The organism is Pediococcus parvulus (assembly GCF_007990205.1).
GTDB lineage: Bacteria > Bacillota > Bacilli > Lactobacillales > Lactobacillaceae > Pediococcus > Pediococcus parvulus.
The window spans coordinates 1-52797 of the sequence record NZ_BJWE01000009.1 but is presented as its reverse complement, the minus strand read 5'-3'; the positions used below and the strand labels follow the sequence as shown (position 1 = coordinate 52797).

Annotated in this window: 40 protein-coding genes and 2 pseudogenes; 28 read left to right on the top strand and 14 right to left on the bottom strand. The window is 39.4% G+C overall.

Annotated elements, in window-relative coordinates:
- The 6 genes from PPA04_RS09640 to PPA04_RS03555 form a co-directional block, all read left to right on the top strand.
- Positions 1-182, top strand: a 182-nt coding sequence (locus PPA04_RS09640) for a hypothetical protein (protein WP_222591701.1), incomplete at its 5' end; no start/stop codon positions are given.
- Positions 183-396: 214 nt separating this feature from the next.
- Positions 397-1053, top strand: a complete 657-nt coding sequence (locus tag PPA04_RS03575; protein WP_057783352.1) for a hypothetical protein — start codon at positions 397-399, stop codon at positions 1051-1053.
- A 323-nt stretch (positions 1054-1376) separates the two neighbouring features.
- Entirely contained in the window at positions 1377-2429 is a 1053-nt protein-coding gene (locus PPA04_RS03570) for a hypothetical protein (RefSeq protein WP_057783351.1), read from the top strand.
- 360 nt (positions 2430-2789) lie between these two features.
- Positions 2790-4430: a peptide ABC transporter substrate-binding protein gene (locus PPA04_RS03565; RefSeq protein WP_057783349.1), complete on the top strand. Its 1641-nt coding sequence runs from the start codon at positions 2790-2792 to the stop codon at positions 4428-4430.
- 173 nt (positions 4431-4603) lie between these two features.
- Positions 4604-4933, top strand: a complete 330-nt coding sequence (locus PPA04_RS03560; RefSeq protein ID WP_057783347.1) for a hypothetical protein — start codon at positions 4604-4606, stop codon at positions 4931-4933.
- Between the two features lie 156 nt (positions 4934-5089).
- Positions 5090-5995: an alpha/beta hydrolase gene (locus PPA04_RS03555; RefSeq protein WP_057783345.1), complete on the top strand. Its 906-nt coding sequence runs from the start codon at positions 5090-5092 to the stop codon at positions 5993-5995.
- A gap of 196 nt (positions 5996-6191) precedes the next feature.
- On the opposite strand, the gene PPA04_RS03550 is transcribed toward PPA04_RS03555, so the two are convergent.
- Positions 6192-6410: a hypothetical protein gene (locus tag PPA04_RS03550; RefSeq protein ID WP_057783342.1), complete on the bottom strand. Its 219-nt coding sequence runs from the start codon at positions 6408-6410 to the stop codon at positions 6192-6194.
- A 263-nt stretch (positions 6411-6673) separates the two neighbouring features.
- Here PPA04_RS03550 and PPA04_RS03545 point away from each other — a divergent pair, with 263 nt between their 5' ends.
- Positions 6674-7528 carry a hypothetical protein gene (locus tag PPA04_RS03545; protein ID WP_057783341.1) on the top strand — a complete coding sequence of 285 codons (855 nt, stop codon included), beginning with the start codon at positions 6674-6676 and terminating at the stop codon, positions 7526-7528.
- A gap of 81 nt (positions 7529-7609) precedes the next feature.
- Here PPA04_RS03545 and PPA04_RS03540 read toward each other — a convergent pair whose 3' ends face one another.
- Positions 7610-8158, bottom strand: coding sequence for a YiiX/YebB-like N1pC/P60 family cysteine hydrolase (locus PPA04_RS03540; protein ID WP_057783339.1), 549 nt, complete (start codon positions 8156-8158; stop codon positions 7610-7612).
- Between the two features lie 125 nt (positions 8159-8283).
- A complete protein-coding gene (locus PPA04_RS03535; protein WP_057783337.1) occupies positions 8284-8880 on the bottom strand; it encodes a hypothetical protein in 597 nt (198 codons plus the stop codon).
- Positions 8881-9628: 748 nt separating this feature from the next.
- Between PPA04_RS03535 and PPA04_RS03530 the strand changes: the two genes are divergently transcribed.
- The 7 genes from PPA04_RS03530 to pyrE are packed head-to-tail and all read left to right on the top strand — an operon-like array spanning position 9629 to position 18381.
- Entirely contained in the window at positions 9629-10552 is a 924-nt protein-coding gene (locus tag PPA04_RS03530) for an aspartate carbamoyltransferase catalytic subunit (protein WP_057783335.1), read from the top strand.
- 13 nt (positions 10553-10565) lie between these two features.
- Complete coding sequence (locus PPA04_RS03525; RefSeq protein WP_057783333.1) at positions 10566-11849, top strand: dihydroorotase; 1284 nt, start codon at positions 10566-10568, stop codon at positions 11847-11849.
- Complete coding sequence (locus tag PPA04_RS03520) at positions 11842-12942, top strand: carbamoyl phosphate synthase small subunit (protein WP_057783331.1); 1101 nt, start codon at positions 11842-11844, stop codon at positions 12940-12942. The genes PPA04_RS03525 and PPA04_RS03520 overlap by 8 nt, the downstream gene beginning before the upstream one ends.
- Entirely contained in the window at positions 12935-16114 is a 3180-nt protein-coding gene (carB, locus tag PPA04_RS03515; RefSeq protein ID WP_057783329.1) for a carbamoyl-phosphate synthase large subunit, read from the top strand. The genes PPA04_RS03520 and carB overlap by 8 nt, the downstream gene beginning before the upstream one ends.
- An 18-nt stretch (positions 16115-16132) precedes the next feature.
- Positions 16133-17056, top strand: a complete 924-nt coding sequence (locus tag PPA04_RS03510; RefSeq protein WP_057783327.1) for a dihydroorotate dehydrogenase — start codon at positions 16133-16135, stop codon at positions 17054-17056.
- Positions 17049-17771 carry an orotidine-5'-phosphate decarboxylase gene (pyrF, locus tag PPA04_RS03505; protein WP_057783325.1) on the top strand — a complete coding sequence of 241 codons (723 nt, stop codon included), beginning with the start codon at positions 17049-17051 and terminating at the stop codon, positions 17769-17771. The genes PPA04_RS03510 and pyrF overlap by 8 nt, the downstream gene beginning before the upstream one ends.
- A gap of 1 nt (position 17772) precedes the next feature.
- Positions 17773-18381: an orotate phosphoribosyltransferase gene (gene pyrE, locus PPA04_RS03500; protein WP_057783323.1), complete on the top strand. Its 609-nt coding sequence runs from the start codon at positions 17773-17775 to the stop codon at positions 18379-18381.
- Between the two features lie 58 nt (positions 18382-18439).
- On the opposite strand, the gene PPA04_RS03495 is transcribed toward pyrE, so the two are convergent.
- Positions 18440-19837: a DHA2 family efflux MFS transporter permease subunit gene (locus PPA04_RS03495; protein WP_057783321.1), complete on the bottom strand. Its 1398-nt coding sequence runs from the start codon at positions 19835-19837 to the stop codon at positions 18440-18442.
- Positions 19838-20195: 358 nt separating this feature from the next.
- Between PPA04_RS03495 and PPA04_RS03490 the strand changes: the two genes are divergently transcribed.
- A complete protein-coding gene (locus PPA04_RS03490) occupies positions 20196-21320 on the top strand; it encodes an NADH-dependent flavin oxidoreductase (protein ID WP_057783319.1) in 1125 nt (374 codons plus the stop codon).
- Between the two features lie 61 nt (positions 21321-21381).
- Here the strand turns inward: PPA04_RS03490 and PPA04_RS03485 are convergent, their stop codons facing one another.
- Positions 21382-22617 (bottom strand): DUF2075 domain-containing protein, encoded by a 1236-nt coding sequence (locus tag PPA04_RS03485; RefSeq protein WP_057783317.1) that lies wholly within the window; start codon positions 22615-22617, stop codon positions 21382-21384.
- A 75-nt stretch (positions 22618-22692) separates the two neighbouring features.
- Here PPA04_RS03485 and PPA04_RS03480 point away from each other — a divergent pair, with 75 nt between their 5' ends.
- Together PPA04_RS03480 and PPA04_RS03475 are read left to right on the top strand one after the other, a co-directional pair.
- Positions 22693-23217 (top strand): GNAT family N-acetyltransferase, encoded by a 525-nt coding sequence (locus PPA04_RS03480; protein WP_057783315.1) that lies wholly within the window; start codon positions 22693-22695, stop codon positions 23215-23217.
- Positions 23218-23302: 85 nt separating this feature from the next.
- Positions 23303-24022 (top strand): SDR family oxidoreductase, encoded by a 720-nt coding sequence (locus tag PPA04_RS03475; RefSeq protein ID WP_057783313.1) that lies wholly within the window; start codon positions 23303-23305, stop codon positions 24020-24022.
- 368 nt (positions 24023-24390) lie between these two features.
- On the opposite strand, the gene PPA04_RS03470 is transcribed toward PPA04_RS03475, so the two are convergent.
- The 9 genes from PPA04_RS03470 to PPA04_RS03430 all read right to left on the bottom strand — a co-directional run bounded on the left by PPA04_RS03470 (position 24391) and on the right by PPA04_RS03430 (position 36803).
- Entirely contained in the window at positions 24391-25230 is an 840-nt protein-coding gene (locus tag PPA04_RS03470) for an aldo/keto reductase family protein (RefSeq protein WP_057783311.1), read from the bottom strand.
- Positions 25231-25348: 118 nt separating this feature from the next.
- Positions 25349-28081 carry a cation-translocating P-type ATPase gene (locus PPA04_RS03465; protein WP_057783356.1) on the bottom strand — a complete coding sequence of 911 codons (2733 nt, stop codon included), beginning with the start codon at positions 28079-28081 and terminating at the stop codon, positions 25349-25351.
- Positions 28082-28432: 351 nt separating this feature from the next.
- Positions 28433-29644, bottom strand: coding sequence for an ABC transporter permease (locus tag PPA04_RS03460; protein ID WP_057783309.1), 1212 nt, complete (start codon positions 29642-29644; stop codon positions 28433-28435).
- Positions 29641-30366, bottom strand: coding sequence for an ABC transporter ATP-binding protein (locus PPA04_RS03455; protein WP_057783307.1), 726 nt, complete (start codon positions 30364-30366; stop codon positions 29641-29643). Before PPA04_RS03455 ends, PPA04_RS03460 begins: the two co-directional genes overlap by 4 nt.
- A 129-nt stretch (positions 30367-30495) precedes the next feature.
- The gene (locus tag PPA04_RS03450; RefSeq protein WP_229923058.1) at positions 30496-31344 is read right to left on the bottom strand and encodes an alpha/beta hydrolase; all 849 of its coding nucleotides are present in this window, start codon (positions 31342-31344) and stop codon (positions 30496-30498) included.
- The gene (locus PPA04_RS03445; protein WP_057783303.1) at positions 31337-32602 is read right to left on the bottom strand and encodes a PTS transporter subunit EIIC; all 1266 of its coding nucleotides are present in this window, start codon (positions 32600-32602) and stop codon (positions 31337-31339) included. The genes PPA04_RS03450 and PPA04_RS03445 overlap by 8 nt, the downstream gene beginning before the upstream one ends.
- Before the next feature lie 133 nt (positions 32603-32735).
- Complete coding sequence (locus PPA04_RS03440; RefSeq protein WP_057783301.1) at positions 32736-34316, bottom strand: BCCT family transporter; 1581 nt, start codon at positions 34314-34316, stop codon at positions 32736-32738.
- A gap of 794 nt (positions 34317-35110) precedes the next feature.
- A complete protein-coding gene (locus tag PPA04_RS03435; protein WP_057783299.1) occupies positions 35111-35707 on the bottom strand; it encodes a sugar O-acetyltransferase in 597 nt (198 codons plus the stop codon).
- 31 nt (positions 35708-35738) lie between these two features.
- Positions 35739-36803, bottom strand: a complete 1065-nt coding sequence (locus PPA04_RS03430; RefSeq protein ID WP_057783296.1) for an Mbeg1-like protein — start codon at positions 36801-36803, stop codon at positions 35739-35741.
- Positions 36804-36953: 150 nt separating this feature from the next.
- On the opposite strand from PPA04_RS03430, the gene PPA04_RS03425 reads away from it, so the two are divergent.
- The 11 genes and pseudogenes from PPA04_RS03425 to PPA04_RS09635 form a co-directional block, all read left to right on the top strand.
- Positions 36954-37652 carry a VIT1/CCC1 transporter family protein gene (locus tag PPA04_RS03425; protein WP_057783294.1) on the top strand — a complete coding sequence of 233 codons (699 nt, stop codon included), beginning with the start codon at positions 36954-36956 and terminating at the stop codon, positions 37650-37652.
- A 15-nt stretch (positions 37653-37667) separates the two neighbouring features.
- Entirely contained in the window at positions 37668-38360 is a 693-nt protein-coding gene (locus PPA04_RS03420) for a VIT1/CCC1 transporter family protein (protein ID WP_057783291.1), read from the top strand.
- A 168-nt stretch (positions 38361-38528) separates the two neighbouring features.
- Positions 38529-39896: pseudogene (locus tag PPA04_RS03415) on the top strand (Nramp family divalent metal transporter).
- 12 nt (positions 39897-39908) lie between these two features.
- Positions 39909-40343: a universal stress protein gene (locus PPA04_RS03410; RefSeq protein ID WP_057783288.1), complete on the top strand. Its 435-nt coding sequence runs from the start codon at positions 39909-39911 to the stop codon at positions 40341-40343.
- 253 nt (positions 40344-40596) lie between these two features.
- Positions 40597-42339 (top strand): thiamine pyrophosphate-dependent enzyme, encoded by a 1743-nt coding sequence (locus PPA04_RS03405; protein WP_057783287.1) that lies wholly within the window; start codon positions 40597-40599, stop codon positions 42337-42339.
- A gap of 162 nt (positions 42340-42501) precedes the next feature.
- Positions 42502-43260: an exodeoxyribonuclease III gene (locus PPA04_RS03400; RefSeq protein ID WP_057783284.1), complete on the top strand. Its 759-nt coding sequence runs from the start codon at positions 42502-42504 to the stop codon at positions 43258-43260.
- A gap of 22 nt (positions 43261-43282) precedes the next feature.
- The gene (ligA, locus tag PPA04_RS03395) at positions 43283-45310 is read left to right on the top strand and encodes an NAD-dependent DNA ligase LigA (RefSeq protein WP_057783282.1); all 2028 of its coding nucleotides are present in this window, start codon (positions 43283-43285) and stop codon (positions 45308-45310) included.
- A 107-nt stretch (positions 45311-45417) separates the two neighbouring features.
- The gene (locus PPA04_RS03390) at positions 45418-50394 is read left to right on the top strand and encodes a bifunctional glycosyltransferase/CDP-glycerol:glycerophosphate glycerophosphotransferase (RefSeq protein WP_057783280.1); all 4977 of its coding nucleotides are present in this window, start codon (positions 45418-45420) and stop codon (positions 50392-50394) included.
- A gap of 187 nt (positions 50395-50581) precedes the next feature.
- On the top strand, positions 50582-51397 hold the full coding sequence (locus PPA04_RS03385) for an ABC transporter permease (RefSeq protein WP_057783277.1): 816 nt from the start codon (positions 50582-50584) through the stop codon (positions 51395-51397).
- A 21-nt stretch (positions 51398-51418) separates the two neighbouring features.
- Entirely contained in the window at positions 51419-52507 is a 1089-nt protein-coding gene (locus PPA04_RS03380; RefSeq protein ID WP_057783275.1) for an ABC transporter ATP-binding protein, read from the top strand.
- A gap of 96 nt (positions 52508-52603) precedes the next feature.
- Positions 52604-52797, top strand: a pseudogene (locus tag PPA04_RS09635) (hypothetical protein); the annotation flags it as partial.

Genomic DNA, 52797 nt, shown 5'->3' with positions numbered 1-52797 from the left:
CAATCGCTAATTTAGTTTTTTTTGAATGTTATGATAGAGCTCGTAAATTAATATGTAACCAAGTTTGTTACTTTAGTTTTCTCATGCCTGTGCAAGGCATGTCTTTCTCCTTTCTTGATGTTATCAGCAAATGTGTGGTACTAAGTGAAGCTCTATTTACAGTACACGGTTATTATACATAATGCCAACGACATAATTTGGCGATGAAGATATATAACTAAAATAATTTGATCTTTTTCAATAGAAAACAGATATTTTTAAAATAAATTTGTGTGAATCAAAAATTATCAAATCTTTTTTTCTTTCTCATCTCAGATTGCCATATTATGGCACAGTACAGTGATAACATAATGATGTTGTCAAGCCAAGCCACATCAATCTAAGGAGATAATTGCGATGAGTGAAGATAAATTGATCCAAAACGATGATCTGGAAAATGAACAAGACGAGGAACCTGCTTCAAATCATCAGAAATTGGAACCTGAATATGGAAAGTATATGTATTGGGAAATTATCCGTGACTTTCCGATTATGGCAGACTATATTGGTCACTATATTCAAGAAAATCGATTTACGGCTGTTAATTTGATAGATTTGGCATCATCGCTGGGGCTTCGATTAGACTATAGTAGTGAACTGCGAACTGACTTTAAGTTATATCGCACGAAAAAAAGTGATATCGATGTGCTCATCGTTTCCGCGCGCCATGCCAGTATCCAGGATAAAGCTTGGTATGCAGCAAAAGGCATGGCAAACTATATTCTTGGTGACGCTGAATATGTGCCCGACTTCTCGCAAAATCAAGGTGCCTTAAACAAATGGACTGATGAAAAAATAGCTGCTAAGTTGTTGTTACCTAATGATTTGTTGGAAAGAGATATTGACTTCGCAACTACCTATAATCGGGATCTCCTTAATGAGGTTGGGGAACGCAACGCTGGGGCACTATTTCCGTATGCCCGGTTGAACATCATCGGCCATACTGCCGCGCAAATTGCCAATGTCCCGGATTGGTTAATGGAACAAAGGGTTGACGAATTCTATAATGGCTAGAAACGGCATTGAGAATAAAATGACGTTATGTTAAAAGAATGATGGTAGTGTCTTTGCGGATGCTACTTTTTTTGTGCGCATAATTTGAATAAAACATTGGATGTTTGAAACAGAATGCAACGTTAATTGGAGTGAAGCATTGTCTGTTAGTGATTTTTGAGTATTTTAAATTAAAAATATGATTTTGGCGTATTTAGCTAAGTGCAAGATAAATTTCGAATGAAATGACTAATTATGTGTTTAAGCACACACATAAGTGGTATGATGGTTGGCTACATAAAAAAGTAAATGAACACATTCAAAAAGAAATGAGGAAACTTTTCATGACACGAAGACCAACACGGTTCAAGGGTGATCCCTCCATATTTATGACAAAAGTTGAAAACAAACCTGACTTAACGATAGCCATGAACAATGTTGTTGAAAATTTTTTCAAAAAAGATTTTCAAGTTGATTTGATTCCGGATCATGGCAGTTTAAGAGGGCGTCGAGAAATCATGCGCTTGATTCAAACCGATTTCCCAAATTTAACGCAAGCGCAATGGCATCAAGCGTATTTATTTTTAAAATACAGACATGCCTATTTTGACGCCAGCTTTGTGTTAAAAAGTGTCAGCTTATATTTAATTGTGAAATGGGTAACTACTCAAAATTTAAGTGAATTGGAACAACAGTTTATGGCGGCAGTTACCATTGAAACCAGTGTAGAACTTGATATCCAAACTAGTGATCCTGCGTTTACGGAGAATATAAAGCAACTTAATGAAGAACTGCAGGAAAAACAAGGGGCTGACAATCATGATACAGATGATTCTAGCACTCGTTTTGATGTGTGGAACGGCAATAACGAAAGGGTACTAACTCATCTAGATCAATTAGTTGAAACGCAAAAACCAGATTGGAAAATTGTAAATTGGAATTCCAAACTTTTGTGTGAATACTGGCTAGAACCCACAAAAAAACAAGTGGTTAGTTTGGATGCAATTGTTGACCCAATGCTCTTAGAATTAGAAGCCAAACATACTGAGTTAGGTGAAAAATGTTATGAGGATTCATTTCTAGCCAAGGCTCCAGCTGAGAAAAAGATTACTTTTATGGACCTTACAGCAATTGTGGCTGACAATCCGTTAGCCTACTATTTATTAGGTAAATTGGCGGTTCACTCGACCACGATAGGTCTATTGATTGTGAATCAACTGCAAGGATTTACACATAACAATCGTTACTGGTACCATGTGGGTCGTTATTCACCAAGTGTCAGGAAAGATGCCTTATTAATCGAAACAGCGCTTTTACCTTTAGCCAGTTCGCCAAAACAAACGGAGTGGGACTTTTTTACCTTGCTCGTGGATAAATTTGGTCAGTTTTGGGATTAATCGTCCTAATGGAAGCTACTATACAGGAGCGGATGTTAAAAAAGTTTAGGCGTACATGCATGGTCGGAGTTGCTTCATTAAAACTAAATTAAAAAATATGTTTACTTTTAATTTACAACTCCTATAATAAGCATCATCAAGTCGAAAGGGGTGAAGTCACATGACCAGTTTTGTTAAAGCAATTTTAAGTAATTTAGTCATTATTAGCTTATTAATTAAAGCGCACGGTTCTGCGACTTCAATCCTTAGCTAATAATTTTTTAGTATCGTCATAAGAGGATAATTAGGTTGCTCGCTGTGCTTCGTAAAGAAGTATAGCGGGCATTTTTTTATTTATTGAGAAAAAAGAGAGCGAATTGTATGGATAAAAAATTGAAAGTTTCAGCTTTGTTTCTGGTGGCCGCTACGATGTTGGCAGGCTGCGGGAGTAAAAGTGCAAGTGCAGGAACCCATGATTATGCGACTAAACAAAGTTATAATTTGATGGCTAGTACTGAGGTGGAAACGATGGATCCGTCCCTCGCGGATGACTCTACCTCACTGACACAAATTGAAAATACAAATGAAGGACTTTACCATCCCAATAAAGCCGGTAAGTTGGTTGCTGAAGCGGCCACCAAAACAAAGGTTAGCAAGGATGGCATGACGTATACATTTACAATACATAAAGGGATGAAGTGGAGCAATGGCGATCCCGTCACCGCACAAAACTTCGTCTATGGTTGGCAAAGAAGTGTTAATCCAAAAACGAAGGCCCCAAATGCCTTTCTGTTTGCGCCAATCAAGAATGCTGATGCAATTACAGCAGGCAAAAAGAATCCCAAAACTTTGGGTGTCAAAGCAATCAACAAGACAACTTTCAAAGTTACTTTAGTTAAACCAGCACCATATTTGAAACAGATGACGGCACTACCTGCTTTTTACCCCCAGGATAAAAAGGCGGTCGAAAAGTATGGTAAATCTTATGGGACTTCCAGTACAACCACAGTTTACAATGGGCCCTTTGTTCAAAAAGGGTGGACGGGTAGCAATTTAACTTGGAAACTGAAGAAAAATAAAAAATACTGGGATAAAAAATCTGTTCATTTGACCACGGTTAACATGCAGGTTGTTCAAAATTCCAGCACGGCATTGAATTTGTATCAAGTTAAGAAGTTGGATGACATTTCTTTGTCAGGTGAGCAAGCCACTCAAGAAAAGAATAATAAAGATTTTTATTCAACACTGGCAAATTCCATGTCCTATGCAGTTTACAACTTTAAGAATAAGGCAATGCAAAATATCAATATTCGAAAAGCAATCTCGCTTGTGCTGAATCGTAAACAGGTTACCAGCAAGGTTCTTGCCGATGGTTCTATTACCCCTAAAGGTTTTGTACCATCTAAATTGACTGAAAATCCAAAGACTGGCAAGGATTTTGCAACTGATGCATCAGTTGCCAATTCGGTTACTCAAAACAAGAAGCTTGCCAAAAAGTATTGGGCTAAAGGAATGAAACAACTTGGAAAAACTAAATTGACGATCAATTTGATGTGCTGGGATGAAGGATCCAATTCACAGGTTGCTGAATATATGCAAAGTGAAATCAATCAAACTCTGAAAGGTGCGGATGTGAAAGAAACTACCTTGCCAAAGAAATCAGCAATCACAAAGATGTCGAGTCATAAAGGGTTTGACATGGCGTTGACCGGTTGGAGTCCAGATTTTCTTGATTTGATGGATGTTTTGCAGCTTGAACAAACTGGAAATCCTTATAACTTTGGATCATTTAGTAATAAGAGTTTTGATAAGGATATGAAGGCTGCCATTACAACCGATGCAACTAATAGTCAAGCTCGTTATGATGATTATGTAAAGGCTGAAAAGATCTTGATGAAACAACAAGGTGTAGCCATGATTGATCAGGGAGCTTCAACATTCTTGCATAATCCTAAGGTAAAGGATGCCGCAACAACCACTGACGGTGGCACTTTCTTGAAGGGTGCTTATGTTGTTAAATAATTTAATCTAAGATTTAAAACACAGGAAAATCTCTGAATTTCAACAGTAAAAACTATGACTGTTACGAATTTTTTGGAGATTTTTTTGTTTCCAGAAATTTATTTAGGTATTATCACATGGCTGTGCTAGACTTTAAAAGGATAAGTAGTTACTGAAAAGGGAGTTTATAAATTATGACTTTTGATGGAATTGTTGAAAATCTTTTGTCTGAAATCAAAATGCGGACGCATCCACGTACTGATGGCATTAAATATCAGTTTAGAGAATGCACATTTCCTGTGACATTTACGCGTGATGGGTACAAAGAAGCGGATGGTTGTGCAATCTTTTTGATGGAGCCGGACGGTAAATATACCGTGAAAAAGTTTGGTACTCGGTATATGGATGTGGATGATCCAATCCGAGGTATTTATCACGGTGCTATTTTTGATTGTGAGGAAGAGCCTGATAAAATGGATGCCCTCATTGAAGCTGTGGAAAAAGGGACTCCTGAAATTAAATAAGCTTTTCTGTGGCGATTTAAAGCTCTTTAACTTTTCTAGATAGGTAAGTAACGCAGAAAAGTTGTTGAGCTTTTTTGTTTCGTGAAAGCGCTGCAATTTGGTGCTAAAATGAGGTGTACCAATAAGTAAATTAAAGTTTTGAAGGGAAGCCTCACAATGGCAGAATCAACTCAATTAATTTTAAATGCAATCAAGCAAACAACGGACGAATGGCGAGCAAATGATCAAAAAAGGGATGCTGGACTACCCACTCAATTTCCTGATGTGACGCGGTACGACAATCTGAGCTATGGTCCCGCCGGTGTGGAGAACCTGTTGGATGTTTACACACCAAAAGGCATTACGGAAAATGTGCCTGTTATTATTGATATTCATGGTGGTGGAAATGTCTACGGATCTAAAGAACTGTACCAACACTATTGTTTGGGATGGGCACGAGCAGGCTTCGGCGTAGTGAACTTTAATTATCGTTTGGCACCTAACACCCCATTTCCAGGAGCACTCCGAGATACAGCTTTAATTGGCAAATGGGTTTCTGAACACGGTGAAGCCTATCATTTGGATACGAATAACGTATTTATTATTGGTGATAGTGCAGGCGGTACGCTGGCCGAACAATATTTAACGGCGTATTCAAATGAAGATTATCGAAAATCCTTAGGCTTAGCAGATAGTGGCAAGCTTCAAATTCGGGGTAGCTGTTTGAATAGTGGCTTTTATTTCATTAAACGCGCTGGGGCGGTGCCTGAAAATAGCATGATGAGTGCCTATTACACGCCGGCAGTGTTAAAGAAATATGATCGGGAGCTGCATACGGAAAACTTTGTGACCGAAAAATTCCCATCTGTATTTGTTATGACCGCAAATCATGATTTTTTGCATGATGAAGGAATTCGGTTTGATCAATTTTTGATTGACCGGGGGATTACCCATGAATTTCGGGTTTATGGTACTGAAGAAGAACCTAGGGAACATGTTTTTCAGTTGAATCAGCGGGATAATGTGGCGGCGAAAGCTAACCATGCTCAGGCAGAATTCTTGCGTAGCTTAGTAAAAAAATAAATCAGAATGAAATTTTTCTGTTATTTCGAAAGTGAATTAAGCTCAAATAAGAGTATTTTTATTCGTATTAATGCTAGTTTGGCAGTCTTTTTTCAAAATTATCGACTTAGGTTTGAAGATTATTACTGAATAAAAAAAGAAACTGACCATTTTTAATGAATAAAGTGGTTAGTTTCCTTTTATATAAACGGAAATTTTATTCAGCAAGAACTTGGAAAAATAAAACTGAGCCCCATGGCTGACCTTTGATTAAGCTCTTAGCTTCTTTTGCGGCAGCTGCTGAGTCATCTGGGGTGACTTTGAATTCAAGCTTCATACCTGTTTTCTTAACGAATTCGTATTTGAAATCGCCATCGGATTCAGTTAAAAGTTTGGTAATATCGTCTTGTTTCTGTGGTGAATTGATTGCAATCATATTTTTCTCTCCTTGTATTATGTCAAATTTTGTTTCCTAGACACATAAATTCTATTATAAATAACAGAAAAAGTAAACCCTTTCAAGCTTGTTGAACTGGGAACATAGACGTAGTGTTCTAAGGTAGTCAGTTGGTCAAAAGTTAGGCGATTTGTGCTTGAAAAAGTGAGTTTTTGATAAATATTGATAAGTCGCTTGTAATCGATTTAAATTTCGGGTAACGTGAAAACATAAACATTGCTGAAACAGAAAGGAAATTCTATATGGCTGATAGTGAAATATTTGGGAAAAAACGTGCTGATTATTTAAAATTTAATGGCAATTATGCAGCAGGAACTTTTTTAGATAATAATGTTCAAAAATCAAATTATACTAAAGTTACCCTTGTGCCAACGATCGATACCATTAACTCATGGTCGAAACTATATAAGCAATTTAAACTTGGTGAAGACTATTCAAATGACCAATATTGGCAAGATAAATCGAAGTATTTGTCCGATGTGACCCAGGCAAAAGAGTGGTTGGAAGAATTATTCAAGGATGCGTTTAAAATCACAGCGATTGGCGCCGAATTTTTGGAGAGTGTCGGTAACCGTTCGTCAGAAAACTCGGTTCAACTGACAGAAGCGACTGACATGGATAATAATTGTTATTACATTTTGCAGAGTGGTTTTCCAGCGCTTGAAGCCAAGAGTAATGCCATGAAACAGTCCCCAGATTTTGCGTATGATCGTGATGTATTTAATGTTGATGACCAGCGAAATATTTCCTTTGATGAGCGCAACATGGATCTGTTAATCATGGCAATGGTCAAAGATTATTTTGATCGCGACATTACGCCACAAGAGTTGGTCTCCAAACTGCCCGCGTTTCGAGTTTGTGGTACGTTTAATGATTATGGTCGCCCAGCTTCTGATGGCAATCGGCTGTGCACAATCATCAAAACGAGTCACAAGAATGATTTAAATCAAGCTTCTGACGAAACTCAATTGGCAGCATTGAAAGCTGGTAAGCCATTAGCAGTCGATGTTGATCGCAGTGCGGCCTGGAAAGCAAACGAAAAGAAACGTTTGGAATGGTTGTTGGCTGGCGAACCTGCAGCGCAAGTTGAAAAATAGCAAATAATGAGGCCCCAACAAAAATTGTTTTTGTTGGGGCCTCATTTATATTTCCTGAATATTATTTCCAAGACGTTCTTTTTATTTCAGACGACTAATTTGATGAAGGACTTGCTGATGAAGCATGGTATTGGGGTTTAGTCCTGGTTGATCGTTTGGCACTGATAAAGCGAGTTTGGAATAATAATCTAACCAATAGGTCAAAACAGCCCCAGTCGTTTGGTCAGAAAAATTCATGGGAATCAGTTTGAAAATTTGGTTGTTTTCAAAGGCATAGTATATGAAATCAGCACAGTAGTAGCCTTGCTCACCAGGAATATAGCTGGCATTATAAGGTTGATTCAAAAGTTGTTTGGCTTGTTGAATGATTTGTGGCGCGTTGATTTTTTGATTGGCACGAAACAAGTCGATGTGAGCCCAATTTCGAGTTTTAAAAGTGGAATAAGGCTCACGGATGCTGCCAGTTGAAGGCAAGGTGTGGAGAATGAAAATTTGGTTGTCAGTTGTTACTTCAACCAGCGCAACGTGATCATAAATATCACTTGTTAAAGATACAGTGCTATCTACAATGGCCTGAGAAAGCTCATCGGGAATACTTTGTAGAAAGAGTAGGTCAGCATTTTTAAACATGATGTTCTCCTTGTTGATTCTTGCGGGTAAGGTTGAATTGTAATTCTTTTCTTTTAACGATTTAATCTTTTAGATTTCCACAACCGGAATCGAACCAGAGCCAGTCACCAGAGTGGAAAGCAGAACTAGATACGTTTAACGTTTCCGCGCCATACCCAACCTTTAGCACTGCCATGTTTGGAGTGTACATAGTAATAAATTGCGCCACTTTCAATTTTTTCGTGCCTAGTTGCAATCCAAATTGTTCTGGGATAATTCTTTAGGTAATGTAGCTTTTTACCACCAGGCTTGGAATAAATCCAAGCATTACTAGTTTTTCGTTTGGTGTTAAATAATTTCATTGACTTGTTCCAAATTAAAAAATTACGGCTATATTTTGTGCACCAGTTAGCATTAGTTTGGGGAACAATGAAAAAAGTGCGGCTATTATGGTAATATTTTCCGGATTTAACTATATAGCCCCCGGTACTCATTAAATATCCAGATCTATAAAATGCTGTACCTCGTTTGATGGTGCCATAGTTGTAGGCGATGTTTTTTGCTTCATAAGTGCCAGTCTTTACTTTATAAACTTTAACGGTCTTTTTAGCAATAACATGTGTTTTTGCTTCTTTAGCATAAGAGTTACCGCTTAAATATTTTGATGCTTGCGCGTTAGTAGGAAACAACACTACAAAGACTAATGCTAATAGCAAAGCCAAACTAATATTTCTTTTTTTCATTCTTAACTCCTCCAGAGAGTATAACAATTTATCCATAATTTAAATGGACTAGTGAATTTCATGGATATCAATTAATTGCTCCACAAATAAGTATAACAAAAGCAAAGCGTAATGTTAGATGAAGTACGGTTTAATTTGAACAATTATGTGTAAAGGGTCTTTAGAGATAGTAACCAACCTAGTTATGTGAAGCAGATATCTTTGGTACGACATTTAGTCAGTAATTCTGGGACAAGTTACATTCATTTTGGTTTAGGGCCTACTTGATGTTTTTAGAAATATCCGACTTATGCTAGTGGAGAGGTTGACGCAAAGAGTGTATCGATGCGACTTGGCGATTTATCTCTGTAGCGCCCCACACTCTTGTGCCAACGTCGCAACGAAACAAAATATAAAACCATTGCCAAGTAAAGTTTCAATCTGACATTTGCAGAATCCAGGTTGACATCCGCCAAGTTTAAGACTATTGTAATCACAACACAAAAGACCTTTAACTTAGTCCGAGAGACCAAGAAGGATTCCGATGAAAGTAACAGGAAGATCCCTTGGCTGAACGGCTAAGGGATCTTTTTTAAAATTAAATAATGTCACTGAACCATTTAAATGTTTCCTGAGAGAACAAAACGGTGCAGTAAAGTCTTTGCAAAAACTTTTCGCAAGGGGTCTACACGCAACAAGCTAGCGCACCTAGTTAATCAGAAAACGATTAACTAAGTGCTTTTTTTGTGAAATGAAAGGGAGAAACACCATGGCAGAACAAATACAAGCAAATTTAGTTTCAATCGATCAGTTAACCGCAGATGAGGCCGTAGATTTAATTCATGAAGCTCAAGATTTTAAAGCTGGTAAACAGGTACAGTTACTAAAGCCAGCGTATGCGATGAATTTATTTTTTGAAGATTCCACCAGAACCAAAACCAGTTTTCAAATGGCGGAGAAAAAACTAGGGATGCAGGTCTTGGACTTCAACGCCGCAACGAGTTCTGTAAATAAGGGTGAAAGTTTATATGACACCTTGCGAACAATTGAAGAAATTGGCGTCAACATTGCGGTGATTCGCCATCCCAAAAATGAGTATTATCAAGATTTAGTTGAGAATCCTAACTTGAAAATTGGAATTGCCAATGCCGGCGATGGTTCCGGGCAACACCCTTCCCAGTGTTTGTTGGATATGATGACCATTCAGGAGCAATTTGGGCACGTTAAAGGTTTAAAAGTGTTGATCAATGGGGACATTTTCCATTCTCGAGTAGCAAGATCCAATGCAGAAATGCTTTCCCGATTAGGCGCCGAGGTTTACTTTTCCGGTCCTGAAAAGTGGTTTGATGCGAAGCTAGAAAGATATGGCAAGTTTGGTGACTTTGAAGAACTTTTACCTCACATGGATGTGATTAACATCTTGAGGGTGCAACATGAACGGCTTTCAGGAAGCGCAAATAGTGATTTTGACGAGCACACCTATCGCGACAAGTTTGGCATTACCGCAAGCCGCATTCAGAAAATGAAATCTGATGCCATTATTTTACATCCGGCCCCAGTTAATCGGGGTGTTGAAATTGATGATGACTTAGTTGAAAGCCACCATTCAAAAATTTTTACCCAAATGAAAAATGGGGTGTTTGTTCGAATGGCCATTTTAAGTAGTATCTTGCGCTACCAAAAACTTTTGTAGGAGCTGAGTTGGGATGACACTGTTATTAAAAAATGGATTTGGGTTGATCGATTATAAGTTGCAACCACTCACAGTTTTGATTGCAAATAACCACATTCAAGAACTTAACGGCTCGACAACCGAAGCAGATGAAGTGATTGAGTTACATCAAGATTTTATTTCTCCTGGTTTGATTGACCTTCATGTGCACTTACGCGAACCCGGTTTTACCAATAAAGAGACCGTTAAAACGGGTGGGATGGCGGCTTTACATGGGGGCTTCACGACAATTGGAGCGATGGCAAATCTGAATCCAACTCCAGATACTGAAGAACGTTTCAAACGGCAATTAGAACTTAACAGGCAAACCCCAATCAAAATTAAACAGTATGCGCCCGTTACCAAAAATCGTGCAGGCCAGTTTGTAGTCAATTTTGGTCAACTGGCAAAGGCCGGGGCATTCGCATTTAGCGACGATGGCTCTGGAATCGAAAATGCCCACATAATGCTGGAAGCGATGCGAGAACTTGCCAAACTACATTTGCCATTATGTGATCATGCGCAGGATATGGCTTTGACAAATGGCGGTGTCCTAAACGCGGGGATGACTGCTGAAAGGTTGGGCGTACCTGGAGTGAATAATGTTAGCGAAGCTGTGCAAATCGCCCGTAATTTGGTTTTAGCGGCTAATACAGGTGTGCATTATCATGTTTGTCATGTGTCCACTAAGGAAAGTATCAATTTGATTCGGCTTGCTAAAGCGCAAGGTGTGAACGTTACCTGTGAAGTGACCCCACATCACCTTTTGTTAGACGATTCCATGATTGTTGGTGATGAAAAATCGCAGTTTAAAATGAATCCGCCGCTGCGAAGTCCAGAAGATCGCTTAGCTTGTGTGGCCGGATTGATGGATGGCACGATTGATATGATTGCTACGGATCACGCCCCACATACAGATGCCGAGAAAAAACAAGGAATTTTGGCATCACCCAACGGAATTGTCGGATCAGAAACGGCCTTTGAGTTGTTATATACGAAATTTGTCAAAACTGGTCTTTGGCCGCTGGATAAATTAATCGATTGGATGAGCGGGGCACCAAAACGGCTGTTTCACTTAAACGAAGCGGGACAACTTAAAGTTGGGTCTTTGGCCGACATTGCGGTCTTTGATTTAACTCAGGAAAAAATAATTGAGGCTAAAAATTTCTTGTCAAAGGGACATAATTCACCTTTCCTTGGTGAAAAAGTTTTCGGAACCACAGTTTTGACAGTAGTGGATGGAAAAGTGACATATCGGAGGAAGCCAAATAATGACTAAAAAAAGATATTTAGTATTAGCAGATGGCGGTATTTACGAAGGAAATGCGTTTGGTGGCGAAGTCAGCTGCACTGGTGAACTGGTTTTTAATACAGGGATGACTGGCTATCAAGAATCTATCACCGATCAGTCTTATAACGGTGAGATCCTCATGTTTACATACCCGTTAATCGGAAATTACGGCATCAATTTTGATGATGATGAATCAGTCACACCAAGAACAGCGGGGGTGGTCGTCCATGAGTTAGCACGCAAAGTTAGTAATTGGCGCAGTCAAATGAACCTGGATAAATTTCTGAAACAGCATCAAATTCCCGGCATCTCTGGGATCGATACAAGAGAGTTAACCAAAATTGTGAGAGCACAAGGTACCATGAAAGCGGCACTTGTCAACACTGTGGAAGAAGCGCAGGACTTTATTCACGGTGGTTTGAAAACAACACTGACTACCTTGGTTGAACAAAGTACGACGCAAAACGCGTACCCGAACCCCAATTCTGGCAAACGAATTGTGGTGATTGATTTCGGTTTGAAACATAGCATTTTACGCGAACTTGCTCAGCGTCAATGCAACGTCACGGTCTTGCCAGCCACTGCCACCGCTAAACAAGTTCTAAATTACCAACCTGATGGGGTTTTTCTAAGTAATGGTCCTGGTGATCCGAAAAATGTGCCGAATGCCTTGGAAATGATTCGCACAGTTGAAACACAGGTGCCTTTGTTTGGAATTTGCTTAGGTCACCAGTTGTTTGCCTTAGCTAATGGGGCCGATACGTTCAAGATGAAGTTTGGGCATCGCGGGTTTAACCATCCTGTTCGAGAAATCGCAACTAATCGGATTGACTTTACGGCGCAAAATCATGGCTACGCGGTCGCCGCCGATTCAGTTGAGCAAACCGATTTGTTGGTGACTCATCAAGAAATTAACGATGAAACTATTGAAGGTTTACGCCATAAAAAATATCCCGCCTTTTCGGTTCAGTTTCATCCAGATGCCGCCCCCGGTCCCCACGATGCAAGTTATCTTTTCGATGAGTTTTTAGATAATATCGACAGTTTTCAACGTCAAAGGAGGATCAGCACACATGCCTAAACGTCAAGATATTCACAAAATTTTAGTGATCGGTTCTGGTCCAATCATCATTAGCCAAGCCGCTGAGTTTGATTATTCTGGCTCACAAGCTTGTTTAGCTTTAAAGGCGGAAGGTTACGAAGTCGTCCTCGTCAATTCTAACCCGGCCACAATTATGACGGATCCAGAGATTGCCGACCAAGTTTATATCGAACCACTGACTTTGGAATTTGTGAGTCGGGTTATTCGCAAAGAACGGCCGGACGCCATTTTACCAACGGTGGGTGGTCAAACGGGATTGAACATGGCTAAACAACTGGCTGAAGCTGGTGTGTTAGCTGATTTTAACATTGAACTTTTGGGAACCAGTTTGAAGTCGATCAATCAAGCTGAAGACCGGGAACAGTTCAAAGAGCTGATGCAAAAATTAAACGAGCCGGTACCCAAATCGTTAACGGTAACGACCGTCAAAGAAGCTCAAGACTTTTCTGCAAAAATTGGGTTTCCCGTTATCATTCGACCAGCGTATACATTGGGTGGAACAGGCGGTGGGATTGCTGAAAACATGGATGGGCTCACCGCCATTGCTGAGAACGGGTTAGACTTGTCGCCAATTACGCAAGTCTTAATTGAACAGAGTATTGCTGGATTTAAGGAAATTGAGTTTGAAGTGATGCGGGATCACAATGACAACACGATGGTGGTTTGTTCAATGGAAAACTTTGATCCAGTGGGCATTCACACCGGCGATTCAATTGTGTACGCACCAGTGCAAACTTTGTCGGATCGTGAATATCAAATGCTACGGGATGTTTCCTTAAAACTAATTTCAGCATTGAAAATCGAAGGCGGGTGCAACGTTCAATTGGCCTTGGATCCCAACAGTTATCAATATTACATTATTGAAGTCAATCCACGGGTGAGCCGTTCGTCAGCATTGGCTTCAAAAGCAACCGGTTATCCGATAGCAAAGATGGCGGCTGAAATTTCGGTAGGTTTAACGCTTGATGAAATTAAAAATCCAATTACCCAAACAACTTATGCAGCATTTGAACCCGCTTTAGATTATGTGGTCTGTAAGATTCCACGCTGGCCATTTGATAAGTTCAATCATGCGGATCGTCTGTTGGGCACCCAGATGAAGGCTACTGGTGAAGTCATGGCAATTGGCCGTAACATTGAAGAGGCTACTCAAAAAGCGGTCCGTTCGTTGGAAATTGGGTCCGATTTGATGGGCTCATCAGAATTAACAAGGCTAACAGAACAGGAACTCACAGAACGGTTAGTCAGAGCTCGCGATGATCGGTTGTTTTGTGTCATGGAAGCTTTACGGCGGCAGTGGTCGGTTGCCGAAATTCATGAATTAACTAAGATAGATGAATTTTATTTAGATAAATTGAGCCATATTTTAGAAATTGAAACTCTGTTGCAACAACATCCCGGTGATTTAGCGGTGTTAAAACTTGCCAAACAGAATGGCTTTACCGACGTCGTCATTGGCAAGGCTTGGCATAAAACAGCTGATGAAATTAGAGCCTTACGTCGAACTAAACAAATTTGGCCAGTGTACAAAATGGTTGATACGTGTGCGGCCGAGTTTGAATCGCACACGCCTTATTTTTACAGTACCTATGAAGAAGAAAACGAAAGTCATTCAAGTGAGCAACCCACCGTTATGGTCATTGGCGCAGGGCCAATTCGGATTGGACAGGGAATTGAGTTTGATTATGCGACTGTGCATTGTGTTCAAACTTTAAAAGCTGCTGGTTATCGGGCGATCATTATGAATAATAATCCCGAAACAGTTTCAACGGACTTCTCAATTTCGGACAAACTTTATTTTGAGCCTTTGACACTAGAAGATGTTTTAAACGTTGCTGATTTGGAAAAGCCACGCGGAGTGATTGTTCAGTTTGGTGGGCAAACCGCCATCAATCTAGCGAAACCATTAGCCGATCATGGTGTCAAAATATTGGGCACTGCGGTCGAAGACGTCAATCGTGCTGAAGATCGAGATCAGTTTAATCAAATTATTGAAGAACTTAAAATTCCCCAACCATATGGCGATACCGCCACTACCAATGAAGAGGCCCTCACAATTGGTGAAAAAATTGGCTATCCGTTGTTAGTACGACCAAGTTATGTGTTAGGTGGCCGGGCCATGGAAATTGTGCATAATAACGAAGAATTAAAGCATTATATGCATGCAGCAATTGAAGTTTCGCACGAGCACCCCGTTTTATTAGATCGGTATTTAGTAGGTAAGGAGTGTGAAGTTGATGCAATTTGTGATGGTGACACAGTTGTGATTCCGGGCATTATGGAACACATCGAACGCGCTGGCATTCACTCTGGTGATTCAATGGCCGTCTATCCACCGCAGACATTATCCACAACCGTTATTAAACAAATTGAACAGGCCACCATTCAATTAGCTCATTCCTTGAACTGTTTTGGGTTGATGAACGTCCAGTTTGTCATTCATCATGAACAAGCTTATGTTATCGAAGTGAATCCACGCGCCAGCCGGACTGTGCCATTCCTGAGTAAGACGACTAAAATTCCAATGACTCAATTAGCAACGCAAGTCATTATGGGTCAAAAATTGGCCGACTTAGGGTATGAGACTGGAATTCAGGCGCCGTCCAAACTGGTTCATGTCAAAGCACCGATTTTCTCCTTTAGTAAATTAAACCGCGTGGACAGTTTATTAGGACCGGAAATGAAATCAACTGGAGAAGTGATGGGCAGTGACTGTTCCTTTGAAAAGGCACTGTACAAAGCGTTTGAAGCCAGTGGGGTTCACTTACCAGCCCACGGCAATATCTTGATGACCGTGCGGGATGCTGAAAAGCCCCAAGCAACTGAATTAGCTCGACAATTAGTTCAGCTCGGTTTTAATTTGTACGCGACAGAAGGAACTGCTCAGTATCTTACGGAACGCGGCGTGTTAGTTAAACAGCGAGTCGAGAAGTTAAGTGAAAATTCACCGCAAATTGCACAATTGTTAACAGATCAAAAAATTCAACTGGTCGTGAATACGGTGGATGACAATATGGAGTCCGTTAATGATGATACCAAGATTCGAGCGCTAGCAATCAGTCATGAGATTCTTGTATTGACCTCACTAGATACCTTATCAGCAGTTGTCACCATGCTAAAGAGCCAAGCTTACTTAATTCAAGCCATTTAAAAACGGAGGTTGCATCGAATGTCAGAAAATAAATTAGCAGTTAGTTTACCTGGTTTAGAACTTAAAAATCCTGTGATGCCAGCCAGTGGAACTTGTTGGTATGGTCAAGAATTTGCGCAACGTTTCGACTTGAATCTTCTTGGTGGGCTGGTTGTGAAGTCCACAACCATAGAACCGCGTACCGGCAATCCTAAGCCACGTACGACGGAAACGACTGCCGGGTGGTTAAACGCCAATGGTTTACAAAATGTAGGCGTTAAACAAGCTGTTGCCGAAAAACTACCTTGGCTAGATGCTCATTTTCCCGAATTGCCAATTATCGCCAGTGCAGCGGGATTTAGTGAAGACGAGTATATTGCGGTTGTCAAAGGTTTAAACGAATCACCCAACATTAAGGCAATTGAGTTGAACATTTCGTGTCCCAATGTTGAAAATGGCGGATTAGCCATGGGAACGGATCCTAAACTGGTGGAAAAGTTGACACGGAAATGTGTAGCGGTTAGCCGGGTGCCCCTATATGTCAAACTGACACCCAATATTACAGATGTGACGGCGATCGCCAAAGCTGCTGAAGCTGGTGGGGCGGCCGGTTTGACCATGATTAACACCTTGACTGGGCTTAGTATTGATTTGAAGACACGGAAACCAGCTTTAGCCAATGGTACAGGAGGGTTATCAGGTCCAGCCTTGAAACCAATCGCGTTAGCCATGATTCATAAAGTTCATGAAACCTGTCAGTTACCAATCATTGGGGTGGGCGGTGTTTCGAGTGCCGAAGACGTTTTGGAGATGATGATGGCCGGAGCGAGTGCGGTCGAAGTCGGCGCGGCGAATTTCCATGATCCGCTAAGTTGTCCGAAAATCATCGCCCAGTTACCAATAGTGATGGACTTTTATGGCATTGATAATTTGAAACAGTTGCAGGAGGTTCATTTTGATTAAATATTCGCCGATTGTGGCTTTAGATGTTGCTAATCTAGATCAAGTAAACACAATTTTAAAACAGTTGGACGTTAATCCGCGGCCGATGGTCAAAATCGGAATGGAAGTATTTTATCACTTCGGACCAAGGATCGTTAAACATGTGCAAGCCATGGGATTTACCGTTTTCTTGGATTTAAAGTTGTATGATATTCCTAATACAGTGGAACGAGCAGCACGTGTGATTGGCGCCCTGGGGGTTGAAATGACTACTATTCATGCCGCTGGTGGGTCAGAAATGTTGGCGGCCGGTAAAAGAGGTTTAATGCAAGGAGCTCAAGAAATTGGTAAAGCACCGGCCAAACTCCTCGCAATTACTCAGTTAACATCGATTGATGATCAGATTTTACATAACCAACAGCACATAGCGATTTCTTTGCAAGAATCCGTGCAAAATTATGCCAAACTAGCTGAAAGTACTGGTTTGGATGGCGTCATTTGTTCCGCATTGGAAGTGCCGGTGATTCGTGAGGTAGTTAATCCGGATTTCTTGTGCATCACCCCCGGAATTCGACCCAATTCTGCTCAAAATGGAGATCAAAAACGAGTGGTAACACCTAATCAAGCTGCCAAACTAGGCAGTAACGGAATTGTGGTTGGCCGGCCAATTACTCAAAGTGCGGATCCTAAATTTGCATACAAACAGATTGCTGAAGAGTTTAAGGAGGAAAAATAAGATGACAATTGCTGAACAAGTTGCACATTCTTTATTAGAAATTGGCGCGGTGGCATTACGCCCAAACGATCCATTCACCTGGGCAAGCGGATTAAAAAGTCCAATATACTGCGATAATCGATTGACGATTTCCTATCCTAAAGTTCGCCAGTTGATTTGTAAAGGTTTAGTAGAATTAATCAAAGCCAATTATCCAGATGTAGAAGTAATTGCCGGTACCGCTACGGCAGGGATTCCGCATGCAGCATGGGTGGCCGAAAAACTGAATCTTCCTCTGATTTATGTGCGGTCTAAACCTAAGGATCATGGTCAGGGCAAACAAACCGAAGGCGTACTGAAACCTGGTCAAAAAGTGGTTGTCATTGATGATCTTATTTCAACTGGCCAAAGTGTTTTAGGAGCTGTTCAGGCGGTCCAGAAAGCGGATGCGACTGCAATTGGAGTAGCTGGCATCTTTAGCTATCAATTATCAGCAGCTGAGGTGAACTTTAGGGAAGCCGCGTTACCATTACACACAGTCACTAATTACAGTACATTAATCAGAGTAGCCAAAACTGAAAACAAAGTTAGTGAAACTGAACTTGAAATTCTTAAAAAGTGGCGGCAATAGAGAATACAAAAAATCTCTTCTGGTTTATAATCAGGAGAGATTTTTTTGAGTTATAAAATTAGTTTTTAGTAATTTTCTTGGGTAAAGAGGTAATTAATATGGTTGCGAGCACACACAACGCGGCAAAGAATAGGATAACAGAGTGGCTACCAACCACGGTTTGCTTAACTTCTGACAGGTTAGGATATTTCTGAGCGGTCATTGCTAAAATTGTTGAAGCAATCGCAGTCCCTAGTGATCCCGAATATTGTTGTAAAGTATTAAAAATTGCGTTACCATCACCAATTTGGGCGGGCTTTAATTGTTGCAGGCCAAAGGTTAACGAATTGTTGAATAAAAAGCTGAATCCTAACATGTAAACTGTATAGAAAATAACGATTGTGGTAGTTGACAGGTAGTTTGTAAAGATAAGCAGGAGTCCAATCCCCAACAAAATGAATATTGCCCCAATTGAAAATGGTATTTTTGGTGAGTAGCGATCGAGTAATTGACCAGTTAGGGGAGCGACAACTGCAGAAAATAAACTACCAGCCAGTAACATCATACCCGACAGCATCACACCTTTCTTCAGGGAGAGTTGGGCGAAGGTTGGCAGTACAAAAGTCAAACCAATTTGCACAAATTGGATCAAAAAGTAAATTAGTACAGCTCGGGTAAAAAGCGAGTTTTTGAAAATATGAATATTAATTAAAGGCTGACTACTTCGAAGTGACAGAATGACGAAAATGGCAAAACACAAAAAGCCAAAAATGAAATTTCCATATACAAGTGGGGTTGTTAAACTACCACTACCAGCGTGATTGATGGCCAAAGTAAGACCTGTCAGGCCCAAAAAGATCAAAATAAATTGAGCAAACGGAAAACTACTTTTGACTGGTGACTGGCCTTGTTGAATGGTCGAAATAGCCAGTACACAGCTGACGACACCGATCGGCAAGGTTATCCAGAAAATTAGTGGCCAGTTATACATTTGAGTAATAAAACCTCCATATGTTGGACCTAGGGATGGTGCAAAGGCGACAACCATACCGGCTGTTCCGACATATTGGCCTTGCTTGCTGAGAGGAATCTGTTGCATAATGATGGCAAACATGAGCGGCATGGTCAAGCCAGTACTGATTCCTTGAATAATTCTACCAATTAATAGAAATGTCAGTGAACTGGCAGAACCAGAAAATAGAATTCCCAAAATAAATAAAATACCGGCCGCACTCAAAATCGTTTTAAACTTAAACCGACGTTGAACAAACGCAGTGACGGTCATCGTTGCTGCTACGACTAACAAGTAGGCGGTCGTGACCCATTGGACGTTATTTAAGCTTTCATGAAACTGAGCCATTAAAGTCGGAAAGGTGACGTTCATGGCTGTTTCGACCAGAACTCCACAGAAGGCCAAGCCAGCGGTCCCCACAATGGATAATTTCGTTTTCGTACTAATTGATGATGTTTCTTGCATAAAAAAACCTCCAGAATTCTAACTGAAGCACCATATACCTTAATAAGGTATGTTGCACTTTCACTAGAATTGGAGGTTAATTTGTTAAAACCGCTGAATATCTTCTGTTGGAAGTCGAACATTGAGCACAAAAATATATGTGCTTCAGTTTTGTTTACTTTCTCATTATATCGGATAAATTTTGAAAATACCAAGTAATTTTTCAGAAAAGATTTTCTATTGAGAATTTGTGATTTTTGATTCTAATTTGAAGCTGTGAATATGTGGCAATAAACAGATTTGCAAGCCAAATCATACAAGTTATGATGCGTTTGAGGCTATAATAAAAGTGATTAAATTATAAAAAAGGGATGACTCTATGTCAGATTATAAATTTTTAGATCCGTTTACTTTTGCAAATGGCGCAACCGTGCGGAACCGCATTGTCATGCCACCAATGACAGAACGGAGTGCTTTCGAGGATGGCGTGGTTTCTAATGATGAGATTGAATACTATCGGAAACGAGCCGGCGGAGTTGGTATTGAGATTACGGGCTGTGCGAACGTTTCGGAACTTGGTAAGGGTTTCGAAGGTGAACTAGCAGTTAACAAAGATCAAGATGTTGCCCAATTAGCACGTTTAGCTTCAGCAATAAAGAGCCGCGGTGCTAAGGCAATCCTCCAGATTTTTGATGCTGGCCGGATGACTAACAGCGCAATTTTACGTGGTGAGCAACCGGTTAGTGCTAGTGCTGTCAAAGCATTACGGCCGGATTCTGAGACGCCACGCGAACTGAGCGAAGAAGAAGTCGAAGAAGTGATCAAAGATTTCGGTAGCGCAACAAAACGCGCAATTAATGCGGGTTTTGATGGTGTTGAGATTCATGGTGCCAATACTTATCTTATTCAACAGTTTTTCTCTCCTCATTCTAATCGTCGTCGCGATCAATGGGGTGGTACGTTGGATCAACGAATGAACTTCCCAGTAGGTGTTGTTGAAGAGGTTCGGCGCGTCGTTAACAAATATGCGCCAGCCACATTTATTGTGGGATATCGAATTTCACCGGAAGAAATTGAGAATCCAGGGATCCGAATTGCGGATACATTGGCGTTGATTCCTTCCTTAATTGAAAGTGGAATTGATTATCTTCACGTTTCGTTGAATCAGGTTTGGCAAACTTCTGCAAATGACAAAACTGACAGTCAGCCACTGATTGAAAAGATTCAAAAAGTAGTCGATCATAAAGTGCCAATGATTGTGGTTGGTCAGATTACAAAACCAGTCGAAGCCGAAAAGGTGATTGCCGATGGGTTTGAGTTTGCGGCAATGGGCCAAGAACTTATCCGGGAACCAAACTGGGTTCAAAAAGTGATCGCAGGTGATGAGGATGCCATTCGCTATGAGTTGTCACCCAGTGATCTAGAAGAATTGGGGATTACCACACCTTTATGGGAATTCTTGAATCAAGGCTTTAGCAAGACAATTCATATTACAAGTGCATAGGCTAAAAAACTAATTAGCAGAAACTTCTGTTAATTAGTTTTTTGAGTTAAAGTTGTGAAAGTCATTTTCGCAAAGCAGATTGACTCGCATAAATATACAAACCTCGAACACCACGTTTTAAGAGCACATTAAGGGTGTTCATAATAAGTTGTTTTTTGATTTTAGTGAGCTCTTTAGGATCCGTTAAATCAGCCCGTTTTTTAAAGATCTCACTATCCGTGACTTTGGCTAAATTAATCGTGACGCCATCAGTTTCCGGATCATATTCGATCGGCGGTCCCAAAATAACGCCAACATAATTCAGGTCAAATCCTTGAACCGTATAGATTGACCCAACTTCATTAATGGTTTCTGGTTTTTCGGCCCAGGACTGCCGTGAATAATTATACTGATCCCATGGCAACTTAAAGTTACCTTCTACAATATAATGTTTGCCCCCGTCTAATTTGGAAGGATAGCCAGTCGTTGAAACGATTCTGGATAAACCGACTTTTTGATTTTGTTTGATTATTAACTGGTGCATTGCTTCGGCATCGTCAAAAATCCGAAAATCGAAGTGATCGTCCCTGTGCTGTGGAACTGGGGTGAGGTGGCCATGTGTGAATTCATCGATCCAAGTGACTAGCTTGGGATCGACCTGCATTCGAAACTGATCGTGCAGGACGTATTCCTCATGCGAATAGGGCTGAACGATTTGGGATAAACGTGCGCGATCCCAGTAGCTTTTGGTTTTTAAAACTTGGTTTTCATCGAATACTAAAACTACAATTTTGCTGTGCTTGATAATTTCGACTAATTGATTTTGTTGATCAAAATTGTTGTAACGATCCGGTCGCGACAATAAAAGATGGGCTTCATCAATGATGGCAATGTCGTAAGTTAGATGATCCTTGTTGCGACGATTGATAAAAGAGGTGGGGCGATCAAAGTCCTTTTTAAACAGGTGTGGTTGCTCGCCAGCAATTTCTTGATAAACTTTCAAAATCTCGGGATGGTTCACCAGAAAAACGTTTTTTGTACCGTTTAAAGGATCGTCTACCTTGCTACGTGCTGCGGTTTGAAGATCGTTAAAGATCTGACTTAAAACAACGCTTTTACCAGTTCCCGCTTCGCCATAAATGGTAAAAACGGCATGTTTAGATTGACCAAGGTGCGCATTAATAAAAGTCATGATTTTATTTTTTAAATTAAGTTGTTCTGGTGATAATTTCTTAAATGGCGACAGTTTGTAACGCGCGTCATTGAGCTGCTTTGGCGTCAATTGAAGACCTTCTTTCTTAAAATGTCCTAATTTCATAGTAAGCCAAAAAGCGAGATCCTTCAAAGTGGTATACTTTTCACATTCACTTGATAAGGAAAGGATTTATATAGAATGTTAAAAATAGTCGCATTAAACAAAGAAAACATGGCAGATTGGGATGCTTCAAACACGCAATTTGAGCTAACAGGACGGGTTGTTCCAAGCTTGAAAGATGGGCGGTGGACAATTAAAGAAATCCCCTTTGAAACGGCCAAAGCAACTAAATTTCCCGCTGAAAAACCAGATGCTTCGTATTTAGCCGATCCACAAAAGCAGTTGTACTTTGCCTATTTGGACGGCAAAAATGTGGGTCAAATTCGAATGTTTAGGAACTGGAATAAGTTTTGCTACATTGAAAATATTGCCATTCAGGCAGGCCATCGTCATGCAGGAATTGGGCAACAATTATTTGATGCTGCTGAAAAATGGGCGCGGGATAATAAGCATGTGGGTCTTCAATTGGAAGCGCAAGATGATAATCTAAATGCGTGCCAGTTTTATCAAAAACAAGGAATGAAACTTGGTGGTGTGGATACCCTGTTTTATACAGCCAATCCTAATATCAGTGTTGCACTACAGTGGTACAAAATATTTTAATTTTATTTTAGTTGATCAATGCAAATGTTCGTAAATTAATTTTTCTTTCTTTATACTTAAGCCATTAACTGATAGGGAGAAAATAATGACTTTAAATAAGAAACGCGTATTAATAATTGGTGGGACTTCAGGATTTGGTGGTAAAGTCGCTAAACTAGCTTCTAAGAAAGGTGCTCAAGTGAGTGTTGTTGGTCACAATCAAGAACGATTAAATGAATTTTTGATTGAAAATACAGAAAAATATCCAAATATTTCTGGCAAAGCTTTTGATGCGCAAGATGCAAAATCGTTAAATTCTTTTTTTGAAGAAAATGAACCGTTTGATCATGTGATTTCCACACTCGGGGGTGCAATGGGCGGTGGCTTTTTGGATAGTTCTTTAGACTTAATTCGTAAAACGATTGAGGATAAGTTTTTTGTGAATTTGCAGGTAGCTCAAATTGCCAGTAAGCATCTTAACAAAAAGGGTTCCTTAATTTTTACATCGGGTTCAGGTGGTCACCCAAGTGATGCGTCTGGTGCGATTATTGGAAATCAAGCGATCAATACGATGGTCGCGGGCTTGGCAGTTGAATTAGCACCAAATTACCGAGTCAATGCAGTTTCACCAACTTGGACGCCAACAGGATTGTGGCGAGAACTATCAGCAAGTTCTCTTGAAACGCAAGAATCGCAGTTTGCCGAAAATGTGCCGCTAAAACGAGTAGGGACTATTGCGGAAGTAGCATCGGCTTATTTGTACTGTATGGAAAATGACTTTATGACAGGACAAGTTATGCGAATTGATGGTGGCGTGGATTTGTAAGGGTTCAAACAAAATTATTGTTTGAGGAATCTTGGTTTCAGATCTTTGATTGCTTTTTCATTGAGTTTTAGGACCGTTCGACAAGTCAAAAGGCAGATAATAAGCATGATTCCTGCGGGATTGCGATCCCGCGTCAGCTCGTACTCTTAGTTTTAATCTTTTATAGTTGAGGACAGCTCCGCAAAACAAGACCGGCAATATAAGTATGACTCCAGCAGGACTTCATCCTGCATCCGTCACATCTTTTGGTTGCTTTTTTAGGACCGCTCGACAAGTCAAAAGGCAGATAATAAGCACGATTCCTGCGGGATTGCGATCCCGCCTCCATCATGCTTATTATCTGCCTTTTACCGACTTGTCTCACGCACTTACTCGTTATGGTCCTCACCCGGCGCCGTATCCACCAAGCTATCCAACGTTTCCATATCTTCATCCGGAATCACAAAATCTAAATTAGTATTTTCCTCAATATGGGTTGGGTTAATCGCCTTTGGCAACGGCACAATATTATGCTGCAAACAGTACTTAATGGCCAACTGTGCCACCGACACATGATTATTCTTGGCAATATCTGCTACATCTTGATTATGCAATAAGTAACCCGTTGCCAATGGAGAAAATGCCTCCACCAACATGCCGCTTTGTTTGGCAAACCGCACATTACCAGTTTCCGTATACCCAATATAATACTGAAGCTGATTAACCATTGGTTCAATTTCACAGTTTTCCAAAATGTTTTTTTGATCCTGAACATTGAAGTTAGAAATTCCAATCGCCTTTGCACGACCTGATTTATAAATCTCTTCCATTGCCCGCCAAACTTCGACGTTTTCTTTAGAATAATCCGCACCCATTTCATCCCATGGCCACGGCGCATGAATTAAGAACAAATCAACATAATCCAAACCAAGGTTCTTAATGGATTCTTCGAAATATTGCAGACTTTCTTCGTAGCTCTTACTTTTTGCTGGCAATTTAGTTGTGACAAAAATTCGGTCACGCGCAATTTCGGAATCCCGAATTGCTTTACCTACGCTGTCTTCATTGCCATATTGCCAAGCAGTATCAATATGACGATAACCAGCTGCCAAGGCGTTTTTGACAGCATTGTATGTAACTTCACCATCAGGAATCTGCCAAGTACCAAAGCCAACCTTAGGAATCTTGACGCCATTGCGAAGCTCGAATGTATCAGTTAGTACGCTCATCAAACATCTCTCCATTTCGATTTCAAATTTATAACTCATGATAACACGCTTTGACTATTCGAAAATTAAATTGCGAACTAAAAACGTTTCACCAGAAATTTCTAGTGAAACGCTTTTATTAAACTCGCACTTTTTTACGCATAAAGTACTTGCGGATCTCTTCAATTAACACAAGTGGAATTGGAATGCAGACTAACAAAATCCAGTCTTGCCAGCCAATTGCAGCTGTATTGAACAATCCCTGTAAGAAGGGCACATAAATTAGTAAGGCTAGGAGAAACACTTCAAAAATAATGCCGCCCCAAATACGTCGATTACTGAAAATACCAATGCTAAAAATTGAGGAATTCTTTGTTCGACAATTCAAGGCAGCCGCAATTTGACAGAAGACAATTGCAGCTAACGTCATGGTTGTCGCTTCCTGATAAACAGAACCAGATGCTGCCAACGCCACATTTGGCCAACCGTGTTGATGGTTAACGAAGAAGTAACCCACAGTTGAAATGATGGACGCCACTAATCCATACCAGGCAAAAGCCTTCAAAATAATCCCTCGGTTTAAAAGATGAGCAGTTCGTAAACGCGGTGGCTGTTTCATAATTCCGGGTTCACTTTTTTCAGCCCCTAAGCCTAAAGCAGGTAACATATCAGTTCCAAGATCAACAGTTAGAATTTGCATAACTGTTAATGGCAAAGGAATTAAACCGCGTGAAAACAGGAATAAGATTGAAGGAGCAGCTTCAGGCATATTACTATTTAAAATATATAGGAGAAACTTTTGTAAATTGCTGTAAACGGTTCGACCTTCTTCAATTGCGGCGACGATTGAAGCAAAGTTGTCATCAGTCAAAATCATGTTGGCGGCATCTTTAGCCACATCAGTTCCTGTGACACCCATGGCAACCCCAATATCGGCTTTTTTCAAAGCAGGAGCATCATTAACACCATCACCGGTTGAAGCCACAATCTCACCGATACTTTGCAACGTTGAAACAATTCGATACTTTTGTTCAGGAGCCACACGAGCAAAAATCACTTCACCCTTTAAAGCTTCTTTAAGATCAGCAATGTGCATTTCAGCAAGTTCGTCACCTGTAATAACACGCGCTTTGTCACTAGCGACACCAATTTTAACTGCAATACTCTTGGCAGTTAATGAACTATCACCGGTTACCATGATAATACGAATACTTGCTTCATGACATTTGCGAACCGCTTCAAAAATTTCTGGACGGGGTGGGTCTTCCATAATTGTTAAGCCAACGAAGGTGAGATGTTGTTCAGCGTTTTCGATCGTCCAGTCTTTAGTATCATCAGGTAAACTATCATCAGCTGAAGCATCCCGATAGGCAATTGCTAAAGAGCGTAAACCTTGGGCCGCATATTTTTTGTCAGCTTCGTTAATTTGTTCTTTATCAGCTTCAGTAAGGGGACGCAGTTTACCATTATCTAGAATCGTGTCACTAATTGGCAGGATACCATCCAAAGAACCTTTTACACAAATAGTAGTTTTGCCATCGACATCATGAAAAGTGGACATGCGTTTCCGATCGGAGTCAAAAGGTAAAGCCCCAATTCGTGGAAACTTTTTGGATTCTGATTCAAGATTAATTCCAGCCTTTTCAGCTAAAATAACTAATGCTGCTTCTGTAGGGGTACCAATAATTTTAGGATTGTCACCAGCTACTTTTGGCTGTTCTACCTTAGTATCGTTATTCAAAGCCGCAACCCGAAGTAACATTTCTAAGTCCGGTTGGTCTGACAGATCAACATCTTTGGAATCAAGCTGAATATGACCGTTGTTCACATAGCCCTGACCAGTAACGGTATATTCATGGCTGGCTAACCAAAGGTGATTAATGGTCATTTGGTTTTGAGTCAAAGTTCCAGTTTTATCAGAACAAATGACAGTCGTTTCACCAAGGGTTTCAACACTGTTTAAATCCTTAACTAACGCATGTTTCTTGGCCATTCGAGTAACACCCTGGGCCAAAGACAGCGTAACGGTTGGTAATAGTCCTTCTGGAATAAAAGCCACAATCATCCCTAAAGCAAAAATAAATGACTTGGCCATTGGGTAATGCACAAAAAAGATTGCGGAGACAAAAAAGATGGCGCCAATTAAAATGGCAATTACCGATAATTGACGAGTTAAATGATTCAATTCGATTTCAAGGGGACTGGCTTGGTGTTTTTGATTCTGGGTTAGTTTGGCAATTTTACCAAATTCAGAGTGCATGGCAGTTGCGACCGCTACTGCAGTCGCCGTACCACTACCTGCGACAGTTCCCGCAAACACGAGATTTGCCTCTGAAAAACGACCTACACCATGTGAATATTCGGCTTGTTTACTAACAAGGACCGATTCGCCAGTTAGCGCGGATTCGTCAACTTGAAGGGAGGTTGATTTGATGATCCGGGCATCTGCAGAGATACTGTTACCAGCTTGAATAATGAATACATCGCCAGGTACCAAATCTTCCGAATTGATTTGCTTCGGTTTGCCATCTCGTAACACTTGTGCATAGGTTGGCAACATTTTCAACAGAGAATTAGTTGCTTTTTGAGCCTGATGCTCTTGCCAGTAGCTGAAAATACCATTGATCAAATTGACGGCCCAAATTGCAATTCCTAGTTCGACCATTTGCGCAAAAATCGCAATGAAACCACTGATCCAAAGTAAAATTGCCATCAAGCTTGTAAAGTTTTTCAAAAAAGCTTTAACTTGCGATTGCTTTTTGTTTCTTTGAATGGTATTTGGTCCAAATTTCTTTAGTAATCCAGCTGCTTGTTCTGAAGATAAACCGGTTTCCTTTGTATCAAAGTACTTATAGACATCATTGATATCCATAGACGCATAACGTGTTGTACTTTTTTGGTTTACTTTATCCAAAATACTGGCCTCTTTCTATCCAATTCCAATTTTAAATGCAATTCCTTGCACCGTATTAGTATAACGCCATTTGATGAAAAGCAGTTATTTTTTTGAGATATTAAGCTTGGATTTTGTTGGATTACTACATATAAGTCATGTTTTTACAGTCTCTGAGGTCTATATTAGAGTTTGAGATTGTGCTATGAAAATATGAAGCTGGAATGTAGTGGCCATAACTTCTGAACCGTTTTAATATGAAATACTATATCCCAATTATAATTTTTGAATAGCTGTCTTTCGAGAAGTTTGCTTAAGAAATTGACAAAACTAAACCTTTCGATATCTTTTCAACCCCATAATATTTAAAACTGTCAGGACAATCAAGAAACCAAACAAGACTGTTATTTCTAATCCAAGTGACGACAAACCCGCGCCACGCATCATAATTGCGGTTACTGCGTCTCCAGAATACTTAATTGGGACGATATATGAAATTGTCTTAATCCAACTAGCCATCTGATCCAACGGAATGATACCAGAAAAGAAGATCTGGGGAATGACCACTAACGGGATAAATTGCATCATCTGGAATTCAGAGCTTGCAAATGTTGATAACAGAATCCCGAAGGCTAACGCTACCAGAGCCAATAACAAATTAATCAAAATAATGCTGAACAAACTACCAACCACTTCAGCGCCAAGTAACCAAACCGTGACCAATACGATCAGCACGGTTTGAAAAATAGCTAAGATTCCGTAGCTGGCCATGTAACCAAACACAATTTCATAGCGTTTAACGGGGGTCGCCAGCAGACGATCTAGCGTACCACTAGTCCGTTCTTTGAGAAGCGCCATTCCAGAAATTAAGAAAACAAAGAAGAAAACGAAAAATCCCATCAGAATTGGCAACATCTTATCAAAAAAGCTGGTGTTAGCATCGCCGTATACATAATGGTTTGTGATTTTTGGCGTGGCCATTTTCTTAGAACTAACCTGTGCTAGTGTCACGTGATTAGATTTAGAAGTTTTAACTTTTTGATTCGTCGACTTGGCAACTTGGAACTGTAACTTTGCCAGTGCTTTGGAAGTGATTGTTAACTGGTGTCTGAGTTTGCCGATGACAGTTGTTGAGGTTTTAAGACCTGTTTTTAGCTCGGCAGTTCCTCGGGCTGTCAGGGCATTTTTAACCGCCATTTTAACCGCTGTGGTTTTAGTGGAATCAGTATTCGCATGGGTCAGTATATAATCGTTATGCTTTTTTTGAATAATGGCATCGATGTGAGTCTTTTTCAATGCTTTTTCAGCGGCAGTTTTGGAATCATATAATTTCACGTCAACATGGTTGCCTTTACCCAATTTTTTATTCATGGCTTGGGACAACGAAACGGTTCCGATTGTGACATTCGTCGTGGAATTCGATGAAAAGATGGCATTCATTAAAAACAAAATCAAAATTGGCGCCAAAAACATCAAAGCCAGTGTCCGCTTGTCGCGTAAAAGTTCTTTTAAAACCCGAATCATAATTGCAATAATTCTCATAGTTGTACACCTTCTGCCTTCAAAAATACGTCTTCGATCGAGTTCACTTGATACTGCTTTTTAAGAGCGGCAGGTGAGTCAAACGCCATAACTTTACCGTTTAAAATTAAGGCTACTTCATCAACAAGTTCCGCTTCATCCATGACGTGGGTCGTGATCAAAATACTACGATTTTCGTGACGAATTGTGTTTAATTCTTTCCAAATTTGACGTCTCAGAGCGGGATCAATGCCGCCAGTGGGTTCGTCCAAAATTAGTAGCTCTGGGCTGCCTAATAAGGCGATTGCCAAAGATAAACGCCGCATCATGCCGCCAGAATAACTGCTAACGCGTTTATTTAAGTCGGTGGTTAAATCAACAACCTCTGCGACATGGGCAATTTCAGCATGAATTGTCTGTTTTTTTAGACCTTTCATTTGTGCAAAAAACATCAAGTTTTCTTGACCACTCAATGATCCATAAAGAGCGTCCGTTTGGGCCATGTAGCCAATGCGAGACAAAAGCTTTCGGTTGGGCATTACCTGATTAAAAACGGTGGCGGAACCACCATCGGCAACCTCCATTCCCAGAGTAGTTTTGATGATGGTGGATTTACCGGCGCCTGAGGGTCCGATCAAACCCACAATTTGTCCTGGTGAAACCGTAAAATTAATATCTTTTAAAACGGTTTGTTTGCCAAATTGTTTGACTAAATGATTAAGTGAAATACTTGTAGATGACATTGAAGAGTCCTCCTTTAGGCAGGTGAGTAATTACTCACCTTTCTTCAAAAATGATTATAGCCGGTTCTATTTTTAAAGTCAATATAGAAAAAATCCTCACAGCTATTCAATAGTTATGAGGATTTCAGTTTAATGTTGCACATTAATATCTGGTTTTTGTTTTGTACTGGAAATATTCAAGACGTACTGTTGGATTAAGCTGACGATCTCCCCATTTTGGGGCAGATCATGATGGGTCGTGTCTTCACCAGTTACGGTAATTTGAGTGTAATTCTTTGCCCGTTTTTGGAAAATATATTTACCGGCTTCCACACTCGCAAACGGCACCGTTCCGTCATTGTTGTAGTTTTCCGTGCCGGCCACGGAATACATGACTAAATTGGTTGGGATCTTACTATTATCCTTAATTAAATCTGTCAACATTTGGGTACGTTTATCAATGTTTGTTTCCGAGAAATTATAGGGTGAAGCAATGGTCATCAATGTGTTAATACGCATTTTTTGTTGGTTAAAATATTTTTCTAAATAACGGGTTAAAACTAGACCACCATTGGAATGACCAATTGCAGAAAAGTGATTAAATCGGTATTTGGCACTCAAAATGGTCATGGCGTGGCTAAACCATTTAGCCTGTTTTTTAATATTTGAGTAGCCATCATGGTTATTTTGAAACGCAATGACAATGTATGGATGGCTTTTGCCTGGTTGAAAAGTGCCACTATATGAAAGGTGGTTATCCGTATGAACAGTTACTTTTAATAAACTACTGGATGTTTTGGTTTTACCATTCAGTTCATTGACCATGGCATCAAAGCGCTCTTGAGTTGCACTGCTACCGGGTACCAAAATAATTGGTGAGACGCGTGAATTTGCTGATGGAATGGCATTGCGCATGTTTTGGTGGGTCCATTGCAAACCGAAAACGGCCATGAAACCCAGTAATACAAATAAGATTAGTGGACGAATCCATTTAAGCATGAGACTCATCTCCGTTTCTTTCTGGCAATTGATCAATCAAAGAGACGAATGGGTAATAAATTAAGCTTGATAGGATCAAACCGATTAAACTGACAAAAAGGGCGCCAAAGTTTCCGTTTGTTCCTAGAAAGGCTCGTAAAATACTTGGTGTTGCATATGGAATTACGTAGGCCGCAGCCGGGACGAGATGTGTGATAATGGCTAAATAGCCAATGCTCATACTGACAAACGGAGCGACTAAAAACGGAATTAAGAAAAGCGGATTAAACAAAATGGGAATGCCAAACATGAGTGCTTCGCTTTGATCAAAAACAGTTTGGGTTATGGATAAACTGGCCACCAAACGGGCGCGTTGATTTTTAACTCGAAGGAGGATAGCACCGGCCAGTGCCAGTAACATGCCGTTTCCGCCCAACGCCCCATATGAGTCGTACAACGAATGTAACGTGATTGGATAAGGAATGTTCCAGAGATTATGATGTTGGGCAAGATACGTTAAATTGGCGGTCTCTGATGAAAAATGATTGCCGATTGTGGTGGTGAAATCATTAATGATGCCAAAAAAGTGGCCGAAATTGCTAAGCAGAGTTGCAAAAGTAATTTTCCAAAAGGTTGGATGATTTCCAGTTTGTAAGAAGTTTTGTACTTGTTGCGATATGTAATTAGGAAAGAGTTGTGTTTGGTAGACCGTGAAGCTGATGCCACCAATTAAAATGATTAAGAGACTGAAAATCACAATGAGATGAGTAGTCGCCCAGTAAGTCACGGTTAATTTAAGTGAAGATCTTTTGGCAAGAAAACTGTATCCATATCCAGTAAACAGGCCAATCAAAATCGGGATGAGTAAATTACCCGCAACGTCAGTGATTTGTGGCAAATCAAGATTGGGTGCAGTTTCAACGATGAGCAAGAAGTAAATAAATAAACTCGTAATGCCGGCTAAATGTTCATGAGATAGCTTTGCGCGTAATTCGAAAAGATTTTCGGCCGTAAAAAAGGCCAGTAGTAATGAAATGGTGATAAAAGTCAGGTCATTTGTGGATTTGAGCAGATATGAGATGCTGTTAAATCCAGGCAAATTGGTGTGCAGATCCCAGATGACTTCTAAAATACCATTACGATGGAAGCAGGTTTCAAAAATAATGTGAAAACTAACACCCACAAATTCTAGCGGGAAAATTAGCCATAAGGCCGAAAGGATTGCCCGATAAAAATTCATTTTATACAATTTTCGTGTCACAATTAATAATTGCTTCATTGCGAATCACTCCCCCGTGAGCTTTCCTTGATTATACAACATCTAGATTGGTTTTGATGAGTGGTAGAAGGGATTAAGTGATATTTAGACGACAAAAAAACCAGCAACTAATTTAATTGCTGGTCTTTTTCAATTAATCACTCAAATAACTCTCTAAAGTGACTTGAACGTGTTTACGTTTACGGACAATTTCTGGTGTGACATGTGGCAAGAATAGCACAGTCTCTTTCTTTGCTTCCGTAACCTTTTGGTCTTGGTGAATCATCTGCCAAAGGGATAATAATAAGAGGGCACAGACCGCGATCAATGGGAATCCCGCGATAGAACTAATTGCTTGGACCGTTTTAAAGCCTCCGACAAATACAATCCCAAACGAGAAGATAATGAAGACAATTACCCAAATTAATCGGTTAAATTGACTAGGTTGCTCGCCAGGTGCCAAATGTTTACTTGTAAATGACGACACGATGAATGCCGATGACGAAATGGTTGTGGCCAAAAAGATAAAACACGAAATGCTGTAGATTACTAACATGATCATCTTTAATGGTAAAGTGCTGATTACGGCCGCGATGGCAGCTGCTTGTCCTTGGGTGTTCAAAATATGAACAAGGTTGATTACCCCAGTTTGTTGTAGATAAAGTGAGTAACCACCTAAAATAGCGTAGAAGCTCATGCAGCCAAGGGCACCGTAAGTCAGCATGCCGACAATTACCTGACGAATGGTTCGACCACGAGAAATACGGGCGATAAATAAGCCCATAACCGGCATATAGGATAACCACCAACCCCAATAGAAAATTGTTTCTTGTTGAGCAACTCCAGGTTTACCGTTGGTTGTGGTGCTAGCACTCATCGTTATAAACTTTTCAACCATTAAACGTAAACTGTTACCTTCATCACGGAAGATGGTTAGCGTTGGGCCGATAAATAAAACAATGAGTAAGAAACCAATGGCAGTCCAAATATGGGCAGCACTAAGTTTATCAATCCCACCTTTAATCCCGTGAAATACGGTAACAGCAAAGATGACAAACAAAATTAAGAACATAAAAAGTTTTAAGAGTAAATTATCGGGAATTCCAGTAATTTGATTAATGATTTTTGAAAGAACCGGAATTTCCATGCCGACGGATGAACCAATGCCACCCATGATCCCAAACACAACCAAAAAGTCGATGATTTGACGAATAATTTTTTTGTAGTGTTCAGGTCCTTTTAGAAATGAAATAGCGGCACTAATCCGCATGACCCGTACGTTACGAACGTACATAACGTAAGCAATGGCAATGGTGGCAGAAGCAAACATCATCCACGCCATGGGACCCCAGTTGAACTGACCCAACATGTGAGCATCACCGTAAGAGGCGGCAGAATAAGGCTTGTCACCAAAAACGGGGCTTTGAACGTAGCGTAAAGGGTCAACCATACTGAGCATGAGAATGCTGGCATCGATGGCGGTGGCAAAAACCATGCTACCCCATTGGAAGCTACTGTACTCGGGTTTGTCATTGGCGTGACCAAGTTTGATTTTACCAAAATGACTGAAGGCAAGGTACATGAAGAATACGAAGTTAATGATGTAGATGCCAAGGTAAGCCCAGGACATGTGAGCGGTGATCCCGTTCATGACGTCGCTGAGAACGGCACGAAGTTGGGAACCGCCAAGAATGAGTCCAATGGAAACAAGGGCGAAGAGACTAACGGTTGGAATAAAAACGGTTTTATCGATATTACTGTGGTGTAAAATAATGATCCTCCTAATATATAAGTGAGTGTAGGGAGGCGATTAGTATTGAATGTGTAAGTGCGCCGTTAGCGGGAAGAATTCCCGCGCTAGGCGTGTTTACATATTCAAGGCTGCCTCCAGGAACTGTCCTAAGAAAAAGTGAGTGTAGGGGAGCGACTATGTTTTGTAAAATAAGGGCGCTGTAGGCGGGATGAAATCCCGCGGTAAGCGTACTTATTTTACAAGTCATGCTCCCAGAAACTGTCCTAAAAAAAAGTGAGTGTAGGGAGGCGATTAGTCTTGAATGTGTAAGCGCGCCGTCAGCGGGAAGGATTCCCGCGCTAGGCGTGTTTACATATTCAAGGCTGCCTCCAGAAACTGTCCTAAGAAAAAGTGAGTGCCAAGAGGCGTTAAGTTCAAGAGATATAAGCGCGCCAACAGTGGGATAAGGGCCCGCACTAGGTGTGTTTATATTTTTTGAACTGCCTCTTGAAACTGTCCTAAAACAGCAAGAAAAGTAATAAAAAAATTGAATTAACTAAAATCATTGAAAAACAAGTGAAAATAAAAACGAGGTTAAAACGGTGTTCTGAAAACTCCTGAAACTGAACAAGCAAGTTTTCAAAAATAAAAACAAAAAAACACCGTCAAATTATCCATTAAGGATATTTGCACAGTGTTTTGGGCTTATACAAATATTAATGAATTCGCTCGCTTTTCATTGATTGAATTAAATGTGCCAAAAAAGGTGGCTTCTTTTTAACCTATTAGGGCAGAAACTAAGCCCCCTTTTGGTCACCTTTGTTCTTAATCACATCCCCATTACTATCTAAATGATGAATGATGCGAGCTGGATTGCCAACAATGACCACATCATCAGGAAATGACTTGGTCACAACTGAACCAGCACCAACGACAACCCGATTACCGATAGTGACACCGGGTAAGACAGTCACGCGGCCACCCATCCAAACACTGTCTCCAATGGTGATGGGTGCGCCCATTTCAACATCCGCATTACGCCTTTTAGCGTCTAACGGGTGAACTGGAGTGTATAAACCAACGTTAGGACCAAAGTAGCAGTGTTCCCCAATTGTGATGGGACACGTGTCTAACATCGTGATGTCGTAGTTCCCATAAAAGTGATCGCCAATATGAATGTTAAATCCATAATCGAATTTAAACTCACTTTCAACAAAAAAGTGGTCACCGGTCTGGGCAAGCCAACTTTGGAAACGCTGGTTACGATTATCGTTATCAGTAATCTGGTTAATCTCTTGAAGTTGTTGGCGAATTAGCTTGCGTCTTGCAATCAATTCCGCATCAAACTCCTGGTAAGATTCGCCAGCGGTCATTTTTTCTCTTTCAGTTTTCATAGTACTAGCTTACCACGTTTGCGTCGATTTGTTAAAAGGGGGTAAAAGAAACGATGATTTGAAATGCCGATTGCAAGGTGTTTTTACCCATTTGTTGGGCGACTGGATCCCAAGTACTGCTTTGCTTTCGGTACGCTTTGGTAACTTGTTGCCAGTGCTTTAACAGATCATTTACTGAAACTGCCTGTGTGTCATCTAAAATTTCCCAAAATGTGTTGATAAATTGCTGGGCATTAGCGCGGGTCTGCTTGTGAATCCAGGGGCATAATTGGTGATTTAAAAAATCATCAGTTGTCTGTGATTGACCCAAAATGACTGGATCAGCATCGTGTAAGTGCCAACTGTAAAGGTCATGCTGCCAGATTCCTGTTGCCATACTTGTGACTATTTTGGGCGCGTTTGTAAACGCAGATCCAATTCCGAAAAACGGTAATTGAGGCAGATAAGTTTGAAAACGGGTCTTGAAAGTTTCGGGAAGATCATCTGTTGAAGTAACTTTTGGGCCATCAAAATTGATTACTTGTTTAATTCGATTTTTCGCATCAATTTGACTAGCTACGTAAATAGCCATACTACCACCTTTGGAGTATCCAATGATTTGAAAATTATCAGAATTTGCATGCATAGTTTTTTCTAAATAGTTCCGTGCAAAACTTTGCCATCGTTCACCATTTGGTTCGTAGAGAACTTGAAAATCTGACTGCCAGCCTAAAGTAGTGCCATCGGCGCCACGGAAAACAATAATTTTGGTATGGGGAGCCACACGCACGGTAATGGCAGCACACTGATTGTCTAAGTTTTCTGGTGATTGGATTTTAAAATTCGACAGGCTGACTTTTTCATAACGAAAAGAAGTTTGTAACTTTTGAATGAGAATCCGGTCATTGGGAAGCAACAAATGTTCTGAAGTATTGGCCAACTGAGTTTCTAATTGCTTTAGTGCTTGGGGCAAGGCAATTTCATCGTCCAAATTACCTGCCACAATATCTTGAAGTGGCAAAAATGGTAACCGGGTCAGAATCATCTGATCAGCCACATTTAAATCAGCAGTGATGGGACGATTATAGTTATCTAAATAGTTCAACAGATCAGGCATTTTCAATTTCTCCCCAAACAACGATTTCCGATTGGTATCTTGATTAGAAAATACCATTGAAACGCCAGCGAGTCAATTTGCAAATTTAAAAAGAACTAGTATGATAAAAGCGATTTGTTAGAACCATTCTAAACGAGAGGGAGTTTTAATATGGTGATAAATCAAAAACGACGTAAGTTTTCGCCATCACTAGCTCAAAAAATTAATGTCATGCGGGCTAGTGTGATGGGCGCCAACGATGGTATCTTGTCGGTTGCCGGAATCGTCATTGGTGTGGCTGGAGCGACGACCAATAGTTTTTCAATTTTTATTTCCGGAATTGCCGGGATGATTGCCGGAACTGTTTCGATGGCGATGGGCGAATATGTTTCTGTGAATACGCAAAAAGACGCTCAGCAGCATACCGTTCAATTAGAAAAATTGGCCTTAAAAAACGACTACGACAAAGAGTTTGCAACAGTGAAACAAAAATTTTTGAATTCTGGAATTTCTGATAAACTCGCTCAAAAGGCCACGAGTGAAATGATGGATCAAGGAAGTTTGACTACCGTTGTTCGTGAAAAATATGGCATTAATGTGCATGATTACACCAATCCTTACTTTGCTGCGATAGCATCTATGATTTCTTTTCCAACCGGATCTTTATTACCTCTCTTAGCGATAACGTTTATATCGCCCACTTATAAAATTCCATTAACTATTTGTGCAGTTGCCATTGCGCTGGCCATAACTGGATATCTGGCTGCTGTGCTTGGTAAAGCAATTCGGTATAAAGGGGTCGTTCGAAACGTGATTTCGGGACTCATTACAATGCTAGTGACCTATCTCATTGGTAGTTTATTTGCATGATGGGAGAGACAAATAATGCAAAAAAAATTAAGTAATCACAAAAATATGGATAATTGGTTAAACACTTTGCGAGCCGGTGTGTTAGGTGCAAACGATGGTATTTTAACCGTTGTGGGGGTTTTGTTTAGTGTAGCAGCCGCAACGACCAACTCTTTCACAATCTTTATTGCGGGATTGTCGGATCTGTTAGCCTGTGCGTTTTCCATGTCAGCTGGTGAATACGCCTCAGTTAGTTCTCAGCGTGATACTGAAAAATCAGTTGTGGGTCAAGAAAGATTATTATTAACTACTCAATTTGAGGATGAAAAAGAACGAGTTGTGCGTTTTTACGAAGAAAAAGGTGTTCATCAAGAAACGGCTCAGGCCATAGCAGATGAATTACTGAACCAAAAAGATCGGGCACTTGCGACAATTGTCAATATTAAATACGGCATGAACTTAGATAATTACCTGAATCCTTGGCAAGCGGCCGTGTCTTCATTGTTTTCTGCGTCATCAGGTGGTATTTTTCCACTTGTGGCGATGACCTTTGCACCAGCCGGGTATCAGTTATTAGCCACGATTATTGCTGTTCTTTTCGCTGTGACTTTGACCGGCTATTTAAGCGCACGGCTTGGCAATGGCATTCCAAAAAAAGCGGTCATTCGAAACATTGTGGTAGGAATCATTACAATGTTTATTCACTATTACGTGGGAAAACTTTTTTAAACAATTAAATAAATTAGTGAAAATCCTATTAGGTAAGTGTTTGCAGTTTGATTACAAACACTTTTTTGTTATATTACGGGTATTTTATTTTAGGGATACCAAAAAATGGAGTTTACTTTACTTGGTTTTAAACTATAATGGAGTTGAAAAAAGGAGGAGATCGTTGATATGTTAGAAGATATGGGGAATGGAAAAAAGCATGGGTTATTGTACTACGCAAACGGACCAAGTCTTGAAGAGATCAATAGCACGGTGCCAGTACCAAAAGAAGGTGGCTTTTTCAAAAAGTTGATGGCTTTCTCGGGACCAGGTGCATTAGTTGCGGTTGGTTATATGGATCCAGGTAATTGGGTAACTTCCATTGGTGGTGGTGCCTAGTTCGGTTACCTATTGATGTCTGTGATCTTGCTTTCGAGTTTAATCGCCATGTTATTACAATATATGGCGTCTAAACTGGGAATTGTGACACAGATGGATCTGGCACAAGCGACGCGAGCACATACGGGCAAAGTTTTAGGAATTATTTTATGGCTTACAACAGAGGCTGCAATTTGTGCGACAGATATTGCGGAGGTAATTGGTGGAGCCATTGCGTTGGAGCTTCTTTTTAGAATTCCACTAGTTTTAGGGGTCACTTTAACTGTATTCGATGTTTTGCTCTTATTGTTATTAACAAAGTTAGGTTTTCGAAAAATTGAAGCGATCGTTGTGACGCTTATTGTTGTTATTTTGGCTGTATTTGCCTATGAAGTTGGCGTTTCTAATCCAAACTGGGTGTCCATGTTTGCCGGATTTGTGCCAAAACCTCAAATTTTACATCCAGGAGAGTTAACCATGGCACTAGGAATTGTGGGTGCCACGGTGATGCCTCATAATTTATACTTACATTCATCAATTTCGCAAACACGCAAGATTGATCATAATGATGAAGATGCAGTGGCTGAAGCAGTGAAATTTTCTACTTGGGATTCAAATATTCAATTAACTGGTGCGTTCGTGATTAATTGTTTGTTATTAGTGCTTGGGGCAGCTTTATTCTTTGGGCATGGTGAAGGGTTAGGAACCTTCACTTCACTATTTGATGCCCTTCAAGATAATCAGTTGGCAGGCGCGGTTGCTAGTCCAATCTTAAGTATACTGTTTGCGGTGGCATTGTTAGCTTCTGGTCAAAACTCAACGATTACCGGGACATTAACTGGTCAAATCGTTATGGAAGGGTTTATCCATATGAAGATGCCATTGTGGGCACGTCGGTTAATTACGCGATTGATTTCGGTTATTCCTGTTTTGATTTGCACCATTGCATATGGGGGTAAGGAAAGTGCGTTGGATAGTCTCTTAGTCAATTCACAAGTTTTCTTGTCAGTTGCATTGCCAATTTCAATGATTCCATTGACCCTGTTTACTTCGTCAAAGAAAATTATGGGTAATCGGTTTGTGAATAAAATGTGGGTTACAGTTTTAGCATGGCTGTGCACAATTGTTCTCACTATTTTAAACTTACAAATTGTTTGGCAGTCATTAACGGCACTATAGAGGAGGAATCTTATGAATCCGAAAGAGTTTAAAAAGATCTTGGTTGGTGTAGACGATTCACAGGATGCTCAATTAGCGTTTCGATATGCGATGAATCGTGCAAAAAATGATGGCGCTAGTTTAGTCATTGTCACTGTTTCAGAAAATGATGATATGAATGTGTATCAAGCACTCAGCAAAGATTATGTAAATGAAAAACATAAACGACTTATGCAGCATATCGCTAAATATCAGCAGGTGGCAGAACAATTTGGCGTGAAAGACGTTTCAACAGTCGTGGCACAAGGTAATCCAGGGAAAGTGATTGTTGATGAAGTCATCAAGGATGTGCAGCCTGATTTATTGGTAATTGGCGCTCAAGCTAAATCTGGGATTGAAAAGCATTTTGGTAGTCAAGCAGCATACATGGCAAAATATGCGCCAATATCCGTGTTGGTCGTTCGTTAATATGGTAGGAAAATTAGAGCGGGAAAAGTGGCTAGATTCTGAGCGGAAGGATCTGCCCTTTTTTTCTCGTTTTAAAAATAATATTCGGGAAGCATAAAGAGACCGTAAAAAAATATTTTTTATTCGGCCTTTTTTTAACAGTTGTTCATAAAAAGTTCTTGCTTCTTTGTTGAATAGTCTGTACAATGAGTTCAACTACTTACAAAAAGTAAGCGCAGTAATTCTAGTATTTAACTTAAAGGAGAACTTAAATATGGCGAAAATGAAAGCAGGACAAGCGTTAGCAAAGGTTTTAGAAAGTTGGCAAGTAGATCACATTTATGGGATTACTGCCGATTCTATTAATAATACTGTGGATGGTTTATATCAAGAAAAGGACAAAATCAAATACATTCAAGTACGACATGAAGAAGTTGGTTCCTTAGCAGCCTCTGCCGATGCCAAATTAACTGGAAAAATCGGCGTCAGTTTTGGTTCAGCCGGGCCTGGTGCCACTCACTTATTCAATGGTTTATATGATGCTAAAATGGATCATGCGCCCGTTTTAGCAATCGTTGGTCAATCTGCAACAGGAGTTATGAACACGTCCTTCTTTCAAGAAATGAATCAGGACCCGATGTTTGTTGATGTTGCTGTGTTCCATGAACAAGTGGTAAGTGCACACCAAATCCCTTACGTGGTCGATCAAGCCATTCGGGCTGCATATGCGCATAAAGGTCCTGCGGTTGTGATTATTCCTGATGATTTATCTGGACAAGAAATTGAGTTTACTGAGTTCAAAACAGCTCCTATTTATAAGGAACAAATGCACACCAAGTTTGATGAAAAAACGATTGATCACGTGGTGTCTGCTATTCAAAGTGCAAAGCACCCCGTTGTTTGGGCTGGTGTGGGCCTGAAAGGGGCAACTAAAGAATTAGTTGCTGTTTCAGAAAAATTCAGTTTACCCGTCTTATCAACCGTTCCCGCAACGGGCGTTATGCCAACTGATCATCCAAACTTCATGGGTTCGCGTGGCCGCTTGGGAACTAAACCTGGTTTTGAAGTTTCTCAAATGGCGGATTTAGTTATTTCAGTTGGTACGAATTATCCATTCCTTCGTTTTTTGCCAGAAGGCGTTAAAGTGATTCAAGTGAATAACAATGCCGCTGATATTGGTAAACAACGTGATGTGGATTTGGCAATTCTCGGTGATGGTCAAGACTTTTTAAAGGAATTGTTGAAACGGGATGTCACAATTGAAACAACTAATTTCTTAAAGGCGGCTCGTTTAGACAAGCAAAATTGGGACAAATGGTTGGACACTTTGGCAAGTGATGATTCTAAAGGATTGCCTGCAGAAGCTGTCATGAAAACCATAAAGGCACATTCAACAGATGATACAATTTTTGGTGCTGACGTGGGTAATAACACAGAATGGGCCATTCGTCAGATTCCATTGAATAAGAATCAGAAGTTTACCCTATCATCTTGGTTCGCCACTATGGGCTATGGGTTACCTTCTGGAATTGCTGGAAAATTAAGTTTTCCTGATCGACAAGTTGTGACTATTTCTGGAGATGGCGGTTTTGCAATGGTTATGCAGGATTTGTTGACAGAAGTTAAATACCAACTTCCAGTTGTGAACGTTATTCTTGAAAACAAAGTGTTTGGGTTTATTCAACACGAAAAAATTGCTGCAAAGCAAGCACCATATGGAATCGATTTACTGGGTGCAAACTGGGCAGGTGTTGCTGAAGACATGGGCGCAATTGGTTTCACAGTAACTGACCAAAAGTCGTTAGACGCGGCATTTGATAAGATTGATGAATTACAAAAAGCCGGTAACACAAAGCCAATTGTGGTGGATGCAAAGGTTAAGAATGTGGATCCAATTGATACTTCATTTATTCCAATGGATCCAGATCAGTTTGATCAAGACACAATTGATAATTATAAGAAGACTTACAACGTGTTTGACCAACCAGCATTGTCAGAAATTTTAAAAAATTTGTAAAAACAAATAAAAGTGAGTTCTGTGAGAGGTTAAATTTTTCACAGAACTTTTTTACTTGTTGTGATTTTTCTAATGTTAAGAGATAAATTTTAGAAGAACCATGCTAAATGGTATAATTCTTAGCATAGAGACTTATTTCTTAATTAAAGAGGTAAAAAAATAATGAAGTTAATTTCGTGGAATGTAAACGGCATTAGAGCTGCAGTGACACATGACTTTTTGACATCTTTTAAAACTTTGAATGCCGATATTTTTTGTATTCAAGAAACTAAAATGCAGGAAGGTCAACTTGAGCTAGATCTACCGGGTTATTATCAATACTGGAATTATGCTGATCGCAAGGGTTATTCTGGCACCGCTATTTTTACGAAAATTAAACCACTTAGTGTGAAGTATGGCATGGGAGTGGACGTGCATGATCATGAAGGCCGTCTAATCACCTTAGAATATGAGGGCTTTTACATGATAACCAGTTATACCCCTAATTCTCAAACTAAATTAAAACGATTAGATTATCGAATGACGTGGGATGATGATTTTCGTCACTATGTTAATCAACTGGCTGAAACGAAACCAGTTATTTTCTGTGGTGACTTAAATGTTGCCCATGAAGCGATTGATATTAAAAATGATAAGAGTAATCATCATAGTGCTGGTTTTACAGATGAAGAACGGGAAAAATTCACTGAGTTGTTAGCAAGCGGATTTACCGATACGTTTCGCTATTTCTATCCGGACAAAGAAGGTATTTATTCTTGGTGGAGCTATCGATTTCATGCCCGTGATCACAATGCCGGTTGGCGAATTGATTATTTTGTGGCTTCAAATAGTTTGCAGGATAAATTACAGGATGCTAAAATTCATAACGAAATTTTCGGATCAGATCACTGTCCGGTTGAATTGGATGTCGATTTAAAATAGTTTTTAGTGTGGAGGAATTAAAATGGCTTTACCAAAACCAACTTCAAAATATTCTGAACAAGAAGCGAGTGATACTGCCCAACAATTAAGGAAGACACTGAATCAATGGGGAAAAGATTACTACACAAAAGATAACCCGGAAGTCGAAGATAGTGTTTATGATGAAAAATATCGTGATTTGCAGGAGCTAGAAGCCGCCTTTCCTTCAATTGTGACACCAGAATCAATTACGCAACGTGTTGGTGGAGCGGTCCTCAGTGGCTTTACAAAGGTGCGACACGAAATTCCAATGTTATCAATGGGCGATGTCTTTTCAAAAGATGAACTAGTTGAATTTGATAATCGAATTCAAAAAAATGTGGGCTATCCGGTCGATTATAACGTCGAATTAAAAATTGATGGCTTAGCGATTTCCCTAGTTTACGAAAATGGCAAACTGGTGCGTGGATCTACGCGTGGTGATGGGACGATTGGTGAAGATATTACCAAGAATCTGCAGACCATCACTTCGATTCCGCAAACTTTAACAAAACCGGTTTCTATTGAAGTTCGTGGTGAATGTTATATGCCAAAGCAAGCCTTTGCCGATTTAAACAAGCAGCAAGAAGAGCACGGTGAGGCGGTGTTTGCTAATCCTCGAAACGCAGCGGCTGGTAGTTTGCGACAACTCGATACCAGAGTGACCAAAGCACGTAAACTAGACACATTTATTTACACCATCAGTACGTTTGATAATCTGCAAGTGACTACTCAACACGAAGCGATCGAAACGCTTGAAGAACTTGGTTTTAATACAAATCCCACACAACGGGTTTGCCATAATTTAGATGAAGTTTGGGAGTACATTGATGACTATCAAGCCCAACGTGACCAGCTTGCGTATGGCATTGACGGGATTGTCCTCAAAGTGAATGACTTAGATTTACAAGGCCAATTGGGTCACACAGTCAAGGTGCCACGGTGGGAAATTGCCTATAAGTTTCCACCTGAAGAAGCTTTGACAGTAATTCGTGAAATTGAATGGACCGTTGGGCGCACAGGTGTTGTGACACCCACTGCCATTATGGATCCGGTGCAATTAGCTGGATCCACAGTGGCACGGGCGACGCTGAATAATGTGGATCAAATTGCGGCTAAGGGTGTACGCCTCGGGGACACCGTGAAGTTACATAAGGCGGGTGACATAATTCCTGAAATTACGGAAGTAATTTTGGATAAACGCGACGAGAATAGTGCACCATTACAGATTCCAACGCAATGTCCATCATGCGGGCGTGATCTGGTCCATTTAAACGGTGAGGTGGCATTGCGCTGTATTAATCCTGATTGCCCAGCTCAAATGGTGGCACGTTTAGAGCATTTCGGTTCGCGAAATGCAATGAACATTAATGGATTAGGTCCGCGTTTGATTCAAGTATTTTTCGACCATAAATTAGTACGTAGCTTTTCCGATCTTTATTCACTGAATCCTGATGATTTAGCACAATTAGATAATTTTAAAGAAAAACGGATTAACGGATTATTGGAGTCGATTAATAATAGTCGGCAAAATTCTTTGGAACGTTTGGTAAACGGAATTGGAATCCCAGGAGTAGGTACAAAAATGGCCAGAATCCTGGCAGAGAGCTTTGGGACAATGGATAGCTTAGCAACAGCGAGTGAAGAGGAACTAACGGCCATTGATGCGGTTGGGGATATTTTAGCTGCTAACATTGTGACATTTTTTCAAAGTGATGCGGCAAAGAATACTATAGAAGAATTAGCAGCTTCAGGGGTCAATATGACTTATAACGGTCCAACTGCAACACAAGTAGTAGATAATTACTTTAATGGTAAGACAGTTGTTTTGACTGGAAAGCTTGAAAATTACACACGTAACGAATTAAAAGAAAAGCTTGAAAACTTGGGTGCGGATGTCACGGGCTCGGTTTCTAAAAAAACTGATTTGTTAATTGCCGGGACTGATGCTGGAAGTAAGCTGTCAAAGGCACAGACGCTAGGTGTTGAAGTAATGAGTGAAGGCGAAATGGAAGAGAAAATATCAAAATAATTAAGATGGCATGGCTATGTGGTGTATTACATTGTAAGCGGCTGAACATCATGTTAATATTATAATGTTTGTAATAATGGGAAGAAGAATAGGTAGGTAGGTTGAAAATGTCAAAGTCAATTAAACTAAGCGTTGTTGTGGCCTGTTATAACGTTGCAGACTATTTGGAAGAATGCTTGGATTCACTTGCAGCTCAAACATATAAGCTCGTTGAAATTATCATGATTGATGATTGCTCAACAGATAATGATAAAACAAAAGAAATTGTGGATAAGTATGATGAGCGTTATGAAAACTTTCATGCATATCATAACCCACAAAACTTGGGTTTGAGCGATACCCGTAATCGAGGCGTGAAAATTGCAAATGGTGATTACATTGCATTTGTTGATGGAGACGACATTGTACCTATGGATGCCTATCGTGATCTTGTGAATTCGGTAGCTACAACTGGATCTCAAGTAGTGACTGGATTTGTTAGACGTTTTGACAAATTTCGCGATAAGCCGTCCTACTTACATAAAAAAGCAATTGCAGATACAATCTTGCAGACTGATCTTGAGAGAAATCCAGAGCTAGTCTATGACTCTACAAGTTGGAATAAATTATATAGCTTAACAATGGTTCGTGCACACAAGATGGTGTTCCCGGCGAATATGTTGTATGAAGATATCCCGTTTGTTATGCGCGCATTTGTCATTGCTAGTCGGGAAAGTAGTATTGATATACTTTCCAATGTTGTGTATCGATGGCGTTGGCGTGACGGGGACAGTAAATCTATTACTCAAGTTAAGAATGCAATGAAGCCATTTGGTGATCGTCTAAAGATTCTTAACATGGTTCGCGATTACTTTTTAAAAGTTCATGTTAGTCAGAATGTTATGGATACTTTTTATGTGAAGGTATTGATGATTGATATTCCTCTTTTTATGGATGATATCGCTGATGCCGATGACAATTTTATTTTAGATTTTCAACGTGCAACGTATCTTTTTCTTCGTGATTGGGGACTATTAAATAGCAATCTTTATGAACAACTATGGCCTAAGATGCAACTGCAGTATAAGGCATTATTATCTGGAAACTTTAAAGAATTAAAAAGATATTCATATACTAATGTAAAAAACAGTTTGCCTAAACGATTTATACATCATTTTTTTGGGAAAAATGCACATACGGCTGCTTCTGGTTCTGAAATCAAAAATACAATTCAAGCAGTATCACAAATTGATGAGAATACAATTCAAATTAAGGGTTGTGTAACGGTTGAATCATTAAAATTACATCGATTCTGGTTATCATCCTCAAATTTGGGTGAATGCATAACAGCAAGTCTAGTTAATATTGATACTAATAAAGAAATGCCGATTGAAATCAATCGCATAAGGACGCTTGGAAATATCCATCTTAAAACCCAAAATGCACCGTATAGTGAATATCAGGCGAGCTTTATTATAAAAGATGCATTGAAGACCTTGGGTAAGGGCACTTGGAAAACAAAAATAGTCCTTAATTACCATGGAGAAATTTATGAATCTTTCGCTGGGCAACCCATAAAAGGAGCAACAAAAGCGGCTTCGTACATTGATTCTAAGTTAAAGCTTGATTTGGTTCAAAGATATAATCTACATTGGGACTTAATTTTTGTTGTCAAGAAGATTTTAGATGTTAATACAGAGTTAAATGAGCGTGGAAAAGAAGTAACGGCGCTAAAAGAAATTGTAGGTCAAAATAATGGAATTGTACTATTCTTTTCTGTGTCTGATAACATCGCAGAACCAATGTTACAGATTGATGGGAAAAGTATTGGCAAAATTGTGAGTCAAGTTGGGCATCAAATTAAGTTCTTCATAGCTGCTGATGAGTTGGGCAGGTATCAAGGTAGTATGCAGCATTTAATGCTCATTGATGTTAAAACAAATATCACAAAACAGTATGCAATAGATTATTCTCGCAAGTCAGAGATTATTCACGGTAGTAAATTTGATGTCTTTATTTCTTATAAAAGTATCGAAGGTATTTGGCTAATGCAAGAGGTACCGCTTGTAGAATTAGTAAGCGCACACTGGGTTAAAGTCAAAAATAATCTTGCTATCGAAATGAAGGCGGATATTCCTAGCTTTTTGAATGTTAAAAAGGGGGCCAATGTGGGGTCCGTTGAGTTATTGAGTAGCAACAAGAAAAACCGATATCTTTCTATCGGAAAAGTGGACGTGCAAACTAATACTTTTAATATTCAAATTTCACTAGTAGATGCAAATCAGTTGAAAGTCTTGTCTGGAAATTACCGAGTCTACATGGTAGTTGAAATTGATGGAAAACAGCAAAGACTTCGCGTTCTTGATTTGAATGCGGTTAGTGATGAACTGAATAAATATACTGGCAAACATTTCATTTTTGATCTTAGACACACAACTGATGGGTTTGTAGAATTTTATAGTAAACAAATCACACCTTGGATCGATCGTTCGAAAATTCAACGAGGGATTAACTATTCAGTTCTCTATCCAATGATGAGAATGCTCCCGCTTAATAAAAAAATTGTTATGTTTGAAAGCTATTGGGGAGATTATTTTAATGGTAGTCCAAAAGCTATGTATGATTATTTAAAGAAATATCATCCGGAGCTCAAATTTGTTTGGATTTTAACTAATAATCAAATCCCCATTGAAGGTAAAGCAGTCCGCGTGAAAAGATTAGGCTTTAAATATTGGTACTATCTGGCAAGGGCTAAGTATCTTGTTGAAAATACCAATTTACCGAATCAATATTCTAAACGGGCGGGACAAATTGAAGTTCAAACTTTGCATGGCACGTTCATGAAAACAATGGGATTTGATGAACCCCACTTCAAAAATGCAACAAGTCGAGTCCAAAAGAATTTTGCAATTCGAAATAACCGTTGGGATATTCTAACAGTACCTTCAAAGTACATGGCAGAAACTGCAACTAAGGCTTTTGATTACAAACATGAAATTGCAATGAGTGGTTTTCCACGCAATGATGCACTCTATCAACATAATAATTCAGCTTATATTGAAAAGGTTAAACAAAAACTTCATATACCGTTGGATAAAAGAGTTGTTTTATATGCACCAACGTTTAGAAATAACGATAGTAGCTTTGACTTCGAACTAGATTTAGATAAACTTCGTGAAAAAATAAGCGATAAGTATGTTGTTCTTGTAAGACTACATTATTTTGTTGCTCACTCTATGTCATTTGTTGATCATCAAGGATTTGTATGGGATGTGAGTGATTACCCTGACATTGCTGATCTATATCTAATTAGTGATGTCATGATCACAGATTATTCTTCTGTGATGTTTGATTATGGTCATCTTAAACGCCCGATGATTTTCTTTGCTTATGATAAAAATTGGTATTTAAATGGTGATAATCGAGGTGTGTATTTAAACTATGATGAAACCGTACCAGGTCCCATAGTAGAAACGACAGACGAAATAATAGAACGGCTCCAGAACTTTCATCAACTTGAAAATGAATATACTGACAAAATTAATGGGTTTTATGATAAGTTCTGTACTTATGGTCGTAAAGGAGATGCAAGTCAATTAGTTTCTGAAAAAATGCTAAATTTACAGCCAGAAACTCAAGACTCGATTGTGCATCATTTATTTATAAACAAGGTGCTGCGAACACTTCGGATTAATGATTTTCAATCTAATTTACTTAATTTTTTGAGTAAGATGTTAAAGAAAAAGAATATTATTATTTTAGAAAGCTTTTTCGGGACCCAATTTTCCGATAGCCCCAAAGCGATTTATGAGTATCTAAAAAAATCACATCCTGAGTACAAACTATACTGGAATGTTAATCGGAATAATGTGGATTATTTTAAGACTCATGGGATACCATATGTGGAACGATTTGGATACAAAGGTATTTTAAAACAAGCTCAAGCAAAATATTGGTTTACGAATACGCGGCGCCCATTTAGGTGGGTAAAGCCACATAATGTAAAGCTAATTCAGACTTGGCATGGGACACCTTTGAAGACAATTGGGACGGATGTTCAGACAGTTACAATGCCTGGAGTGACGCAACGAAGCTATCATAAGCAAGTGATACGTGATTCAGCTCGTTGGGATTACTTAGTAGCTCCGAATGAATATTCGTATGATATCATGCAACGTGCTTTTCGAAAGCCATTTAAAAAAATTGTTAGCAGCGGTTATCCAAGAAATGACGTGTTAACTAATCATACTAAAGAACAAGTAAGTAGGATTAAGAGTAGCCTTAAGATTAGCATGAATGAAAAAGTTATTTTATATGCACCAACATGGCGTGACAATGAATACGTTCGGGCAGATGAGTATCGAGCAGAATTGCACTTGGATTTAGTAAGACTTTTAAAAGAACTACCTAAGAATGTAACTATTTTGATTAGGACTCACTATTTAATTGCTAGAAAACTTGATTTATCGGGATTCGGGAGTCGAGTTTTAAATGTTAGTGATTATGAAGACATTTCTGATTTATACCTTATTTCTGATGTGTTGATTACAGATTATTCTTCAGTTATGTTTGATTTTGCAAATCTAAAACGACCAATTCTATTTTTTGCGTATGACCTTGAAGAATATACGAAAGATATTCGTGGATTCTATATTGATTACAAGAAGACCGTACCTGGTCCTATTGTGAAAACGAATAGTGAATTAATTCCAATTTTAAAAGACATGCTAGATCAACCAGATAACTATGTTCAAACCGCTGATTATAGGATGTTTTTAGATAAATTTTGTTTGTGGGAAAATGGTAGTTCAACTCAAAAACTTGTGGAGTATGTTTTAAAGGATAGACAGTATGAAGTGGCAGAGAATAGAATTGAGTCACAAGATATATTTATTAAGGATGGTTCACAGCTATGGTCTGCTATTCCTGAAACGAAACAAGCCAAATTCATTTCCAATTATAACTTTAAACCGACCGATACTTTTTCCACAAAACGTAATGCAAAGTTACGTGATCCTATTCAAAAAAGGGAAGTTGGAAATAACTGGATTGAAGTTGAAAGTAATGAAAATAAAATGTGGATTCGCGCTCAAGATATTAAATAGGTGTTTAGAACGTCAAATAAAGACCAATAAAAAGGAACTAGTCAGATCATTTATTTTCATGATCTGACTAGTTCTCTTATAGAAAAGTTTAAATAGTTTGAAAGGTTTTGAAACACAAATTGACGCTTTTCAATTAAACGACTATACTATCACAATGTGAAATGACAAAAAATAAGGGGTTAGAACAATGCATACAATGTTTCAAATAATCTCAGAACAATTTTCCAATTATAAAATTATTCGGAGAATGGCAAAATTTGATGATAAAGCAACTTATCAAAGTCATTATTTAGGGTTAGCATGGGAGTTTTTAAATCCACTAATTCAAATTGGAATTTATTACCTAGTGTTTGGGGTTGCGTTGAAGCGAGGAGATCCACTTCCAGGGGTTCCATACCTACCCTGGATGGTACTTGGAATCACACCATGGTTATATATGAGTAAGACTGTCTTAGATGCATCAAAAAGTGTTTATCAACAGGTTGGTCTGGTATCAAAAATGAAATTTCCAGTGAGTGTTTTACCATCTATTAAAATTAGTGGTAACCTTGCTAGCTTTTGGACAATGTTTGTATTCGCACTTTTCTTAATGTTCTGCAACCATATGGTTCCATCTATTTCTTGGATTCAGTTTATATATTATTTCATTTGTATGATTGCTTTGATGTATGCACTAGGAATTTTCAATTCAACGGTTACTGTTCTAATTCGTGATTGGCATATAACGTTACAATCAATCATGCGAATGTTGTTCTATATGAGTGGCGTGCTTTTTAACTTTACAACGTCTAATTTTCCTACACTATTAATTCGAGTGCTAGAGTTGAATCCTTTTTACTACGTAATTAATGGAATGCGTGAATCAATGCTAAATAAGGGATGGGTTTGGCAAGAGCCTAACTTGACCCTTACCGTTGTATTTTGGATGTTTGTTCTTATTGTAATGGTAGTTGGTACATTTTTGCATAATAAGTTCCGCGCAAACTTTGTGGATTTGATTTAGATAGAATGGAGAAAAGTTATAATGTCTGAAGATTATAAAATCAAATTAGAAAACGTTACTAAGGAATATGACTTATACCAAAGCAAAAATGACAAATTAAAAACTTTTTTTAGTTTTAAAAAAAGAAAAGAAATTCCTCATTTCTGGTCTTTAAAGGGAATAAGCCTTGAAGTGCATCCAGGAGAGGCATTGGGTGTTGTAGGTGTCAATGGTTCAGGAAAGTCTACAATGTCTAATATTGTTTCAGGAATCATTCCACAAACAACAGGGTTTGTGGATGTTCGTGGTGACACTTCAATTGTTGCCATTAGTGCTGGATTGAAGTGGAGTTTAACAGGATTAGAGAATATCCGACTGAAAGGATTAATGCAAGGCTTGACCTTTCAAGAGATTGCAAACGTTCGAGATGATATTATTGACTTCGCGGATATTGGTGATTTTATTAATCAACCCGTAAAAGATTATTCATCAGGTATGCGTTCTCGCTTAGGGTTTGCGATCGCAGTGCATATTAACCCGGATATTCTCATTATTGATGAAGCTTTGTCAGTTGGCGATGATACTTTCTACCAAAAATGTTTGAATAAAATTCAAGAGTTTAAGAAAGAAGGTAAAACCATTGTTTTTGTCAGTCATTCATTGAAACAAGTTGAAATGCTTTGTGATCGAGCTGCTTGGATCCATTTTGGCGAACTAAAGATGATTGGTGAAACCAAAGAAGTTGTCAGCGCTTATCGTAAATTTTCTTCAGACTTCAAAAAGCTAACTGCTGCCGAACGGAGTAAATACCAAAAAGATAAGAAACAACTTCAGTTAGATTTTGACATTGATGAGTATGAAAAATCTCGGATTAAGGAAGAACAAGAAAAGAGTGGTCTTGGTGAACATGAGGCTGCGCGAAGGATTCATAAAGAATTCTATTCAGAAGTGTTGCCAACTAAAATGACTTCGTTAACTAAGTGTGTCATTGTACTTGCAGTACTTGTAATGGTATTTTTTGCTTTTGTCACAATTTCGGGACATTCTATAACAAAGAGCGTTACGGATCCGAGTGTGCTTATTCATCCAACCTATACAAAGAATGATAGTACGGCACAGCAATTTAAATAATTATTATATGATTTTCAGTGATATACTAAAGCAGACGCTGTTTAGCGTCTGTTTATTTTTGCTTAAAACTAATCACTAAGGAGCATTATTAAGGTTATGAAACGAAACTCAAGTATTGAGCTGGCCCGCATTTTGTCTATTGCTTTCATATTACTTTCTCATTTTTCTCTTTGGAGTAACTGGGACTCATCTCTTCAAGATTTTTTTAACTATTCCTTGACCATGATATATCAGCCACTCGGAAAATTTGGTGTTTATATTTTTGTCCTTATTACCAGTTATTTTTCCCT

Coding starts and splice junctions, on each gene's coding strand:
- PPA04_RS03575 (WP_057783352.1), top strand. CDS start 397: ATGAGTGAAGATAAATTGATCCAAAACGATGATCTGGAAAATGAACAA.
- PPA04_RS03570 (WP_057783351.1), top strand. CDS start 1,377: ATGACACGAAGACCAACACGGTTCAAGGGTGATCCCTCCATATTTATG.
- PPA04_RS03565 (WP_057783349.1), top strand. CDS start 2,790: ATGGATAAAAAATTGAAAGTTTCAGCTTTGTTTCTGGTGGCCGCTACG.
- PPA04_RS03560 (WP_057783347.1), top strand. CDS start 4,604: ATGACTTTTGATGGAATTGTTGAAAATCTTTTGTCTGAAATCAAAATG.
- PPA04_RS03555 (WP_057783345.1), top strand. CDS start 5,090: ATGGCAGAATCAACTCAATTAATTTTAAATGCAATCAAGCAAACAACG.
- PPA04_RS03550 (WP_057783342.1), bottom strand. CDS start 6,410: ATGATTGCAATCAATTCACCACAGAAACAAGACGATATTACCAAACTT.
- PPA04_RS03545 (WP_057783341.1), top strand. CDS start 6,674: ATGGCTGATAGTGAAATATTTGGGAAAAAACGTGCTGATTATTTAAAA.
- PPA04_RS03540 (WP_057783339.1), bottom strand. CDS start 8,158: ATGTTTAAAAATGCTGACCTACTCTTTCTACAAAGTATTCCCGATGAG.
- PPA04_RS03535 (WP_057783337.1), bottom strand. CDS start 8,880: ATGAAAAAAAGAAATATTAGTTTGGCTTTGCTATTAGCATTAGTCTTT.
- PPA04_RS03530 (WP_057783335.1), top strand. CDS start 9,629: ATGGCAGAACAAATACAAGCAAATTTAGTTTCAATCGATCAGTTAACC.
- PPA04_RS03525 (WP_057783333.1), top strand. CDS start 10,566: ATGACACTGTTATTAAAAAATGGATTTGGGTTGATCGATTATAAGTTG.
- PPA04_RS03520 (WP_057783331.1), top strand. CDS start 11,842: ATGACTAAAAAAAGATATTTAGTATTAGCAGATGGCGGTATTTACGAA.
- carB (WP_057783329.1), top strand. CDS start 12,935: ATGCCTAAACGTCAAGATATTCACAAAATTTTAGTGATCGGTTCTGGT.
- PPA04_RS03510 (WP_057783327.1), top strand. CDS start 16,133: ATGTCAGAAAATAAATTAGCAGTTAGTTTACCTGGTTTAGAACTTAAA.
- pyrE (WP_057783323.1), top strand. CDS start 17,773: ATGACAATTGCTGAACAAGTTGCACATTCTTTATTAGAAATTGGCGCG.
- PPA04_RS03495 (WP_057783321.1), bottom strand. CDS start 19,837: ATGCAAGAAACATCATCAATTAGTACGAAAACGAAATTATCCATTGTG.
- PPA04_RS03490 (WP_057783319.1), top strand. CDS start 20,196: ATGTCAGATTATAAATTTTTAGATCCGTTTACTTTTGCAAATGGCGCA.
- PPA04_RS03485 (WP_057783317.1), bottom strand. CDS start 22,617: ATGAAATTAGGACATTTTAAGAAAGAAGGTCTTCAATTGACGCCAAAG.
- PPA04_RS03480 (WP_057783315.1), top strand. CDS start 22,693: ATGTTAAAAATAGTCGCATTAAACAAAGAAAACATGGCAGATTGGGAT.
- PPA04_RS03475 (WP_057783313.1), top strand. CDS start 23,303: ATGACTTTAAATAAGAAACGCGTATTAATAATTGGTGGGACTTCAGGA.
- PPA04_RS03470 (WP_057783311.1), bottom strand. CDS start 25,230: ATGAGCGTACTAACTGATACATTCGAGCTTCGCAATGGCGTCAAGATT.
- PPA04_RS03465 (WP_057783356.1), bottom strand. CDS start 28,081: ATGGATATCAATGATGTCTATAAGTACTTTGATACAAAGGAAACCGGT.
- PPA04_RS03460 (WP_057783309.1), bottom strand. CDS start 29,644: ATGAGAATTATTGCAATTATGATTCGGGTTTTAAAAGAACTTTTACGC.
- PPA04_RS03455 (WP_057783307.1), bottom strand. CDS start 30,366: ATGTCATCTACAAGTATTTCACTTAATCATTTAGTCAAACAATTTGGC.
- PPA04_RS03450 (WP_229923058.1), bottom strand. CDS start 31,344: ATGCTTAAATGGATTCGTCCACTAATCTTATTTGTATTACTGGGTTTC.
- PPA04_RS03445 (WP_057783303.1), bottom strand. CDS start 32,602: ATGAAGCAATTATTAATTGTGACACGAAAATTGTATAAAATGAATTTT.
- PPA04_RS03435 (WP_057783299.1), bottom strand. CDS start 35,707: ATGAAAACTGAAAGAGAAAAAATGACCGCTGGCGAATCTTACCAGGAG.
- PPA04_RS03430 (WP_057783296.1), bottom strand. CDS start 36,803: ATGCCTGATCTGTTGAACTATTTAGATAACTATAATCGTCCCATCACT.
- PPA04_RS03425 (WP_057783294.1), top strand. CDS start 36,954: ATGGTGATAAATCAAAAACGACGTAAGTTTTCGCCATCACTAGCTCAA.
- PPA04_RS03420 (WP_057783291.1), top strand. CDS start 37,668: ATGCAAAAAAAATTAAGTAATCACAAAAATATGGATAATTGGTTAAAC.
- PPA04_RS03410 (WP_057783288.1), top strand. CDS start 39,909: ATGAATCCGAAAGAGTTTAAAAAGATCTTGGTTGGTGTAGACGATTCA.
- PPA04_RS03405 (WP_057783287.1), top strand. CDS start 40,597: ATGGCGAAAATGAAAGCAGGACAAGCGTTAGCAAAGGTTTTAGAAAGT.
- PPA04_RS03400 (WP_057783284.1), top strand. CDS start 42,502: ATGAAGTTAATTTCGTGGAATGTAAACGGCATTAGAGCTGCAGTGACA.
- ligA (WP_057783282.1), top strand. CDS start 43,283: ATGGCTTTACCAAAACCAACTTCAAAATATTCTGAACAAGAAGCGAGT.
- PPA04_RS03390 (WP_057783280.1), top strand. CDS start 45,418: ATGTCAAAGTCAATTAAACTAAGCGTTGTTGTGGCCTGTTATAACGTT.
- PPA04_RS03385 (WP_057783277.1), top strand. CDS start 50,582: ATGCATACAATGTTTCAAATAATCTCAGAACAATTTTCCAATTATAAA.
- PPA04_RS03380 (WP_057783275.1), top strand. CDS start 51,419: ATGTCTGAAGATTATAAAATCAAATTAGAAAACGTTACTAAGGAATAT.